Below are 57,671 nucleotides of genomic sequence, written 5' to 3'. Positions count from 1 at the left end.
CGCGCCGGTCGCAAGGTGCGCCGGCACCCATTCGGCGCCATATACAAGACCAATGTTGTTACCGAAAATGAGTTCCGATTCCTTTTGCGTGTCCTTCACGGCAAATTCCGGATCGATCAGACCTTTTTTGAACATGTCTTGCAGCGCCTTGAGCGCTTCTTTCATTTGCGGCTGTACGTAACCCTTTACAAGTTTGCCGGTACCGTCATCAATCCAATGATTGGAATCCGCATTCGAGTCCATATAGGCATGGTAGCCATTCATGAAACCGATGAAGCCGGTTGCTCCGTCTTCTTTCATATCCTTGTTGAATGCAATCCCGTAAGCTCTTCCAGTTCCTCCAGGATCCTTCGTCTTAAACGCCTCCGCGATGGTCATCAGATCCTGCATCGTTTTCGGCTCCGGCAAATTCAGCTTCTTGAGCCAGTCGGTACGCACGTATAGAAACTGGGCGTAGTACGGATTGGACGTGCTCGGAATAGCCATCAGCTTTCCGCCAAAAGTGGCCGATTTCATTTGGGTACCGCCGTCCGCTTGCATGAATTTTTTGGTTTCGGGAGTAGCGAACTTATCGTAAACGCTAGTAATATCCATAATCATATCCGCTTCAATCAGCTGCTGGAGCTGGGTAGCATCGACCAGCATAAAGTCAGGAATGTCGTTTGAAGCAATGGCAATCTTCAGCTTTTCCTTGTATTGGTTGCTATCTGCAGCAATCCATTGATTCGTAATTTTGACCCCGACGTCTTTCTCGTAGGCTTCGTACACGGAATTTTTGTCGAAGCTTTCACCTGCGTCGAATTTCAAATACGGATCGCCTTCTCTGATCGTGGATACTTCAAGCACTTTTTTCGAATCCGGCGTTTGTGCTGCAGTTGCAGATGCTGTCGCGGACGCGGACGGTTGCGGGCTATTCTCCGTTTTGCTGCTGCACGCCGTTGCTGCGATAAGACTTGTAATCAAAGCAGTTGTGAGAACGCCCTTCCCTCTCAATTTCATTTTCATATGACCCCTCCCATTTGGCTCAACATGTTCCTCCGGATGCTGTACGCGTTCCAACTTCCTTTGATAGTTTAAGTATAAAAAAAGAAACGTGATCCTTCCATATACCAGTGTTTACTTTGATATACACCTCTTGACGGCGAATTAAAAATCCCCAATCTACTAATGACTTACATTCTTCGTCTCCTATCGCCGTTAACCTTGGAAAGAAAAAGCCGCTCGTTTCCCAACAGGGAGACCGAGCGGCAAATTTCACTATGCAGAGCCTTACTAATTAAAAATTAAAGGAAAAGTAAATGTAACGAAAGCTGCCCAAAGCCCGTAGATCGGCAAATACTTAGTAACGGCATTTTGGATGGCCAACGGACCGGTCTTGTTTTGTAGAAACCGCATATAGGAGAGCATAATCCAAATTAGATTGGCCCAGATCAATAGGTTTACACCTAAAACCGCAAGTCTGTTGGGCGTAATTCCATAAGAAGAAAGTCGGAACACGATGGCTGATAAAGCCACACTGTCTATGATAAGTGCGAGTAATATTAGGGCAAAATTTATATAATCAGAAATGCCCTTTTTCTCGTCTATCCCGCTTTCTGTAATGGAGAATATGGTGACGGCCAATACACTAAGGAGTATTCCGTTGAAGGATAATAGGAAATCACGATCTAAGAATGGATTTTTCCCGACCCAAGTAACCGTAATCAGATAGACTAACAATGTGAGCAGTACAAGAGGACTAAAAATTTTGGCTATATAGGGTGCTATATTTTTAGCAAGTTTAAGATTCCTTGATACCAGGTATGTAGCCACAATAGCTAGAGCGGCAGCACCAATTAAAACGACATTTTTAAAATAGAATTGAGATATATCCATGCCGACAAATCTAAATAACTGCATAGTTAATGCTGTTAGCAGCATTCCGCTGATTGCCATGCTGGCGAAGAGTATGCAAAATTCCCCATTAAATTTAAGATAGGCTAATCTTGCGCTTCCTATGCCATATTCATTTCCTGTAAATGCAAGCCCCACTAATACCCATAAGAAAATGGGAAGGTGTAGATAAGCCAGGAGAATACTGTCTTTATGCTCTAGTGTCAGCATATTCAGATAAAATCCAGAGATTATGAATGACGCTGCAAGGGTGTAAAGAACATTTTTTTTCGGGAAATTATTGTAAACAAAATAGATGGCCATACAGGGAAGTATACCAAATACAAGGTTAATAGGGGCAATAGCTTGCTGTTCGACAAAATGAAAAATGATCCTAGTGATAATCCCAGCCAAAATTGCTAAAATGCCCATGGATAAAAAATCTTTCTGAAGCAAGGAAGCTTTTTCTGTATGTACCGTCTCCTTGAAATACAATCTTTCATACCAAACGGCAAGAGCTTGTGATTCAGGGTTTTGTTCCCAGGCGTATGCGAATGACTTTTTAAAAGCTTCAGGTTCTTGTCTAAACATTCTCTCCAGCTCATGGGGGTTAGCCATATTTTCAATAATCAGATTGTTACTGTCCATGGTTATACCTCCCCTGGCGATTCTTCGTCAATTTTGTATTCTAAGATATCTCCAGGCTGACAGTCTAAAGCCTTACAAATCGCCTCTAACGTGGATATTCGAATCGCTTTGGCCTTTCCATTTTTCAATATAGAAATATTAGCCATCGTTATTCCAACCCTCTCCGAAAGTTCTGTAACACTCATTTTCCTTTTCGCCAGCATTACATCAATATTGATTATAATGGACATGTTTACTGATTGTGATTGCACAGTATTTTATTTTCTTTAAAGCCTTTACGGATAATTCCGAGAAAGCTTTATTCTTGTCAATATAGCTTAAAAGTCTTAACGCCTGATACAATGCACCGAAATACGCTATCGCCGTTACATATATCCCTATTAATACGGGGTATTTCAAATATGCGAACTCTCGATACTGATCTGCTGCTTCATTAGCTATCCAAGGCAACCAACATAACAACGCAAGAACCGGAATTCCAATGAGAAAAACAACGATCTTTAAAAAAAGTGTTTCTCGTTTCATTATATGCACCTCGCTTAGATATTTTAAATTGATTCTAACGAAAAATTTATTGTTTTGCAATATATAATTACCGATTAATATTATATTATTGTTGTTATGAAACCATTCGTTTATATAAAATAGATCATTCCAAAATCGGATTCGTGAGGAAGCCAAAAAAACAAAAAACGCTACTGACATACTGTTGTCAGTAGCGTTTTTTTATAATCGGAGTAAGTAAACGTAAAGGAGTGGGAAATAAATGCGAAGTATGTCTTGCATCGGCTGGGGACACTATGATCAATAAAGTAGAATGGTTTAGTTTTTGATTAAATCGGGCCTTTACAGGAAAATTTACAACATGGGGTAGAACTAGCAAGCATCGGTTAATCCGCAAACTTTTGTAATCTATTTACTACAGCTACTTTGCCCCTTACGGAAGCTTCGCTGGTTCTGGCCCAAGTTGAGATGATACGGTATTGTATCATTTATTATAGAAAGGATGATATCTTGTGAATTTCGCTTCTGTACGCATCATTACCGACGACGTGGATCGTCTCGTCGAGTTCTATGAGAAAGTCATGGGTGTTTCGGCGGAGCGCCCCGCGCCCGTTTTTGCCGAACTCGTTTTACCATCATGCACCTTGGCAATCGGCCACTCCCAGACGGCGCAACTATTCGGCGCTGGTTCCGTAGTGGCGGCCAACAATCGCACAGTCATCATCGAGTTCCGCGTCGACGATGTCGAAGCCGAATACGCGCGCTTGAAGCTGTTTGTCAATGATTGGGTACAGGAACCTACCACGATGCCGTGGGGGAACCGTTCTGTGCTGTTCCGCGATCCCGACGGCAACCTCGTTAACCTCTTCAAGCCGGTGACCGAGGAAGCGATCAAACGGTTCAACAGTAGGCGTTGACGGACAGTTGCCGATCGTGGAACTTTGAAACTAATTATATTATAAAAATAAAAAGGCGTTCACCCTCTTAGAGTGAACGCCTTTTTACTTCAAACCTTTATTTGGCAATTCAAAGCTTTCTTGTCCACTTCAAAACTTATTTGTCAACCGATACCTGTTATCACGAACATAAGCGCGATACCGGCTAAAACAAACGGATTCAAAAATAAAGAGGATATCCCTAAAACTGCCACACCACCAAGCAGCGGTAACGCACAACACAAAGCGCACGCACCTAATAGTCCAAGACCCGCCAGCCAACTCCCTTTATTCATTTACATCACCTTCCAAATGAAGTTATAATCCAATCATAAAACTTAAAGCTAACTTTAAGTCAAGGAGGTTTTTTTATGGCTGGACTTAGTATTGGGCAGCTCGCGGCTAAAGCAGAAATAAATGCTTCTACGCTGCGTTACTATGAATCCGTTGGATTACTTCCTACTCCAGAACGCAAAAATGGACAGCGACGATATGAAGAAGGGTTGTTAGACCGCATCAATTTTATTAAAGTCGCGCAGCAAACTGGCTTTAGCATTCAGGAAATTACTGTTCTTCTGGAAGGTTTTGAACCAAGTGATTCGCTTTCGGATCGTTGGAAGCATATGGCAAAACAAAAACGCTCCGAACTAGAAGTGCGAAAGAAACAGCTGAATTCGATGATACGAATTTTAGATAATGGGTTAAGCTGCAACTGCCTTACTTGGTCGGAATGCAAGGAGAAAATAGAAAATAACGGTTCTTGTTAAGAGGATTTTTATTCTGATGGCTATAGTTGACTCTATTTTCTTTCGCCAACAGATTATTTGCATATCCCCGCCCCATGCGTTACTATATTTATATCGACAAATTTGCAGGTCTATACAAGGAGGTTCACGCGCCCATGTGCCCTCGTACCAAAGAACAAAATGAGCTCATCCGCATACAGCGCAGAGAACAGATCCTGGACGCCGCCGCGCGCGTCTACTTCCGCACAGGCGGCAGCTTTGATATTCGCGACGTCGCTCGCGAGGCCGAGCTCGGTTATGGCACGGTATACCATTATTTCCCCAATCGGCATTTATTAATAGAAGATGTTCTGGGCAGCGGCTTCGAGCGATGCGAGCAAGCCCTGGCAGAATGGGCAAACATTTGCGGCAGTAGCCCAGATGACAGTCAGCTGTTGGCGTATTGCAAGGAGCTGCTCCGGCTGTGGCAGTCGGACTCCCGCGCATATCTCGTCTACAAAATGGCCGCGGAACATTATGCAGGCTTGCCTGAGAAGGATCGGCCCCCCATCAAGAGACGATTCATGGAACGGCTGTACGTTCCGCTCCAATCGATCGCTAAGCGCGAAGGCGACAGCGTCGACCATATGCTTGCCGTGCTGGTCGGCTGCTGCGGGCTGCACTACTATGCGGGCCATTCCGACCTGGACGTCGATCGAATCGCCCGACTCGCTATGCAAGCTATTACGAAGGAGTCCTGATACGAACATGGTCATTTTAAAAAGCAAGCATGAAATTGAGGCTATCCGCAAGGCATGCCAAGTGGTGGCTGAATGCCATCGTACAATCGCCCCGCTTATCAAACCGGGTATTACCACCAACGAGATTGAGCGCATATTCGAGGACATTATGTTAAAGCACGGCGCAAAGCCATATCAGAAAGGCTATAAGGGCTATCAATATGCGACCTGTGCCTCCGCCAACGATGTGATCGCACATGGCTTCCCTAGCAATAAGCCACTTGAGGAAGGCGATATCGTGACGATCGACACGGTCGCGGAGCTCGACGGCTGGCTCGGCGATTCGGCCTGGAGCTATGCGGTCGGGAAGATCTCGCCGACCGCCGAGAAGCTGATGCGCGTCACGAAGGAATGCCTTGACCTCGGCATCGCGCAGGCGCAGCCCGGCAATCGACTCGGCGACGTGACGAGCGCGATTCAGCGGCATGCGGAATCGCACGGCTTCGGCGTCGTGCGCGACCTTCTCGCACATGGCATCGGCCGGGACCTGCACGAGGAGCCGACTTATATGCATGTCGGCAAGCCCGGCAAAGGCCTCCGCATCAAGGAAGGCATGGTCTTCACGATCGAGCCCATGATCACCGAAGGCACCTACTACATGACAATCGATCCGGACGGCTGGACTGCGCGGACGCTGGACCGCAAGCTCGCCGCCCAATACGAGCATACGATCGCCATCACGGCTGAAGGTCCACAAATCCTGACCGTGCAATAGAATAATTAGAGGTCGACCGCGACGATGGGCGACTTCTTTTTTACGTATTCGGATAGCATCTTTCTTCATCAAAAACATGCGTTGATCCGCTCTCTTATAGAGCTCAAAGGCATTTTCCGGATAATGGCTAGCTCCGATGACTCGGACAATAACCGGGCCAGATGGCGCAATGCAAGGTCTCCCGCATGAATGGCCATGGGTTTCGTTAATCGAGCAATTCTGTTCTTTATTTCGACTGCGGTCCCATTGCGTTATTCTACCCGTTTAATCACCCCCCCCCCCGGCGGATTGACAGACTTGCTTCCATACGACAACTAAGAACTTCTTCCTTAAAGAAATTAAATAGGCGCTCACTCAATGGAGTGAACGCCTATTTAACTTCAAAACTAATTTTGTCACTTCAAAAAAAATAAAAACTGTTAAATGACAAATTGGTTTTGAAATGAAGAAAGCCAGCAAACACAAGGGTTTGCTGGCTTTTCGTGAAAATTACAATGACAAATAAAGTTTTGAAATGGATTTAGGGGTAAATTGTTTGAATTACAAATTAGCTTTGAAATATATATGACAAATTAATAAAAACAGATGGCTCGTTGAACTAACGTTTACCGTTAGCTTAAAACACTAACTTATTTATTTGAGTGTTCTGCTGGTGAAAAAAAAACTAAAGTAGTTAGGTCTTCCGTTATATCATAGAATCTATGTTCTTTATTTGCTTCTACGAATAGGACGTCCCCTTTACTAATTTCAGTAAATGTTTCTCCATTCTGAAACGAAGATTTACCTTCAATTACCAAATAAATCTCATCTTCTGTATGTGGCTCTTGGTTATCCGTTTCGCCTTTATTCAGTTTATAGAGTCCTACACTCATCGATGGTACCTTTAGAAATTCATAATATGAGGTGTTTTCTAAATTTTTAAGCTGATTTAAATGATTATGTAATTCGCCTATTTTAAAATTCAAAGTATAATCCCCTTTCTTTCCAAACGTTTAGTTTCAATAATTATCTAATAACAATGCAATAAATAGATATAAAATGGAAGAGATAAATTAGTTATTAATTGAACTATGCTGCCCTATAGTTCAACAGGCAGCCAATGTTGTCGGCTGCCTGCTCGTCACGATTCTATCGAATACTATAGTTTTCTTGCTTTGATTACAAAAGTTACAGGAAGCATCTTTGCTTTTTTTGCAAAATCGTCGTTATTGTCCTGCGTATCAGATTCCTCAATCATTTGCTCAATGGCAAATCCCGCTTTTGCCAACGCATTCATATAGGTTGATAGTTTACGGTCCGATAATGTTAGCGTACTCTCGCCAATAGATGCCGAATACCAAGATTCATCGAAATAACATTTTTTAAAAGCAAGAATATTATTTTCTGCAACAACACATTTGTGTATAGGGTGAGACCAACTGAAAATAAATACACCGTCTTTTTTTAGGTAAGAAGCAATCCTGCAAAAGGTTCCCTCAAGGTCAGTTGTCCAGCCTATGGCATAAATCGAATAAACAAAGTCAAAATAATCCTCTGGTATGCCACATTTTTCTTCCATTGGGGAACAGATTAATTTCGCTGAAAGACCACTCGCTGTTAAAAGTTGCTTTGTTTTTTCAATTTGGTTTTCTGATATATCTATACCCCATAGTTCAGATGCTTTGCGTTCCCCCAGATATTGCAAAGATTGACCGCTTCCACAGCCTATCTCCAGCATCTTTTTCCCTGAGACATCCCCAAAAAGCTGGCATTTTTCTTCTGAGACAAATGCTCCATATTTAGGGAGTGCGGTTGCTCCTAAAACATCATTTCCTTTTGTATCCCAAAATAAGCTGTTTGTTTCATGAATAACACTCTTATCCATGTCCACCGAGATGGCACCAACCTGACTGCTGCCTACAACGTTTGTTCTAGAAACAGAATTCTTGTCCATGCCGACGACCTCCCAAAATAAGACTCACTAAATGTAACCAAATAATCCAACCCCAACTCAATATTGGATATATATGCAAAACCATCATATCGCACGTATGTTCTTATGTAAATACCACCTATTACGAATTATTAGATTAAGCAAATCTGCCCGTCCCTTGTAATGAGGCTGCCGATCTATATCGCGGCAGCCTCAATGTCTGTAGTGTATTTGGCTCTCCCACTGTAAACTGCACGTTACTTCAACAATTCATATAATTAAGCCTTTATTAATTGAACTTTATTTGCATTTTATGTAGATACTCCTTTCTAACTAAAGTTGAATAAGAAGCTTTAACCAGAGTGTATCCAAGAATATATTCTAATGGTAGAATTTATCTATTATTCTTAAGGATGTGACAATATATGAGTTCATACAATGTACATATCGGTAGATTGATTAAGGGGAAACGTGAGCTTGAAGATGATGGGGTATATCTGGTTTGTACTCCTGAGAAAGAAATTCTTGAGGTGGAGTCATTAGATGGAAACGAAGGTAAATTCGTTTCTTCTAAAGAGATTGAGGACTTACTCTATTTCTTTTGCAAGAAAACCATTCAAGAATTTTCTGCATCTAATGACAATAAGGACGTCTATACTTTCTCAATTTACACTGATGCTACGCATGGAAGTTACATTGTCTATATGAACAATTTAGAAGCGCTAAGCATCTATTCGACAGAAGGGGGAGATTCATAATAAATCACTCTATATTTCATCGAATTATTCATACCATCCTGAAGGAATGCGCTATATTTCGCTAAATAAAATACGAGTTATTATATTATTCATGGGTAAGGAATATTCTGAAAAGGAATGAGTTAGTTTACTCTTCGAAAAATGAAAGGCGGCGACTCTCATGAAGAGATATTTATCTATGCTGGGAAATTACTTACTCTACTTAACGCTCATAATTTTAGTAATCTTCCTCTATAATATCGTCATTGATCCTGTATTAGGATGGGGGCAGTTCGGAAAAGGAAAGAACATCCCAATCCAGGTATTCATGGTACTTGTAATTACAATCGCTCTTTCCGCAATTGTTTACGCCATGAAATATCGATTTTTGAAACAGGCACCGATAAACTTCTGGAGACTTAGTAGTTTCTCGCCGATCAATCCGAGCTTTTCGGTTCACATGATAACAATCGGGCTGTCCTTCACTTTATTAAACGCTGCCTCCATGAAACTACTTCTTTACTACAACATTACAACATTCAATGATTTTACAGAAGAATATTTCGCCTCTGTTCCTTTCGTTTACATTTTACTTTCCTCCGTGCTCACCACTGCACTCGAGCTGATCCTGTTTATTGGTATCATGTTTAACGAAGCCCGGAAACATGTTCCCGTATTCTGGCCAATTCTCGTCATCGCTTTGATTATTGCGGCGTTGCAGCCGGGGGGAATTGCGATGCAGCTTCTGGGTTTAGCGTTAGGATTCATTTATGGATCCATCTATGTACGCCTTTCATCCATATGGTCCGTAATGCTGATTGGAATCGTGTTTAACATCAGTCTGTTTGGTATGAAAAGAATCGGTTGGCTTGATTCCATGGGGAGCATGTCGGGCTTCACCCTTATACTGATTACAGCAGTCACGGGACTCTATCTGATCTTTAGCACCTTTTGGTACTGGAGAAAACCAAAAATTGGCTAATAACGGCCGCATGCGACGTATTGCACGTCAAGGTACCTTCCCACGTGATGCCAACTCCAGACCACAGGCACATATTAAGCAAATCTGTCCTTTAGTTCAACAAAAACAGAGATCTTCTGACTGCGCGACAGCCGGTGATCTCTTATGAAAGTAACGTTCCCCGTTTAGCTGAGTAGTGAAATATTAAATATTTTTAATGGTATGATCTTTGTTTTGTACTTCTAAAAATTCTTCTAAATTTGGAGATTGATTATATTTAATTGCAGCTTGCTTATCCTTTTGAATTATGGCCTTTGTTAAATCAATATGATTTATGCTCGCAATGGCTACTGCGTAATGTATAACATCGACTAACTCTTTTTCTAATGAAGCATCACTTGAATTTTCTTTTCGACCTTCTAACTGGTTTAGTACCTCTGCTACCTCACCAATTTCTTCTACAAGTTTCATAAACAAAGCAGATGAAGTACGTCCTTCTTTGTATTTTAGTGCTAGGTAGCTCTGTAACTCATGGAATGTTAATTGCTTCATATGAAATCCTCACTTTGTATTTTCTTAACTATCTTCCTCGTTAGCGCAATGCTCTTTGTTCGATGTACTGTAACAAGAACTCTTTATCTTCAGGAAAGGAAAAATGCAGGTCATTCAGCTGCTCAGAGGTCTTCCAAGCAATTTCATATATAAGTCCATCAGGGTCATGGATTGTTGATTGGCCACCTAAAATTTCAACCTCAAAATATGTAACATGGAATTCAACTGGACCAAATGCCCCTGCCTTACCCTTTATTTCTCTGTTAATTTTACAGCGGTAACCTGTCTCCTCATAAACTTCCCTAATACAGCAATCTTCTAGTGTTTCATCTTCATCTTTGCCCCCAGACGGCACCGACCATCGTTTCTCTTCTTCTGGTTTACCTTGTAGGACCATAAGTAATTGTCTATCAGAATTGACACATAAAGCTGCCGCACCGACCCATCGATTCATCGGAATTCCCTCCTGCCACAAGACTAACCTTCACACTACATTTTAACACATATTGGAAGTATCCTGCCCGTTAGCTCAACAAACAGTGCTCAAGATTACAGAGCATTCGTCGGGAATGTCCCAAAGTTCTTGTCATTTAATTTTGACAAGAACTTGAGGACATAAAATGAAAAAGCCGCATCAAATGCGACTTTTAATGTAACCATGTTCTTATCATCCGACATTTGTCTAACGACACAAATCTACCTACATTTGTCTGGAATAATCCTATTTCATTGTACTGATAGCCACAAACCATACCTCAACTCTTTATAGAGAACGTGAATTAGACCTTCTTCGTGTATTAGGAGATCTACATAACGAGTTGCTAGCAAACTTTCATTCGCACGTTTTAAACCCTCTCGTCGCGCTCAAAGGATTTATAAGTATGAAATAGCTTCCATTGTTGTCCACTGCCCGTTAGCTCAACAAACAGTGCTCAAGATTACAGAGCATTCGTCGGGAATGTCCCAAAGTTCTTGTCATTTAATTTTGACAAGAACTTGAGGACATAAAATGAAAAAGCCGCATCAAATGCGACTTTTAATGTAACCATGTTCTTATCATCCGACATTTGTCTAACGACACAAATCTACCTACATTTGTCTGGAATAATCCTATTTCATTGTACTGATAGCCACAAACCATACCTCAACTCTTTATAGAGAACGTGAATTAGACCTTCTTCGTGTATTAGGAGATCTACATAACGAGTTGCTAGCAAACTTTCATTCGCACGTTTTAAACCCTCTCGTCGCGCTCAAAGGATTTATAAGTATGAAATAGCTTCCATTGTTGTCCAACTAGCACTGGCAAATGCTTTGTAATTCGTAACGGCTGCTTGAAAATCTTCTTCACTTATTGTTGCCGTGGCATCGTATACAACAGCTGTTTCAAAACCAGTTTCGATTAAATGCCTCATATGGGACTCTACACAAATGTTGGAAAGCACTCCTGCGATAATTATCTTCTCTTTTCTATGTTGTCGTAACTGGTAAACCAAGTCATTTGTTTGTGGGCTAGCAACCTTGTGTGGAGTTGAAACGACGGTTCTCCTATCAAAAATATAAGGTTTTAAAGAATGAACAAAATCAGCTCCAAATGACGGTGGTGTGTACGCATTTGCCACTTGATACATTCTAAGACCTAATAACATTTTTTGTTCATTTCCTGTAAATTGCCAGCTATAATCATGAGGGTATAAATAATGGGGTGATATAAATAGTTGGTATCCTTTATTCATGGCAGTTCTCATTAATAGTTCAAGGTTTTGTATCGTATTGTTTCGTTCAATATTTGCTTTTGTCAGATGATAGCCTCTCCCCCCAGGACACATAAAGTCATTTTGTGGGTCTGTAATCACAATTGCGGTATTATCTGGGTGTGGTTGAAACATCATTTACCTTCCCTCCCTCTCAGAGCTTCTTTCCAGCAATTTATATGTCAATTCCAGTTTGTCTTATGTGTGTTTCTATAAGAGCCAGTCCATTGAAAAGGAGAAATCAAACATGTCTAACAAACTCGCAAACTGTAGGACCTGTCAAAAAGAATTAATCAATTGAAAGTCGAATAGCACATCCTAATCCAACCCAAAGAAACATGGCAGGATGTTAAGGTGATGTTAGATATTTCAATCCACGCACCCTAAGCAGGGATGCGACGCTAACGGGAATCATAGAAAAAAATGTAATAAGCGTTCACCCAATAGATTGAGTGAACGCCTACTTTACTTCAAAACTTAATTTGTTACTTCAAGACTTTAATTGTCACTTCAAAAGTATTATTGTCTACTTCAAAAGCAATTTCTCATCCAACAAACTAGCTAAACCTCTATTTCAAAACTATATTTGTCATTTCAAATCTTTATTTGTCATTTCAAAACTTTATTGTCAATTTCAAAACCAATTTGTCATCCAACAAAAAACTAGGCAATTGTTAATTGACAATTTTCGATTAACGCAATAAAATATTTTTACGTAACATAAAATTTGTATTTGATCCAACTAAGTCACTCCCCACGCTGATAGGGGTAACTCTCAAAACCTCAAAGGAGATAAAGCCAAATGAAAGTAATCATTTTCGGAGTAAGCGGGACCGTCGGAAAAGCATTAACTAAAACTCTTACAGTTAATTATCATGATGTTTATGGAAGTTATCATTCAAGGGAACCGTCGTTTCTACCTTCAGATCGTACTATTCAGCTTTCAACTGGTGAACTTGATTTACTGGACATGTTTTTATCGCAAGTCAATCCCGATGTCGTAGTTATGGCTTTGCGCGGAGATTTTGCGAAGCAGCTTAAGTTCCATATTCAAACTGCTGAATACTTAAGAAATACGGGTGGCCGAATGATTTTTTGTTCCACCTCCAACGTATTCGATGGAAGTACCGACTCGCCGCATTTCGAAGAGGATCCCCCTGCCCCTGCCAGTGATTATGGACAATTTAAAGCGGAATGCGAAAGGGTAATGGCTGAAATACTACTCGACAAACTTACCATCGTTAGGATTCCAGCCATTTTTGGTCATGACTCACCTCGAACTAATGAATTGAAACAACAGCTTCAAGACGGAGAGTTAATAAAGATCTATACCAATGTGTATTCCACCAGGAACACCGATCAATTATTATCGATGCAGATTACCTATTTGATGGAACAAGGGCTCACCGGCATTTACCATCTTGGGACTACCGATATCATGAATCATTCCGAATTTACAAAAAAACTTGTGACACGTTGGGGTTATACGGATGTTGTATTCGAAGAATTAAAGCATGAAACTTTTTCTTCCTTCATTCCCGAAAAATATGATAATTCTCTTTTAACCAATAAACCCTTGCCGAAAAAATTCCAAATAAACCACGAGCAGTTGATCGAATATTTATCATAGCAATAGATTAAATTTCGGTAATTCTATCCATTGGCGGACAGAATGGGCTGCTGCAAGGCAGCCTTATTATCGTAGCCCTATCTAATCCGATATTCTTCAAAATATTTAGGAAGAATCGTAGTCGAGGCACCTGGCATTTGTGGCAGTACATAATGTCCTTCTTTCACCGTAGCCGGCTCTTCAAAAATATGACGAATCCATGGAATGTACTCGAGCATGATTGCATTTTGTGTAGATGCTACAAGGTGTTGGTGAATTTGCCCCATATCCCCAACGTGTGGACAGATCGGCACATCATAAGAAGCCGCTAAACCTGCCACTTGCAGCCACTCTGTAATACCGCCGACACGAGTCACGTCTACTTGGCAATATTCGATTGCTCCTTGGTGAATATAATCTCTGAACGCATATTTGTTATACACATGCTCCCCTAAAGCGATAGGTACGTTTAACTCATCAGCGAGTTTTTTGTGACCCATAATGTCATCAGGATTCAGTGGCTCCTCCAGCCAGAACAAATCGAATTCTTCAAGTTTTTTGCCCCAAGTCATAGCGGTATTGATATTCCACTGTTGATTGACATCAATCATGAAGATCACATCGTCCCCGATTGCCTTCCTTACCGCTTTGCAACGATCATAATCCTCACGCGGATCCGGCTTTCCGACTTTGATTTTGACTCCTGTAAAGCCTGACTCTACTATTTCCGTTACATCCTTCAGTAAACGTTCTTTTGACCAGTTGAGCCAGCCGCCGTTCGTATTATAGGCTTTAATCGGTTTCGATTTAGCCCCGCCCAGATACTGCCATAGCGGTTTATTCGAGGCCTTCGCCATGATATCCCAAATCGCTATGTCAACAGCTGCAAGCGCCATGTGCGTTACGCCGGATCTACCGATCCAGTGCATTTTGCCAAAACGCATGTCATCCCATAGTTCTCTTACCATAAACGGATCTTTCCCCACCAAAAGTGGAGCATAGTATTTATCGATGGTATCGACGATCATATCATCACCATGGGCACATGTACCTGTGTAACCGTATCCAATAAAGCCTTCATCTGTATAGATGCGAACACCAGCTAATCCCCAGTGTGTTGCGACATTGATAGCATCTGTAATCGGCGGTGTAATCGGCACGTGCAAAACAAAGCTTTCCACTTTCGTAATCTTCATCTGATCCATCTCCCTAATTTTTATGAATAAAATATATTAATACCCAAGCGAAGCTCCGCCATCGACCGGAAGAGCAACACCAGTTATGAAACCGGATTGTGAGCTTGCTAAGAACAACGCAGCTTGAGCAACTTCTTCCGAGGTTGCTGGTCGGCCAATTGGATGCATATCATTCAAAATCTGATTCGTCGCAATCGGATCATCCTGCTCTTGAATCCAATGCTGCAGCAGGGGAGTAGATACACCTGCCGGACAAATACAATTCACTCTGACTCCATCTGGCGCATAGTCCAACGCTAGTGCCTTGGTCAGGGCGACGACTCCGCCTTTCGTTGCGGCGTATACGGGATTCATTTTTTGCCCCACCAAGCCGTTGAGGGAAGCCATATTAACGACCGATCCTCGCGTTTTTCTTAAATAAGGGAGCGAATGCTTGACCGTGAGGAACACACTTTTCAAATTAATATGGAAGAGTCGATCCCACTCCTCCTCCTCCACTTCTTCCACGAATTTGGGTAAAATAACAGCAGCATTATTGACAAGTACATCTAGCTGTCCAAATCTATGTAGGGTTTCTTGTACAAGCTCCCGGACATCTGAATCTCTTGAAACATCGACTTTCATCGCCACGACTTGATATCCGGAAGATGTTAATTCTTCTGCTAGCTGCGATGCTCCCTGCTCATTCCAATCGGCTATGATAACCGCTGCGCCTTGGGCAGCGAATAAGCGGACAATTGCTTCGCCGATACCCGATCCGCCTCCCGTTACAATGGCTGTTTTTCCTGCTAGATTCATTGGCGTTACCTCAGTTCTGTATTATCATATATCGTGTATGATTATTCTGGAAGAAACTTCTAGACCAAATGCGCGATTAGTTTTCGCTCTTCTTCACATGATATATCATACATGATTTGTTGTATGAAATAAATAGATAAAATTGCATTTCGTTATACACAAAAATCACAATAAATGTACCAATCCTTGTTCTGCCTCAGTGTTATATCGCGGTATATCGCGAAAAAAAGGGGGCCGAAGGATTCCCCCTTCAGCCCCTTTTGTTTTAATGTGTAACAAATTTAACAGCATCCGCAATAACGAAACCGGTTGTCCCCGAATTGCTGATCACCACATTACCCGATGTCCCTGCATTGAATGTGTAACTCCCTATTAAGTTCCACTTCCCTCCGTTTGCCTGCTGATTAACTGTCGTACTGTACGTCCCGCCAGCATAGTTTACAGTGACCGGCACATTGTTTGCTCTGTTCGTATCGGCATTCCACCACATGTAAACGTCATATGTGTTTGTAGTCAATATGTTAGGTGTAAATGTGACGCTCTTTGATCCCTTCCCTGCATTTCCATCATGCAGATAGTCAGCGCCATACTTTTGGTTGCTGAGAGAACTGACCGTCCATGCTCCTGTCTTTGTTACTCTTGTCGAATTACTATTATCTATGAGAACTGTAGGATGCTCATATCCTCCTATACTTGGCGGATTGTTCCTTACGTTTTTAAAATAATCTACTGCAACATCCGTTACATTATTCTTGCCCTTAGCAATACACGGAGAATTGTTCTGCAGCTTGAAATAGCCTGGTCCGAATGTGCCGCCAACAAGCAACGGATCTCCAATGACATCATTTACATTCGAGGCGACTCCGGAAACAGCACTAGACCAGCAGTTATTGGAGAAGATCAATCCCGAAATCTGATCTACACTCTGTAAAGTACCCGCGCTCGATTTGAATATATTGTTTTCTATCTTTGTGTTTTCATGGCTTGCACCTCCGGTAATTGATATATTCGTACTCGTTGAATCAACAAAGGTATTGCCTGCAATAAGTTCATCTTTCAAATGAGTGTTTGAGTATCCTGTATTCCAATAAGCAAAATTCTTGCTGTTGCCTTTTAGGAAATTGTTGATAATTGTCCTGTGATAACCTGGCAAATAACTTTGAAAAGGCTCATCCGCTATTGCAATTCCGAAGGAAGGGCTACCATCCCTGAAATAAATCGAATTCCCTGTATTATAGATCATATTCCGCTGAATGGTTATGTCATGAGCCTTGTCTACATAGACTTCCAAAGCATAATTATCATAAATAGAGTTATCTTCCAACACCACATCATGTGTGTTGTACCAGAATCCAACCCCTTCACCCCAGTTGTGGTATATGGTGCTGTTTTTTATTGTTCCATATGCGCTGCCTCTTATCATGATCATCAAAGACCAGTTCAATTCACTTGATGATCTGCTGAAGCGCCCAAAGTTGCCATTTTCCCGCACCGTATTGCCGTCCAAAGTAAAATAATCGACATTCTCTAACTGCACAGCCCAATCACGGTTCTCATGAATATTTGAGTTCCGAATGATGATATCATGATATCTTGTTGTACCCGAGTTACCTGCATAAATTCCCCCACCATAGGATTCTGTCACTTCAAGTCCGTCAATGGTAATATAATTGGCAGTGATTTTCATCAGAGGATTCCAGGATAAAGTGAATTGCTGTCCGTTATGATAGGTCACTCCGTCATTAGTAACATCCGGTCCCGAATACGTATTTGTTTGAAGACTGTTACTGTTATTGGGATAAGTATTCTGACCGGATATAACCGGTATCTCCTCTGCGAATGCCTTTATCGTGATCGGGCTGCCGCTTGCACCTGAAGTAGTTATACTGATAGGCGAGGTAAGGTTATACGTTCCGCCTCTCACAATAACTGTAGAACCGGGACCGGCAGTTCCTGCCATATTTACACCCTTTTGTATCGTAGCAAAGGGTAGGCTCTGCGTACCGGGATTATTATCATTTCCTGTGGTGGCAACATAGTAGGTTGTTGCAGCAGCATGGACTTCTTTCTCATGGATCATTTCAATTGCAATCAGTAAAAGGGTTACTGTCAGAATCACTGAAAAAACAAGTGAAACTCTTTTTTTAACATGCAAACCGACCGATAAACTCATCGTAACCACTCCTTCTTTTATTAGAGAGTAGTAGAAAAACGATTGCATCAAAACCCGTAGTACCGCCAAAATGATTAGGATCCGGAACGATGAACGAACCCGTAGTTCCGTGAATTCCAATATGCGGAATACGGGTTCCCCAAACGTTGAAACTGGTCACCATCGTTCGGTAAATTATGGAGCTGCACTCACCACAACATCATCAAAATAAGCCTTAAGCAAATGCGTATACACACCGATCTTCCCCGCTGAGAACGTGCTGTCTGTAGCTGTAACAATGAGCTGCCCATTCACATAAGCCTGCAGCGTATTCCCATTCACGGTGAATCGAAGCGTATGGTACGTGCCTGCGGCAAGCGGTGTGATCGCAGTTGAAATCGCTAGGTCGGTTAGCGTGCCGTTTTGCAACTTACTGAGATAAACTTTCTTGGTATAGTTATCGTAAGACATACTGTAATAGTTGTTGTAGTCAACGAACCTCGCCACAAGCCCTATCCGACCGCTCGTCGTCTCCATTTTCCCCTTGGCTTCTACGCTGTAGTTGGTCCAGGATGTGGATCCGGCCACGGATTTCACTCCACCTTTATCGGCATTGTTGGACAGGTAAGCCTTGGAGCCATAGACGTCGGACACAACGGAGAACGTTCCCCATCCGGAAACCACCGACCACCCGCTCGCGCTGCCAGACTCAAAATTATCCTCCAGCAGTGTGCTTTTCGTCGTGACCACGGCTTCACTGCTCGCTTCGGAGAGGTTATTCGCCGCATCTTTCGCTTTGACGGTGTAGTGATAAGTCGTCGCCACATTCAATCCTGTGTCCTTGAACGTATATACCACGCCAGTCACCGTGCCCACGGATTGCCCATCTCGATAAATGGTGTAACCAGTTACTCCGGTATCATCGGAGGCTTGCGCCCATGACAGCGCAACTTCCGCAGACGAGAGCGCATCAGCCGTCAAGCCGGTTGGCGCAGTAGGCGCTGTGACGTCGGGATTCGGCAGGGGATTCATGACAACGTCATCAAAATATGCTTTTGCCAAGTGTGTGTACACACCGATCTTCCCGGCTGAAAAGGCGTTGTCCGTAGCCATAGCAATTAGCTGCCCATCTACGTAGGCCAGCAGCATATTGCCTGACACCGTAAAGCCAAACGAATGGTACGCTCCAGCGCTAAGCGGCGTTATCGGATTGGAAATCGCTAAGTCGACAGTCGTGCCGTTCACCAGCTTACTGATGTAGACTTTTTGGGTATAGTTCTCATATGTCATGCTGTAATAGTTGTTAGAATCAACGAATCTCGCCACCAGCCCAATTCGGCCGCTCGGCTTATCCATTTTACCCTTCGCTTCCACACGGTAGTTGGTCCACGAGGAGAGTCCAGCTACGGACCTTGTAGCCCCTTTATCCGCATTATCGGACAAGTAAGCCTTCGTGCCCCCGTCACTCACGACATTGAACGTTCCCCAGATAACCGACCACCCATTCGCACTCCCTGACTCAAAATTATCTTCGAGCAGCGTGCTCTTCGTCACAGCCATAGCTTCAACACTTACTGCAGAACGATTATTCGCAGGGTCAACGGCCTGAACCGTGTAATGGTAAGTGGTGGCCAGGCTCAAGCCCGTGTCCTTATAGCTCGTGGTTACGCCATTTAAGGTCGTAATTTCTTGCCCATCCCGATAGACGATGTAGCCAGCCACACTGTCATTATCCGTAGACGGGGTCCAAGACAATGACATTTCATAAGAAGATAGCGCCGTTGCCGTCACATTCGAAGGCACGGAAGGAGGTGTGATGTCGTGATATGCCACCAAGAAATTATCATAGGAGACTGGGCCCTTAACCCGCTTCAAGAATTCGGTTAATTCAATTAGGAATGCCCCATTAGAGCCAGGGGTTGCATTAATTTCACTTTTCACCGCGTTTCCTAGTGCAGCTATCCATTGTTGTGTTGCTGTCCCCCACGGGAAGCCTGCCGGCAGTTCAAGATCCTTCGTTAGGATCCCAGCGGAGCCGCTTGCAATCGAGTTGTCTGTTGCTGTGACCACCAATTGACCATTGATATAGCCATATAGGTTACTGCCTACCACTTCAAACCTCAGCTTGTTCATAACATCCAACGGTAATGTCACACCGGTCGCTGTTTGAAGCACAACGGATGTACCATTGCTGCGTTTCTCAATGACTGCCTTTCCGAATAGCGCATCATAGGTAAAGCTATAATACTGGTCTGGATTCACATACCGGGCGAGGAGTCCTACCGTATCTTTATGACTGACAATCCTCACATCTGACTCTACGAAATAGTCTGTACCCACAGTCTGCGCGACCACAGCTGTCGATGACTTCGTCGACTGATACACATGATTGCCACTACTTTCTGTATGAAGCGCAAAGTTCCCTTTAACGGAGGTCCAATCCGCCGCACCTGACTCAAAATCATTCGTGTACAATGGATCGTAAACCAGTTCAAAGGCGAAGCCTTTATCCGTATCAAGCTGGACAAATACGTCTTTTCCTGTGGCGATCACGGGAATTTCCTGCAGCCGTACACCGTTTGTCGCCAGCTTGTAAGCTTTGTACGCTGCTGGGATGAGTGTCGTCTTCAGATGGAATTCCATTGTCTCGTGTTTGGCAAGTGTCGGCAATTTCCCTCTTACATAGGTCCGTTTGTTGGCATCCGTCAGATCTTGAATCGTATCTTCCCCTGTCGCCGCTGCATCGGTTGTATAGATGACTAGCATTCTTTCGCTTTTGTCTAGCGATTTATCATCAAGCGTTGCTGCGGATACGGTTCCTTTATCCACACTTGCCTTCATGGATACAGGACCAAGCTCGAATAAGTTGTTATTCAACGTGCCTACAGCTCCAATTGCGTAAGGGGTATTGATCAGATAGGTATTTAAATTAAGATCAAAAATAAGCTCCCCTGTGTCCGAAACCAGCTTATTTTGATTGAGATTAGAGAGCATGCTGTTTTTCAGATTGACATCATCAATAGCATTAATAAACGTCTCCGCAACCTGCTTTAAGGTCATGCTGTTCGTAATGGATATCTTATTCTGGGCAGGAAGATTACCGCTTGCGATTTGCTCAGGTGTAAGCTCAGGTGTGATTTTATAGATGGCATAGGGTTCACCAGGCTTATCTGCGTACACGGTAACCATCTTGAACAGATGCGGTATATACATTCGATTAATCTCTAAATCTTCATTCTCCGTTGATGCCGCATGCGTCTTAACCGATGTCTGGTCCCTGACAATGACAAATTTAGGTTCGCTTGCCGTGATGTGACCTTTACGGAAAAGAAGGGTGCTTTGATATTCGGACATCGTTACCAAGGTATCTGTTAGGGTATCAAATGAAGTAAAACCACCCAAAGTTGCACTTTGTTGAGTAGCCTCTCTTACACGGGAAACATATTGAAACCTGTTTAGCATATCCCAGCCATTGAAGGTGCCGGTCGCGGCTACCATCAATCCAAGGTCGTCTCTGCCTTTCGTCGGAAACTCCTGATTATATTCAGTTAATGCAAAAGGCTTCTGGTACAGCTGCCCAAGGGCAAGACCAGGAATATAATTTTTAAATATAGTCCCTCCAGATTGCGGCACATAATTAGCTGCTGATTCTGGAGCAAATACCATACTGTAACGAGGATGTGACGCCGGGGTAAAAGAGAATGTTGCTCCCCTTCCATCTACAAGCCCATTATATAAGTGTGTTTCATGAACATCTGTGTGTGTTCGCCAGTAGTTGGCCAAAGAATCATTAATGTAGTTAATTCCTCCAATGGGTACCTTTACTCCAATTACATCTTTAAGGTAATTTTTCATTTCATTATGGGAAGATAACGTTTTTTCTGTGAAGTATTCGGCAAGATCATCACGAATACTCGCAGGTGCACTCCAAAATATAGTTGGAAATTTTGTGATAGGCGGACGTGCTTTACCAGCCAGAAACGTATTAAAGTCTGCTTTTAACCATTCATTTACATTTACGTTTGAAAAATTAGCATTATAAAGAATCGTTTCATTCATGGGAGACAGCCCCATCAATATAGGATCATCCTTCAAGGCAAGTCCGGTGTAAGGATTAACATGAGTAAGCCACTGCTGAGCAAATGATCGCCAAATCGCTTTACCGTCCGGAAAAAGCGTTGCCATATATTTGGCAGCGAAAGAGCCGTATACTTTTAAGCTTGGTACACTAGAGTAATCCGCATAAGCCAGAATGTCGACATCGATATAAATGCCTCGTGCCTTCAGCAAAGAAACGAAGTACTCAAAATTATCCAGTTTGACCGGATCTAATGTAACCGTCGTGGAAGTAGGCTTCACCATAATTCCTTTTGCCCATTCAACATTATCATCATTGTCATGGAATCGTACCACATTATAACCCATAGCAGCAATCCGGTCGGCGATAATAACCATTTCTTCCCGGGTTGGATCCGTACCATAGCTGCCGTTAAGATTGGTACCAAAGAACTTTACTTTCTTATTGGGCTCATCCGTAAAATAATAATCGCCATCCGCATCAATCTTTACGAAGCCTTTCGTTCCAGCTGGTGTTTGATTCAAGTAGGACAAGTCCAGCGCACTTCCAGGTGCTACCGCCAATGTCGTATCAATAGCTTTCCATGTGCTGTCAGCAACGATGGGAGCTGCATTTGCGGTAGGGCCCGCCATACCTGCAGCCCCCACTATTTGCAGGAGTAAAGCCATAACCAGCGTTACTGAAGCCTTAGTAATCATTCCTTTTCTCACTTTTCAATCCTCCTGTACACTTTTATCAAAACCCATTCATGTTTTCTCGGCAGAGTCGCTGATCTGTGCGACATAAACCACCTCCTTTCAACCCCTAAGTGATTTAAATTTATTATAGGTTTTGTAAGCGCTTATAAAAATATCGCCATTTTTGTTTTGATACCCTGAAGGCGCGTACCGTTCAGCGCAAGCTTATAGGCTTTGTATCCGCCTGCCGGTTTTTTCGTTGCTAACGTGAATTGCGCCGTTTGCTCTTTCGCCAGTGTCGGCAGCGTACCCTTGTGGTAATCCACCAAACCGGAAGGCAAGGTCACATATTGCTCCCCGGTAGCAGCCACATCGGTTGTGTAGGTGAGCAGCATGCGACTGCTATCTGGCAGCATTCCAATAATTGCTTGGGAAGCTCGTGATGGCCGACTTTCCATGCGCAATCAGATAATCGTTAAAATCCTCAAGCATGTATCCGCGAAGATCGTTCGTCATCCCGCTAAGACCCATATTCAGGAGTAAAGATTCATTCCAGGGGCTAACACCGATCAGTACGGGATCATTCTTCAAGGGGAGTTCCGTATAAGGGTTAACATGGGATAACCATGTGTTAGCAATCGCCTTCCACATATTGAGCGCTTGCGGTAGAAGTGGCAGCAAATACGCGGATTTCGCCCCATCCGCATAATTGCCAAGCCCAGGGATCTCTTTGAAATCGTAGAGTTGGAAAATATCGATCGTGATATAAATCCCCTTGGACTTCAGCTTCGCAATCAAATAGTCCAAGCTATCCAATCTGGCAGCATTCAATTGAGGTGTCGTGGATTTATTTTGGACAAAAATGCCCTGTGCCCAATCGGCCATTGAGTCCAGCGTATGAAGCCGCACCACGTTATAGCCTAACCGCGCTAGGCGATCTGCGGTTTTATCCGCACCTTCATGTGAGTCGTAGAACATATTCCAGGTTAAATTGGCTCCGTACAGCTTCACCTTCTTTTGCGGCGCTTGCTCGAACATGTAGTCGCCATCACCGCCTTGTTGGATGAAGCCATATTTAACCTGCCGGCGCGTCATTCATGCCGGATAAATCCAAGGCACTGCCGGTTACGATCATCGGCTCTGTGTCGATGGGTTTCCACACATCAACTGCCTGAGCAGTCGGTGCATGGCCTAGGATACCGCCGCTGCCAATAACAGAAAGCACCATGGTAAAAATAAGCAAGGAGTGCAAGCGTTTACGGATCGATTTGTACATCATCATTTAGGTCCTTTGATTCCGATTACAGTCGATCCCTCCATTAATCCGATGGCACAGACTGGTGCTTTACAAGCCTGTGCTTTCTATGTGAGTTGCTTGGTTCGCTGTGGAACAGGAACGATTTGTGCTTGCAGCGCCCTCGTTCGAAGTACCACCTCTGCCGCCATCCCCCCCTTCACTGTTGCTATACAACGAATAGTCCCTGGCGTTCGGGTCGCCTGAATATACACAGCGCCTCTGCCGGCTTCCAAGCTGAAGGGATTCTCGCCAATCAATTTCCCTGGACCCTCGATATGGAATGAAACCGCATGATGAGCAAGCTGCAGCGTCTGCCCTTTGCTGTCTCGCAAAGCAACTACGACTCGGGTGCAATCTGCACCGTCTGCGATAAGCTCGAGATCGTCCGCCTGCAGGATCAAGTGATCTGGAATCCCCATTGGAAACAGCTCATGCTCGGCTACTGCGATACCGCCGATTTTGCCAACAACTTTGAGACTCGTTAGCAGACTCGATCCCCACTCCCACCAACTGCAGCCTGTGAACATAATCGGCGGATGGGGCAAGCTAGGGTAATTCACATAGTCGGGGCGCTCTGAGGCAATTTGAACCCCATTAATAAATAAGTCCGCTTCTTCACAATTCGTGAAAACAGGAACGACATCCCGAAAGTCCTCATTAAAGGACGGGATCAAATAACGAGCAATAAATACGACAGACTGCTTGTTAGGCTCCTGTTGACTGCGGTAAAAATGTCCCGCAAACTTCGGCAATCGGAAAATATCACAGACGCCATGATAGCAAATGCGATCACCGGAGCCGAAATCCTGATGCGTGTTATAGTCGAACGCGCACCAGCCAGCTGCTCCCGCAACATGGGGCACGCCATACTGCCCGTTCTGAATCTGAGCATGGCCAAGGGCATGCTTGATTTGCCGCTCCACACTGTCATACGACTTCGTCGGATACATATGCCCCATATATTCCGTAATGAGATACGGCGAATGGTTTGGCTGCAGGATTTTCCCTTCCCGATTACGTGTGAAATCGTTGTACGTAAAAACATCCTCCAGAAATTCGCTGTCATGTATAGCGCGCACGCCACCGGTAGCCCGTGATGGATCCAACTTGCGAGCAAGCGCATTCGTCTGCAAATAGAACTCAGTATCGTCCTGAGACTCATTAATACGAACGCCCCACAAGAAGATCGAAGGGTGATTGCGGTCACGCACGATCATTTCTTCTAGCAGAACTAGCGCCTTGTTTTTCCATTCTGCATTACCAACGTACTGCCAGCCTGGCAGCTCCTCGAAGACAAGCAAGCCAATCTCATCGCAGCGATCAAGAAAAGATGGATCTGCGGGATAGTGAGAAGAGCGAACAAAGTTCAGTCCCAGCTCCTCTTTTAAAATATCCGCATCTTTGCGCTGCCCCCTTTCACACATCGCGCCTCCCAAATACGGGAACATCTGATGGCGATTCAAGCCTCGCAGCTTAAGCGGACGTCCATTCAGATAGAATTTCCCATCCTTACGGAACTCAGCACTTCGTATACCCACCCTGGTATTCAAATCATCATTCTCACTGCTATCCACCCCCGTGTCACACATGGACGTCCTCACTACATACAAATAGGGATCGTCGATGTTCCACAAATGCGGGTTTTTCACGTGCAGCGTCAGCTGACTCACTTCTGTTTCCCCGGCTTCCGCGATGATTGGCATGATGACTTGCTCAATGACTTTACCCAGGGGAGAGAGCAATGAGGTGTGCAGCATAAGTGTCCTCGCTTCACCCCGATTGTTAATCCGAAATGTGCCATCCATCGAAGCTTCCTGTGCAGTCACATCTTTCCACTCATAAGAGGCCCACTCGATATACACAGCGTTCGTCACGATAAGTCGGACATTCCGATAGATGCCACCGAACAGCATATAATCGACCAATCGCCCTTCCGGCGGGATATCTGGTCTACGTGTCGAATCAACTCTGACAGCAATCACGTTGGATTCCCCACATATAACCCATTCGCTTATCTCGAATGAAAAGGAAGTATAACCCCCTTGATGCTCACCTACTAAGGCTCCATTGACATAAACCTCCGTTACAGACATCACACCATCGAACTCCACAATTAGACTTTTCCCCGTCCAGTCCGCAGGGACCTCAAAGTGACGCCGATACCAAGAAACAAACTGATAGTCCGATTCGCTAAAATAGTGATGAGGAACTAGTTTATTGGTATGCGGGAGATTAACCTCCTCGAAATGATCATCTTTATAGTTCTTGTGTTTGCTTTGCGGCTCATCCTGAGCACAGAACAACCACTCCGTGTTAAAATTTACAATCTGTCTCATCGGCTTAATTCCTTTCTTTTTAAGCTGTTCTACCCCTATTAATTCGCGCAAATAGGCATATGCAAGCGTGTGAAGAAAGAGATCCACTCACGAACGTTGCATATGCCGTTGTACAATCCTATTAAATGCTAATCTTTATTTCTTTTGATTGGTTGGCCAAGCAAACTGAATGCCGAGCGCTTTTTTGGCTTTTAAAAACTGATTGTTCTGGTAATCATGCAGTTCCTGATAACCGAGATTTTTTTCCTGTTCGATCTCTTCGTTATAGAACTTTTCAACATCGGCTTCCGACTTGGCTAGGAACATTTTGGCTCTTGCCTTCACACGGCTTTCTTCAATCTTCGCATTAATTCCCGCTTCTTTCGTCCCGCCTAACGGAGTCGTCGATTCGAAGGGAAGCATATCGTACGTATATTGAGCAAAATAATCCGTCGCTTGTTTCTTCAAGGTGTTATCCAACGTCTTTGTTGTTGGCGTAGTCCTCTGAATCGGTACCCAGTTGATCAGCCAGTTCAGTGTGCCATTGCCATATTTCAGCTTGGCTTTGTTCGCATCTTCCCCATTCAGCTTATTGAACTCGTCCGTCAGCTTCACTTTGCCATTCTCATCGAAGTTCCAAGCTGCGCCTTTCGGACCATAGTTCACATTCAGACTCATCTCGTCCGTGGATAAATAATGGAATAATTTAATAATGCGATCCTGATATTTGGATTTGGAGCTAACCATGGACAGCGTCCAACCTGTTACATTGACAGGGTCAACGTATGGCTTGCTCCCCTTGCTGCCGACGACAGGCCCGACATGCACATACGTCGCTTTCGGATCCTTCTGATACAGGGCGCTCCAGTCAATAGTCTTGTTGGTGTAAGCGAATACCGCACCATTCGCAACCTTTTCCTGAACCTGATTCTTGTTCAGTGTCTGGCTGTCTTCCGGCATCAAGCCCTCACGATACAGAAGATTAAGGAACTTGTACGCTTCCAGCGATTCCGGCGTACGCTCGCGGTCAATGAGATTGCCTTGGGCATCCTCACGAGGCGCCCCGAAGAAGCTGGAAATAACCCAGCTGTCAAAATAAGCAGGCGTCAGTGCAAAACCATTATATTTAACGCCCGAATCCTTCACCTTGCGAAGCGCTGCGACCAAGCCATCTTTCGTTTTAAAATCGTCGGCCTTGATGCCAAGTTGCTCCATAATGTCTTGACGTGCATATAATCCTTGGTTGCTGGCGATATAGTCGCCGGGCTGGAACGTTTCCTTGGCCCAGAAATAGCTCGCGTACCCATAGAAGTGACCGTCCGGGTTGCGGAACCAATCCTGCATGGTTTTTGCTACCTTGAAGGATGGATCGTACTTCGCGATCAAGGTATCCATCGGTGCAACCAAGCCGGACTTCTCAAGTACTCCGCGCTGAGGGGACCCTTTATCGACAGTGATCACATCCGGAATGTCCCCCGCTGCGATAATAGCGCTTAGCTTATCCGAACTTCCTGAGGTGAAATCGATTGAAACGCCGGTCGCGTCTGTAATCATTTTATCCAGCAGATTGTTGACCGCATCCCAGTTCTTCTTGTAGTAATCCTGATCGACAAACCAGGTAATCTTGATCGGCGACTTGTCCTCTGTTGCTGCTTTCGGTGAAGCGGATGCTGTTTCCGACGATGTTGGAGCCGAAGACGACTTACCTTGGTTGTCACCTGCGGAAGAGCAGCCTGCTAATAACGAACCAATCACCATTAAGACAATTCCCGATTTGAGAAAACGCTTTCTGTTATGCACTTGTTTTCCTCCCCTTCATGTACGCCTATATAGTGTTAATGTACAGCAAAAGCAACCCGCTTGCATGCTTTTGCTGTACAGACTAACCTTTCACAGAACCAATTAAAACGCCTTTGACGAAAAACCTTTGGAGAAACGGATACACAATTAAGATTGGAGCGGTCGTTGCCATCATCATCGCAAGCTTCAAGGTTTCGGAACTGATCTGCTTTGCTTCTTCCGGCATATTCCCCGCTAGTTGTTCACCAAACTTCTGCGCGACCGATGCATCCGTCACGATTCGCTTTAGAAACAGCTGCACAGGCTCAAGATAGTCCTTGGTTGTAAAGAATAGCGCATCCGTATAGGCATTCCAGTGATACACACAGTTGAAAAGCGCAATCGCAGCCAAAACCGGCTTGGTCAGTGGAAGAACGAGCTGCAGGAAAATGCGGTATTCGCCAGCGCCATCGATTTTCGCGGATTCTACAATCGACTCCGGGATCGTCCGGAAAAATGACATGATAATAATCATATCCCACACGCTGAACATCGTCGGCACAATGTAAACAAGGAAATTGTTCAACAAGCCGAGCTGCTTGTAAAGCAAATAGGTGGGGATCAAACCGCCGTAGAAAAACATCGTAAACAGCATGATAATCAGATACACATTACGCCCCGCCAACGCTTTGCGCGACATGCCATAAGCAACCAGCGCAGTAAACGCGACGTGAAGAGTCGTGCCTATCAGCGAGCGAGACACCGTGATGAAATAGGCATGGTAAATCGTGTTATCGGCGAAAATCGACCTATAATTGGCGAGTGTAAACTCGCGTGGCCATAAGTAGACGCCTCCCCTCATATAATCGACTCCCTGATTCAATGAACCGACCAGCGCAAACCAGAAGGGGGCAAGCGTCAGGACGACGACGGCCAGCATGAGGAAGACGTTGAAAGCATCAAACCATTGATCTCCTCTTGAGCGGATTTTCATTAGTGGCTCCTCCTGAGTGAAGTTAGAACAGACTGTTGCCGGATATTTTACGCGTGACTTGATTGGCACCGATCAGCAGAATCAAGGCGACCAGTGATTTGGCAAGCCCCACGGCTGTCGAGTAGGAATACCGCATTTGCTGCAGTCCCACCTTGTAGACGTAAGTGTCAATCGTTTCACTGACATTCAGGTTCAGCGGATTCTGCATGACCAGCATCTGTTCAATACCAGTATTCAGAATCGAGCTGACAGCGAAAATAAGCATAATGACGATCGTCCCCATGATGCTGGGCACCGTAATGTACCACATACGCTGAAATCTGCCGGCTCCGTCGATTTTGGCCGCTTCGTACAGCTCCTGATCGACCCCGGCAATGGCCGCAATGTAGATGATAGCTCCCCAACCGATTCCCTTCAGCATCTCCGCCCCGACCATGATGAACCAGAACAACTCTGGCTTGCCCATGAAATTGAGTGGTTCATTGATGAAGTGCAGCTGCAGTAAGAGCATGTTGAGGACCCCATTCGAGGGCGACAGCACGGTCATAATTAAACCGCCAAAGATGACCCAAGAGACAAAGTGAGGCAAATAAGAAATCGTTTGCACAAAGCGTTTGAACTTCGCGGTCGTCAGTTCGTTCAGAAACAGCGCGAACACGATCGGCGCCGGGAATCCAAAAATGAGAACGAGGATATTCATCGCCAGCGTATTGCGCAGCACGTTCATAAAATTAGCATCGGTAAAAAATTCCCGAAAATGTGCCAAACCAACCCAAGGTGAACCCGACACACCTAAGAATAGATCATAATCCTTGAACGCAATTAAAATTCCATACATGGGAATGTAGGAAAATATCAGCAGGAACAGCACCCCTGGCCATACCATGCTTTGCAGGGCGAACTGGCTTTTCCATCTTGTATGTCTGCCAGTAGCCGCTTTGCCTGCTGCACGAAAAGGACGATCTGTCGTTACGGCTCTTTCCACTTCTTTCCCCCTATCTCGTTATTCATTGAATGCCCACCCGCATGAATAACGTTCAATTATTTTATCCGTATTCGATCTACTGAGATTTGCCTCTTTCAAACGACTTCGGAAGTATAAATCTACTATACGTTTTGTAAGCGCTTATAAAAATATCTTCATTTTTGTTTTAATACCTTCATTTTGGATAGACAAGTAGCGAGGAAGGTTTCTTGCACAGGTTGTCGAATAGGGTTAAAAACAACTCCTCTCAAGAAAGTAGGTCTGCCATTGCGCCGCTATCTGAACACCATGAGCCTCAAAAGTAAGGTGACACTTGCCTTTGTACTGCTGATTCTGCTGCCATTCATCGTTCTGGGCTTGTATACCTACGACCAAACGCAACGCTACATGAGAGATCAGTTGATTGCGAATTCGCAAATGACCTTGAAGCAAGTGAAATCTACAATTGAGAACAAAATTGAACTCATTGAAAGCGTTAGCAACAGCATCACGTACAATTACCGCTTGCAGCAATTTTTGGATGCCCCCTACTCGCAAGCCAATAATTCCTTAGATGACTATTTCAGCTATGCCGTACCGCTCATTAATTACGCTATGCTGTTCCAAAAAATCAATACAGAGAAAATATCGGTGTATATGAGCAACGAAACGATTCCGGAAGGATTCGGGGCCTTTTACCATGAAACGAAAGCTTTACAGGAACCTTGGTACGATGCCTTCAAGCACTCCGAGAAAAAGTCTGCTTGGGTAATGCGGAGTAGCCAGGAACTTGGGGAAACGTTTGGGTATATGCAGAAAATGATCTCACTCGGGGACAATGATCTCGGGTTCACCCTTGTTGATGTGCGGCCAAGCGATCTGCTTGATCCTATCGCACGAATAGCAGAAAGCAACCAGTATATTGTGCTCATGAACGATCAAGGACGCATTCTGTTCCCTAAAGGCCAGGTTGCATCTGATCGCGCTCCATCCGTTGAACCTCCCCTACCTGGAAGCTATCTCATTCAAGGAAACCAGCTAGTGATCTCTGAATCGCTAAAGGGACTGGGCTTATCCATGCTGATGACGATTACACTGCCAAGATCGTTCAGCTCCCTCCAGGTGGTAACGAATCTTGCTTTCCTCACGGCGATGGTGTTGCTGTTGTTCGCCTTTTACTCCGTGCTGAAATTCACTTTAAGGAAAATGAAAACAAGCATCCAGCAGATGGCACACGCCATCGAATCTGGCTTTGAACCCATACCGAATGATCGACAGGATGAATTCGGGGTGATCACAGAGAAATTTAACCTACTGTTAAATAAGATTACCCTGCTGATGAAAGAAAGGATCCGCCAAGAAACCATGCATAAGGATGCCCAGTTCATCGCGCTCCAGTCTCAGATCAACCCGCATTTCATCTATAACACGCTCGATATGTTCAGCGCCAAGATGGAGCTTGCCGGTCAATTTGACGTCTCGGATGCTATGGCCGATTTTGGGAAAATGATGCGGTACAACATGGACAATCAGTTCCGTTTTACAACACTGGAAGCGGAAATCCGCTACCTGGAGCAGTATATGAACTTGCAGAAGATCAAGTATGGCGACAGTATCGAATTAAGCATTCGGGTGCCCGACATGCTCCTTCCTTTTCAAATCATTCGCTTCATTCTGCAACCCATCGTCGAGAACAGCATCAAGCACGGTTTCCCGCAGCAAGAAACCCTGCGCATCGAGCTTGACATCTCGCTACAGCCGGACAGCACCATTCGGCTGTCGATCCACGACAACGGCCCTGGCATTGCACCGGAGCGGCTGCATGAGCTAAATGCACGGTTCCGTACATCTGCCTATACCCCAAGCAGCAGCCCCCTTAGGGAAAGCATTGGTCTTGGCAATATTAACGAAAGATTGAAGCTGTATTACGGAGAGGACTACCCCCTTCTGCTCGAAAGTACTCCAGGCCAATATGCCGAAACGATTTTAACGATTCCTTACGATGCAAGAGAGGAGGACAGCCATGTATAGTGTATTAATCATTGATGACGAGGAATTGATCGGTGATGGGGTCAAAGCTAAACTGGAGCGTGCCGGTTTATCGGCTGTGGGAAAAATTCATGTTGCCTACGGCGGTCTGCAAGGGCTTCAGGCTGCCAAGGAGCTCAAGCCGCATATTATTATCACCGATATGCGTATGCCGGAAGTGGACGGCATTGAGCTGATTCGTCAGCTCACCCAGCAGCTGCCGCTAACGAAATTTATTATGCTGAGCGGGCATGACGACTATAGCTATGTCCGAGAGGCTTTTAAATACGGTGTGCTTGATTATCTGCTTAAGCCCGCCAGCTCCGCAGAGCTGGCGGGCCAAGTTCAGGCGGCAATCGCTGCAATCGAAGCGGACAATCGTCAAGCCCTCGTGTTGGAACGAAACCAGCAGGATGAGCAAACTTTGCTCACAGCAAGACTGAATGTCCTACTGAACGCTGCCGCTGAGAGAGCGGATCGCCTCCCGCAGCCCGCTTCTCTCATGACTACTGCACATGACCTTCCAGACCCGCTGGAGTCATGGCATATGCTCGATAGTTTCTTTGTCCATCCTTCCTTTGCCGTTGGTTTATTCAGCATGGGTGCAGCGGCCTTCAGCACCAGAGATCTGGCACACGCCGATGCCTGCTTAAATCAGTCAATTCGCCTAACCGAATGCACAACCCAGTTGCAAATACTTGCTTTTCACGATACGCAGGGGAAGGTTTATGCTGTTTTCAACTTGGCTGAAACGCTCCCTTTGGACGCATTTGACGCCCTGCTTCGTGAGACGGTTGCACAGCTGAGCCTGGATAGCTCGGATAAGCCCGTCGTTTCCGTCAGTAAGATCGGAGGATTAAAGGATTTGCCGCAGCTATACAGGCAAGCACAGCTTGCCATGTCTTACCGGATTTTACGGGAGCCTGACACGGTGCTGTATCTGAATGAGCCTCCAAAACGACAGGAAGAGTGGCTTCCCGCCCGCAAAGATATTGATGAGCTCCGGCAATCTGTTGAAACACTTCAATTGGAGCGTATCCATCTTTGGATCGACCGTTGGCTGCCCGATAGTCTGGTTGAGCGAATATCTCTAGAGCAGTTGGAGGCCGTCTTCGATCTCTTAATGACGGAAATTCATCGGCATTTCAATGGCCGCCTCATCTTTGAAGAAAACAAGCAGGCTCAGGCATTCGCCAGCTTCCATACCCTGCATGACCTTCGTCAGTATTTAAAAGGTTATGTCTATACGGCCAAGCAGCTTGTATCCGAAAGCACGAGTTTGGAGGGAGCCGTCATTGGAGATGCGATGTCATACGTTCGGCAGCATTTCTATCGAGAAATTCAACTTGCAGAAGTGGCAAATCGGGTATCCATGAACTACTCTTATTTCAGCAAGCTGTTTAAAGAACGGATTGGGTTGACATTTACTGCTTATCTAACCAAGATACGCATGGAGGAAGCGCAAAAACTCTTGAAGGACCCCGCATTGCGCATCCATGAAATTTCGGAAAAGGTCGGTTACAGCAACCCTTATCATTTTTCGCGGGCTTTTAAAAACCACTGTGGCATTTCTCCCAAGGAGTTTCGCAATACCATGCAATGAAAGCAAGCCCCGGTATCGATATCGACCGGGGCTTGCTTCGTTATTATTCCCTTTATGATTCACTCATATAGATCTTCAGCGCCTGAGACAAACTCGATATCATAGGTCGGATCGTACGGGATCTCTCGATTGCTGTCTAAACCCTGCGTCAGATCATGCAGCAATTGCCCGAGTCGCTCGATCCGGCGGTCTGCCTCGGTACCTGTCTTAACGAAAAAGACATGATCATTGCGTTCGCCCCATTTGTGCGGGCAATGGAAGTCAATGCCGACTTCGGGCTGCAGACCACTCACATATCGCATAATCGCTGGTGTAGCTGCATAAATGGGTTGATCGATGTAATCCCGGTTATGGTCGTGTGGTGCCCTTCCTTTACCTTGATCACCATTTTCGACCCCGTCTATGTCAACGAAAGGTACGAAATGTATGCAAAATTGATCGAGAATCCTGGATACTGAATGTTCCTCTATGAATAGCTCCAACAAACCCTCCAACTAGGAATAACAACGAATCTCATAGATCGCAGCCGACGGGTCGCCGTTGGTTGCTTCTATGACGATGCGCAACTTATCGGTATGAACTGGCTGCTCTAGCGAGTGGCGGCAATGACGCTGGTAATTCCCCTTTATCTCAAGAAGCTGCTTCCAGGCGCCGCCAACAAAGGCTTCGATCCGATAATCCTTCGGACATTGCGGGTCGCGATAAAACGGCGCATACCCACGGTATTCCCATAGAAGGCTGCCAGGGAACGTAATCTCAATCTGTTTGATCGATTGATGCTCTTCCCAGTTTAGCTCCAGCCATTGCGAAAGCGGCTCGCGCGGATCTGACCGCCACAGGTTCGTAAACCGATAGGGTCTAGTCACCCCGTTAATGACATGCTCAGGACGGTAGGCATACTGCGGAGGCTCCAATCGGAAGCTGCGGGTCGGCCCATTCCAATCCCGGCGCATCTTCCCTTCACCCATTTCATACGCACACGTTTGCCCTGGCACGATGCCGTCAGAACAATGCCAAACGATGTGGGGATTCGCAAGCAAGTCCAAACGAACATAGCTGCCAGACTTCAGGCCAGTGGTCTCGTCCAGATGGACATCCCAATCTATCCATTGATACTTGCCCGGCATAATGAGCAGCTCCGTTGCGGCAATGGCTGGACTCGCTTCAGTATGATAATCCCAAATATGACCGACAGGGATGATTTTCGCTTCCACGATTTGAGGGGTGTCGCTCCAATTGCTCAAACAAACCGAAACTCGGTTCAAAACTCCTTCCGAAATCGCCATCCATTGCCCTTTCCGTTGACGGAGAAAATCATCCTGAGGACCCCGTTCACCAGACGCTTTCAGATCCGCCCTCACTTCGGTGCCATAGAACGCCGCTTGGCTGCTCGCCGTCACTTGCGCGCTGCGTGCAAGATCCAGCTCGTCCTCGTTCGTCGTATTCAACAGAAAGCAGCCCTCGCGAAGCAGTGTTTGCTTTACATCCTTAATGGCCAGACTCGGCACATCGGCAAGTACCAGCCCTTTCCGCAGTGCAATGGCAGCAGCCGTTCCAACCGCCTGCCCAACAAGCGCGGTCGTCCCCATGACGCGCACGGTTCCAAGTGCTGCATGTGTCACCGAAATGTTCCGGCCAGCCATCATCAAGTTATCGACATCCTTGGCGATCGTTGACCTGAGTGGAATACCATAAGGGCCACAGTAGCTTTTGACCATATACTCGGACGTTTCATCGTATCCTTCTGAGCTAGCATGCTCGCTCGTGGGCGCAAGCAGTCCACCCGGTGTGTGCAGATCCAGGAACCAGCCTCCGTAAGCAATTTCGTCTTCAAATATGGTGTTGTTCAAAGGATCATGCTCGGTCATTACATACTGCCCCATAATTCTGCGGCTTTCTCGTTTGCCTGGCACCTGACCTATCCAATCAATCGCGTGATTGGCGGCCAGCTCTTTCGTGAGTGAATCCTTATTCTTGATCCAATCCCAAATACCTAAGACATACCGCGTTAGCTCATGGCGAATATCTTCACTTTCATAAATCGTATGCCATGGCACACCAATCTCGATCCACCAATAACCGCCGCGCATATCGTTTGGATTCCGGCCCTGTTTATAAAAAAAGTCAGGATTATCTAGCTTCGCAGCCCAATCAGGAGCGGTGAACGGAGCTGGGTAGCCAAGATCTTTTGTTTTAAAGAGTAACGAACTCCCCATCACATCTCCGCTGGCTTTTAGTGGCGCATGCGGCTCGCCAAACTCCTCGCGTCCCTCTGAGCCCATCCGCCATTCACACCCTGCACGGTCAGCAACGATGCCGTCGCCTGTGCAATCAACGAATACATCACCCACTAATTCGAGCTCCATCTCAGCGTTAGCTACGTAACCCACGACCGACGCGATCTTTCGCTCATTGGCCATCCGAACATCCAGAATGGTCGTATTCAAATAGAAGGTCAAATTCTCAGTTCTCTGCGCCATATCATACATCGTCATATCCCAAACGCTGTTCGTCCAGCCGTTCTCGAAAATCGGCTCATGATTTCGTGCGCGTTCCTCGATCAATAACTCAGAGATGATCCCGGTTTCCTTGGCGTAAACATGAAAAGCAGCTGCACCATGCGGCGTCACTCTGACCTCGGAGGAGCTATTCCCTCCGAAGACGGGGCGATCCTGTACTAAACATGTTTTCGCCCCTTGTCTAGCCGAAGCAACAGCCGCACAGAAACCCGCCAGACCGCCCCCGCAAACGACAACGTCGTACTTCTCCGTCTTTTGCCCATTCTTTCTCGCTGAATGATTCCCCTCTGTACTCGTATCCTTGAAGTCATTAGCCATTTCTCTTAGTCTCCCTTTATGCAGCCGCACCTACCTATCTATAGATGACAGCGTTTTCTTTTCCTCCTCTACACTTTATCGTGCGTGCAACCATAATAAAATGTCTCCATTTTTGATTTGATGCCTTCATTTTGGTACTGGGAAAGAACCATTGACCCCTTCTCGATGATTTAACGCTTCCTGTACCAAGGAAGTCTGCCGAGTGGCACATCAATTTGCAGGTTCGTTGGTCCCTCCACGATACTACCGTCATCCCCTATCCAAGTACCGAATGGGAACATCACAATTCGGGTCCTCATGCCCTTCACTACAACGGGTGCAACTAGTAGAGTGCTTTCCAGCATGAATTGATCGACGACGGTCTCCATACATGCTTCGGGAAATTCATAAGCCATGTGACGCAGAATCGGCTCTCCGGTGATGGCTGATTGCTACTTCGGTAAAGTATTTCGTGAGTGTATATCTTTAATACCGAAGGATTATCGAATGAAGAGGCTGGAATTCCCTTATCATGCCATTTATTATGGGTAAAGAACATTCTCGAAAACAGCGGAAGCCCAGGAGTTAACTTTAATCCTCAGCTACCGCTGTTTCTATTTATATCCTTAGACGATTCGAATTTCCTAAGCAGCGAGAAAAATCACCCTCTTCTAGCCAGACAGCCAGAAAGAGGGTGATTTTTATTCCGCGGGATTCGGCATCACTTTGAAGTTATCGATAAAGCTTTCATTGTTGAAACTTCTAACCCCTATGTTGCCATGTGTGAAAGCCGTCTCGCTCCGATCTGTGTAATCAATAAGGGGTTTTTCCATGTCCCCTACATAAACTCTTATCCTCGTGCCACTCGCAACTACCTTCATATGCTGCCAATTCCCAACCGTGCCGGTTAGCGCCGCTGCGGTCAAGTGCTGGAAGCTATAATTAAATTTGCCCAGATGCACACCGTCTGCGGCCAGGTATGCGATGTAACCCTGAAGGAAATCGTTTCTGTTCTGTCCCAATTCCGATCCATCAGCAGGATTGTTTACTCGGAAAATAATTCCAGCGTTACCTTCTCCTTGAGTATTTGAGCTTAATTTGATATCCGTCTCCACGCTATAGTCCGACCATCTGCTGTCGCCAATGACCGATTTCGGATACCCTTTCAGTTGGGATTTATATGAGCCTTGTTTGGGAACGATCGGGTCATTGTGGAAACGGAAGCTGTAAAAGTCAAATTCACCAGTTACAATTTCCACCTTGATGGTGTGATTGCCTGCGGGAAGGGCAACCCCTTCTTTCGTTACTGTCATCCACTCTTGGAAATTGCCGGTATTCGGAACATGGATGATTCCTGTAAGGTCGGTCGTATCATCCAGCCAAAATCTAACTTGGCCGCTATCCATGGCCGTAGCCACTCTCAAATCCAGCTTGTATGAACCGGCTTCGGTGACATTCACCTTATATTTCAACCATTCGCCGGTCTGGTTCCAACCCGTCGTGTACCCTTCCGGCAGCATCCGGATATCGATGTCATCGGTACGGTATAGACCACGAATGTTATCCGGCGTGTTATCATGGTATGCGACCCCTTCTCCTCCATTCATGTAATCCACGGCATGAACGGTTCCTGGAAGTGTCTTGAATTCATTTATCGTATTGAACGAGAGGCTTGCCAGATCATACTCGCCCTGAACGATTTCAAGCTTGATTGTATGGTCGCCTTCCGGCAGCGTTAAGTCTCCTAGCTTGACATTTCTCCAGTTATTAAATCCTCCGGTATTGGGGATATCCACGACACCGGTCAAATCGGTCGTATCATCCAGCCATAAACGGATTTTCCCGCCGTTAAGCGCCGTTGCGATCCGGACACTAACGTCATAAACAGCGGACTTGGCAACACCAACGTTATACTTCAACCACTCGCCCGTCTGGTTCCAACCGACGTTCCAGCCGCCTTTCGGATTGACGCGAATGTCAACCGTGTCGCTGCGATATTGACCGCCGATATTCGTAGGCGTATTGTCGTGGTAGCCAACACCCTCACCACCCGTGTTATAATGAACGGCTTCAACAATACCGGGAACAGATTTGGGAACGTCGAAGGATACGAATTTCAGCCTCGCGAAATCATACTCGCCTTTAACCGTTTCGAAGGTTATCGTATGCTGCCCTTCCGGCAGAATGAAGCTTGGTGAAAGCGTTGTCTGCCAAGTGTTCCAGCCCCCGGTACTCGGTATATTGATCGCACCGGTCAGGTCCGTATGATCGTCCAGCCATATACGAGCTTGATTATCTTTGAACGTGGTTGCTGCGGTTACTTCGACCCTGTACATTCCGGAGCTTTTCACATCAATGTTGTATTTGAGCCATTCGCCGGCTTGGTTCCATCCGACATTTAGCCCATTGAAATTGCTGTTCGTTCGGATATCGACGGAATCGCCTCGATAGGCACCTCCGATGTTATCGGAAGTGTTGTCATGGTAGCCTACCCCTTCACCGCCCGTATTGTAGAAAGGCGCTTCTATGATGCCCGGGACCGGCTTGGGAAGATCAAACGGAGGTGCATCCCCGGTATCTACCCGCCAGCCCTGTTCGAATTTCTTCCAGTCACGATCGTCGCCGTCATTGAAATCATCGGAAATGGGTGTCGTTGCAACAGAATGGCTGAACTTCATAGATGCAAAATCGAACGTTCCCCCGACGGCTATCACTTTGAGCTTTTGCATTCCTTGCGGAAGCTGAATATCCCGGATCACAAGATTGTCCCACTGATCCACGCCGCCAGTCGAAGGGAGTCGTACCGACTCCGTCAATTCAGTCGAGTCATCGAGTTCAAGCTTCACTCGCGCATCGGCTCCGGCGGCATATCTGATCACAACATTATAAGTTCCCGCTTCAGATACATTTACATCATATTGCAAATTGCCCTTATTGAAAGATGCAACATAATGACCTCCATATGTAGCTTCGGAGACACTGATATGATCGGAATCGGACTTGCCATTGCCTTTCGGATTGAAATGGACGGCCTGGATCTCACCGGGAATCGGCTTGTAAGCGGTATTAGCGCTGTTACCACCCACTTTGTTGCTAAACGCGACATATCCGAAGTCTGCATGCGTATCCGTTGTCGTGTAACCGATCTTGCCCTTGCCAAGACGTTCGACAGATCGGGTTTGCTTCAGCATGCCGTCAACATAGATGCAATAGACGGAGCCTTCCTTCTCCACACGAATCTGATGCCATTTCGTATAATCATAGCCATCTGGAAGTGGGGTCGTTATTCGGTCTATATCCTTCCCATCTACGCGGAACATAGTCTCCAAACGATTTTGTTTGCCGTTAAGTACGGCAACACCGTAATTTTTATCATTTTTGTAGGAGAATACTGCACCCATCAGCGGATTCGCGCTGTCCCCCTGCTCTACTTGCTTCAAGTTGAACTCTGCTGTGTAGTTATCATCCGTTGTTTTCTGGGATAAAAGCATATGAGATTGTTCCGGTTCCCCCATAGCATCTTGATACAATGTGCTGCCGTCCCGGATTCCCCAATTGCCTCCGCCTACAACCTTCCAATCATCGCCCAATCCATTCCTTTGGAACCTGTCACTGAACTCAGGCATTGCCGGGTCGGGTTGTTCGGATGTTGTAGGACCCAGAACGAGCATTTTGTCACCATTCCAAACGATCCGGTCCAGGTTCAGATTTCGCCCAGGGTTCGCATGACTATGGTATACGATATAATCGGAATCCAAATCGGGACCTCGAACGATGGAGTTATGCCCAAGACCTACATGATCTCCTTCCGCGTCGAGAAGAATAGGGTTCTGGGATGCGGCCGGCTCAAAGCCTGTAACCGGGTTTAAGCTGCTCGCATAATCCACCCTGTAGGCATTGCTCCATACGTGATTTCCGGTATACGTCATATAGTATTTACCATTGCGTTTGATGACCGTCGGACCTTCGGTCCAACCCTTCATTACGGCTCCGGTATTCGATTTCTCACCAAACGTATACGGATCGGACATCGGACGTACGTCGATATTGCCGTTACCCGTGCTGTAGAAGTACCATCGTCCGTCATCGTCAATGAATACGTCTCCATCAATACCATCTACCTTGTTGCCTGTTTGGGCCGTGAAAGGACCTGTTGGACTAGAGCTCTTCAGAACGCGATGACCGCGCTGTGTGGTGCCGGGATCATCCCGAAGCAGAGCCGTATACATGTAAAAATCACCGTTCCAGTAAACAACTTCTGGGGCATAGGCTCCTTTCGTAACCGGTTCCGTAGCGCACAGTCCGCGATATTCCCAATGCACCAGATCTTCCGATGACCACACCTTCACACCTGGCTTATCATCCACCGTACTGGTGTATAGATAATAGACTCCGTTAAATTTCAAAATGAACGGGTCGCCTTCCCCATAAAAATTCCCATTATCCCAACGCCATGAGTCGGGTACGGTTTGCGGATTGCTGTAAGCGAATCCTGAGGCCGGAAAAGACAAGATGAAAATAAGAGCAAGAAGTCCCGTCAACCATTTATTCATTTATTATCAGCTCCTATCAATTAGAATTCACGAACACAGCGAGTGATTTCCAATACGTAGACGGAAGACGCCTTCAGTTGGCAGGTCACTTGACTTTTCAAAAAGGGCAACTCATGGGCTTCGCAGACCACGTTATCCGGATTTTGCGCACTATTTATGCATGCATAATCGTCCGCAGTTAATTCCAACAGATGGGCTGTGCCCGACTCTGCAAATCCGTCCAGCTGCACTTCCGTCATGGTATCTTCGAGACTTCGATTCACCATAAAAACCGTCAACTTATCTCCACGAACATTCATACAAGCCACGACGTCCAAATTCGGCAGGTTATCAAGCTGTGGCGTAGCAGACACAAGGCTATTGACCTTAAAGCTGCCGCATTCAGTATGACTCTGAACAACATAGCCCAAGTCTCGGTTTGCATAAATTTTCATAACATAATAAGTTGGAGTGCCATAAACGGATAAGGAATTCTCGCTTCTTCCTGAGGATTTCCCGCGAAACTGATCCGCATAGAAATCCCCTACTCGGATGCATCCGCCAAGCCAACCATTGACTAAGTCGGAAAAGCTGCCGATCTCGATCAAATCGCTATTTCGGATAAATTCATTCAAATTCGCTGCATTCGCAGCTGCTGCTTCAAGGGTGTGTTCATTGGGCAGACCTTTACGGATGGTATTCGGATAATACATGGTGTTGTATTCCGTTACCGCCAATTTCAGGTGGGCATACCGGTCTGATAATCCGAACAATTCCCTCAATTGCCGTACAGTTTCCCTCGTCCATTCCGGATAAGAGACCATTGCCTTGTAACGTTCTTCGCTTGGTGTATGATTATTCATCCCAAAACGGTTGCATCCGTGATACAAATGCAAGGTTAAATAATCGATGTGCTCAGCTGCCCGTTCCAGTAATGTCTTGTTCCAATCCATTTTGTCATCCCCGCATGCCAACAACGTAATTCCGGGATCGACAGCCTTCATGGATTGGGCAAATCGCATGTAGCGTTCTGCGAATTGCTCAGCGCTGCAATGGCCGACCTGCCATGCCCCCCATACCTCATTGCCGATCTCCCAATATTTCACACCATACGGCTCGGCATGCCCATTCTCGGCTCGCAATTTTCCCATCGGCGTAGTCACATCGCCATTGCAATATTCCACCCACTCGGCCGCTTCTTCCGGTGTGCCTGAACCATCGTTTACACAGATGAGAGACTCGACTTTCAACTCCCGGCAAAACGCAATAAACTCATCCGTACCGAAATACTTATTCGTCCAGCCCCCCCATGCTTCATTAATGACACAAGGGCGCTCATATACAGGACCGATCGCCTGCTGCCAATGATAGGCACTGATATAATTCCCAGCAAGCCGCATCATGCCGGCGTTTAATTCTCTGGTCATATCCATAACTTCCTTGCGAACATTGCCGCTACTATCAGAAGGGAGCAGCGAAATATGATCGATCCAAAGCATCCCCGTGGATACATGATCCAGCCAGCGTTCATGATCCGAAGGTACATATAACCTGAACTCAGCCAGCTCACAATCCCTTTGTACCTTCAGAAGTACTTCATAATGCTTCCAATTATGACTATCGATATCGATTCGCGCTCGTCCCAGCACCTCACCACTCGTTACATCCACAATCTCCGCTGCAACAAACTTGATTTCAATGGAAGCTCTTGCATACAGCGCCAACTTAAAGCCTTGCAGATCTTGTTTCACTGCAATCGGTTGGCTTATACCTGCATATGCCTCGTCGTCGCTATAGATTCGAATCCGCTGACTGTGACCGGAATGATGCGCAGCAGCAGGCTCAAGGGTATACATGGTGCTTTTCCCATTCGTGTAAGGGCGCCAACTTCCAGAAAGCCCTCTATACGTCACGTCATTACTTTCAAAATCCATATCCGCAAGAGGATAAGCCAACATGGCATCCATATGATCACGGATATCTTCCACGAAATGTCCGAATAGATAAGGATTAATTCTGTCTTTACCGACTTGATTCGTATTTACCTGGATCTTAGCTCTTGCTTGCATGAACACAACGCTTCCTTCCATCCGTTATCCTTTTAATGAACCAATCATAACGCCCTTCACAAAATGCTTTTGTACAAAAGGATACATCAGCAGTACCGGCAAGCTGGAAATAATAATCACCACATATTTGATACTCTCTGCCAGCAGCACTTTGTCTACCAGATCCGCACTACTATCAAATGAATCCGCTTGACTAATCAACAGCATTTCACGCATCACTAGCTGAAGAGGGAACAAATCCTTGCTGCGGATATAGATCAAGGCATTGAAGAACGAATTCCAATGACCTACTGCGTAAAACAGGACCATAACCGCCAAGATCGGCTTGGAAAGCGGCAATATGACATGTGTCAATAGCTTCCAGTTCGAACAGCCATCGATATGAGCCGCCTCCTGGATCTCCCAAGGGATGCTAGTTTGAAAATAGGTTCTCATCACAATCAAATTATAGGTAGCGATTGCGCCCGGGAAGACAAGCGCCCACATCGTATCCACCATTCCTAATTGTTTCACGATGAGATACGATGGAATAATACCGCCGCTGAAAAACATCGTAAGCGTTATAAAAAACATAATACCTCCCCGCCCAGGCAAGTCCGGTCTTGATAGCGGGTAGGCTGCTAATGTCGTCATTAGAAGATTGATCGACGTTCCTACAATTGTGTACAAAATGGTATTGCCATAGCTATGCCATATTTGATCGTTCTGAAATACATTCTTGTATGCCTCTAAAGTAATATGTTTAGGCAGCAAAATCACTTCGCCATTCAGCAGCAGAGCAGGATCGCTGAAGGATGCACTTACAATAAAAATTAACGGGTACAGCACGACTACCACTATAAGGGCCGCCAATATGTTGACTACGATATCGAATATTTTTTCATCCGATTTCTTTCGGTTGAGCGTTTGCTCCCTCATCACATTGCCCCTCCTCACCATAAGCTTGTCTCGGCCTTTTTACGGGCAAAACGATTGACGAGCATAAGAAGCGTCAGGTTAACCATCGAATTAAACAAGCCTATTGCGGCCGTATAGCTGTACTCTCCTTGAAGAATACCTTTGGTATAGACAAAGGTAGATATGACATCGCTCGCTTCCAAGTTCAGATTGTTTTGCATTAACAATATTTTTTCAAAGCCGACATTCATAAGTTGGCCGATATCGAGAATAAGCAAGATGACGATAACAGGAAGGATGCCTGGAACGGATACATGCCAAATACGCCGCAATCGACTTGCTCCATCCATTTTGGCCGATTCATACAGTTGCGGGTTCACTCCGGCAAGTGCCGCAATATAAATGATCGATTGCCATCCCATATTTTGCCAAATATTGGAACTGATAAAGATTGGCTTAAACCAGCCCGCTGATTCCATAAATCGCACTGGCGACACGCCGAATGCTTGAATGATCGTATTCACAGGACCTCCTCTCGAAGATAAAAACAGCATCAACATGCCCACCATGACGACAACTGAAATAAAATGAGGGATATACGTAATGTTTTGCACAATTTTGCTGAAACCTTTGTTGCGGATTTCATTAACAAGTAAGGCCAGAACTAACGGAACAGGAAAAGCAAAAAATAAGGAAAACAAATTAATCGAAATGGTGTTCCAGAGCAGCCTCCAGAAATAGTAGGATTCTACAAAGCGTTCGAAATGATCCAAGCCTACCCATTTGCTGCCAAGAATACCCTTGATTGGACTGAAGTTTTTAAACGCGATTTGCAAACCATACATAGGCCCGTAATGGAATACAAGGTACCATACGATAGGAACAAGTAGCATCAAGTAGAGATCGTACCGACTAACGATCGATTTAAGGAGGCTGGAGCGCCTCGATTTGAATCGAGACGCAACGACCACCGTATTTGCCGTACTCTTCATCTGTAGCCCTCCAGCCGTCATGCAGTGCTTATTTTTGCTTTTTGAGGTTATCGTAAGTAGCTTGGTACAGTTGCTGCAGCTCATCAATTTTCAATTTCTTCAAAGTAGCCTGGAATTCGCCCCACTTATCGAAGCTAAGCGCGCCAACAATAAACTTAGTGCTCTGCTCCTCGTAGTATTTATCAATATCGTTCCGCAGTACATTGATTTTTTGAGCCGTTTGTTCATCGAACATAGGTGGTGCGTACTTAACCTTCGGCATGAACGGATCCAGTTTCTTTTGAGCTTCTTGAACCTGCAGTGGATTGATGTACGACGCTACCTTCTCGCTGATCAGATGCGGCGCTCCGCCTCCGGCATATGGGGTGATTTTGGATTGATTGCCAGTCGCCAAGAAGGCATCCGTATAATAAGGAATCCCATCCCGCAATTCATAATTCTCGCCTTTACGACCAAATCGCAGTAAGGTGGATCCGTCGTCGCTGAAGAAATAATCGATCCAACGCATCGTCGCTTCCGGATTCTTGTTAACCGGGGTGATGGCGAAAGCTCCAAAGTCTCTCGGTACTGGAGCTGCATTACTCTGCATTCTGTCACCATGCGGTCCCTTGAACGGGGCTATGCCTATATATTGATTTGCAACTTTAGTATCGAGCATCGGATTGTTCGTTTGATCAAAGAAGAAGCCGGTATTTCCTGACCCTTGCTTGGCCAGATATTGAGCTTCCTTCTGTGTAAACAGCTCCTGATCGAGCAGTTTTTCCGAATACAACTTGTTCAAAAACATTAATAACTCTTTATTCCGATCGTTACCCATCCATATATTAACCTTGTCATTCTCTAAGTTAATGTTATAACCAAACTGAAGATCCAATCCAAAGGATCCGGCCATTTGCGGAATGATAGATAATTTGTCGTTCCGTGCAGTCATCGGAATCTCGTCTTGTTTGCCGTTGCCGTTAGGATCTTTATCCCGGAAAGCCTTCAACACCTCGTACAGTTCATCCGTAGTCTCAGGTTCCTTCAGGTTCAGTTTCTTCAGCCATGCTTGATTCATCCATCTTTTATCGGTTCTGGCGGCGTTGACGGTCACGATACCCGGAATGGCATAAATATGGCCTTCGGGTGTTGTAATGGCGGAACGAATCTCTGAATACGTTTCCATTAACTTCTTAAGGTTTGGAGCGTAAGAATCAATCAGCTTCTCGAGCGGGATTAATTGACCGCCTGAACCGTATTTAATTGCCTCTAACTGTGTAAGGCCAGAGCGGTATAAAGCATCAGGGAGCTCATTCGATGCAAACAACAGATTCTTTTTCTCAGCAAAACCATCCGTTGGCGCTTCGATAAATTCTACCTGAATATTGCTCATTTTTTCATAATCCTGGAACACCGGCATATCCTTAAAGGGCCCATTGCTTGGCGCAATTCTGGTGAACATCTTTAATTTAAGCGGCTCTTTGACAATAGGAAATCCAGCTGAAGACACACTTTTTGCGTCATCTGCTTTGGGTGTTCCCTCTTTCTCTTTACTAGCTGTATCTGAGCTGCAGGCAGCTAGTGTCATACTGGAAACAACTAAAGTAGAAAGCAGTACCGTCCCCCAATTTCTTTTCATTCTTTCTTTCCTCCGATCGCGTTGTTTTCACCCTGTTAAGAAAGCGTTTTCTAAGGGGTAATCTCATTATAAATAAAGACATTTCCCCGCTGATTCAACTTATATGACATTCCATTCTACTTTTTTGACTGTTTCAGGTTATCGATATACGCTTGAGGCGTCATCCCTGTTATACTTTTAAACACTTTAAAAAAGTACGTGTAACTCAAAAAGCCGACCTCATGGCTAATCTGTTTCAACGCATAAGTGTCGGATTCCATGAGCATGCAGCTTTTTTTAATGCGAACTCGATTTAAATACTCCGTGAACGTCATTTGCGTTTCCTCTTTGAACAACCTGCTTAAGTAAGAAGGATTTAGATTCAGGGCACTGGCTGTGCTGTCCAATGAAATGTTGGCGGCATAGTTGTCCGTAATAAATTGAACGGCTTTGGCAATATGACGCGAATAGGGGCCTCCTGACTGCTGTTTCTTAATGATCTCAACAATACGCTCGTAGTACGCTAACAGCCACTGCTCAAGCTCGGAAACGCTTCTCATTCGCCCAAGTTCATTTCGCGAGGGGATGAGCTGGTTATCTTCGATGGTTATATGCGAAAATTGCCGCTTCAAAGATATTTCAACAAGATGAAGCATTTCGCTTACAATAACTTGTACCGTTATCGCGTAGATAGGTTGGTTCCTTACAGCGGAAAAAATGGTTGAAATTGTATGGTTGATTCTTTCCCCGTCTATCTGCTCTAGGTAAAGGAGCAATTGCTTCTGCTCCTCAATAAACAGCGAATCCCTCAGAATGGATGTGTTCGAGCCTTGATAATAAATGTCGCTCATATCCTGATCAACCTTGCGATAACTGGCGCCAAGCTGTTTTAAACTTCCGCATAACGCCCCCACGGTATAGACACATTTTAAGTTAAGGAATTTCTCAAGGGAATGGGAAAGGGCGCTCATGGCTTGATTGATTTGGGTTGTAAACGCATGCTCGCTTCGATCCTCCGAAGAAAACAGGACAATAAATCGCCCCTCCCCCACATAACCTACCGTCCGTTTCTGAACGTCGCCAATCGCCATCTGCATCACGTCTGTTGCTTGCTGCACGAACCGATTTTTTTGTACGTCGGTAAACAACTCAGTCAACAGCAGAAAAGGCACAATTTGTACACCAGCGGTTACAAAATTGACGCAATGCGTATAGAGATCATTGTCCCGTGCAAATGTCTGCAGCGCTTCACCTGCTTCTTGCACATCTCTGGCCAAATTCGCCACATGCTCGCGAAGAATAACCGGGCTAAGGCTTTCAATTATTTTGGTTTGAGCACTGCGAGCTTCATGCTCCCGTTCTTCACTCTTCAGATCCAGGACCGCTTTATCCAGAAGCGCCAAAAGTGCTCCCGCGTTCAAGCGATGTTTGAGCAAATAATCCATAGCCCCATTCATGAGACAAGTTCGAACATAATCGTAATCGTCAAAGCTGCTGAGCATGATCATTTTAACCTTCGGAAATCTGTCTTTGATGATACGGCTCAATTCGACCCCATTCATATTCGGCATGCTCACATCCAAAATTGCAATATGCGGAGTATGCTGCTCCATCATGGAGAGGGCTATAGCACCGTTCTGTGCTTCACCGTATATGGTGAACCCATGCTTTTCCCAGTCCAACATACTCTTGACATCGTTGCGTGCCAACGCCTCATCGTCAACCAGTAAGACCTCAAACATTCTTCATTCCTCCTGTCCAATTCGATCCAACCATGGAAATCTGATCTGCACGGTGGTATACGCATCAGGCTCACTATCGAGAAACACGCCGTAAGGCTCCCCGAACAGTCGAACGATGCGCTCATGCACGTTACGGACTCCCATGCCGCTGAAGCGTGTATTTTTATTTACTTCAAACAGCGCATCGATCTGTTCCTTCGACATGCCCTTGCCATTATCTCGAACTTCGATTCTCAGTTCCTTGCTTTCCTCATAAATGCGAATCAGCACCAAGCCCTCCTGCTGCGAGGAGGATAGCCCGTGTATGATGGCATTTTCCACAAGAGGCTGCAGCATCAGCTTCAACACGCTGAGCTGTAAAAGCTCTTCATTTTCGACTTCTATCTTCAAATGGATAGGTTCCACATATTTGTACTTTTCAATCGTTACGTAACTGCGGACATACTGCAGCTCTTCTTGCAGTGAGAGAAATTCATTCGTATTTCCGAGTACACCGCGCATGAGCTCGATCAAGGATTTGGATACCTCAACAATATTCGGCACCCCGTTTAGCTTGGCCAAATATTTAACCGTATTCAGTGTGTTATATAGAAAATGAGGGCGGATTTGAGCCTGTAAAACAGCCAGCTCCGCTTCACGTTTTTCCTTCTCGGTCGTCACGATGCCCTCAAGTAAACGCTTTAATTCCTCTACCATGCTTTTGAAAACATGATAAAGCTGACCAATTTCATCCTTGGAATGAATTTCGACAGGCGGCAGCGTCATATTGCCTTCCATGACATGCATCATCATCGATCTCAGCCTTCGAATATTTCTTGTCATTCTAGAGGAAACCTGTAAAGTACCGATGACGATAATGATGAACACTATAATAGCTACTGTGGCTAATACATTGCGGATCCGCGCCGTTTCCGTCAGGAGCGATTTCATAGGAACAAGTGCAAGCGTGGACCACCCTGTATAATCCGATTTCTGCATGACGACTAGATACGAAGTTTGGTTAATGATCCTTTCAACCGAACCGTCCGTACCGCCGAGCTCCTGATTAAGCCGAATAATCGTTTCCTTATCAAGAACGCTTGTGTCCGGTTGATAAATGAATTCCTTCTTCCTGTCTACGACATATAACATGCTGTCCGATGTAGGTTTGACATCATAAATTTTCTTAATGATCTCGTCATTCAGGTCGAACATCACCATACCGATTAAATTCCGGTTATAGCGGAGTTCACGCCCGGTAACAATGGAGTTGCTGGAGCCGGTTTGATGAAAATAGGCATGGCCCGATCCATTTTGAAGCAAATTGTCCATCATCGGAGTAAATAACACATTCTTGTCGAGCCAAGGGGAGCCGACGAAAAACACCTTCTCGTTCAAGCCAATGACGGCAACGCGTGAAATGTACGGCTTGTAGGCAATCAATGCGGATAAAAACTCCTCGATCCGTTTTTGCTCCTGAAACCACTCGTAACTTGGTTCCTCGGTCTTGCTAAGCAACGTATCAAGCACGGTTTTATTCGTGGCGACCACCGTATTTAATCGGCTAACTTCCTCCAGTCGGAGATTTAAAGACTCATCCGCCTGCCGGATGCTTTCCGTAACGGAAGTAATCGCATTGTTCTTAACCGTTTCTCTCATGTACAAATAAACAATACTCGTCACGGCCACGATGCCAAGCAGCGTAACCAGACTGAAAGCAACGAAGATTTTCCCCTGGATGCTTACCGTGGGTGAAATCAACTTTTTCAAGGAGGAAAACTTCATGGACTGGGGCTCCTTTCCATTTGCGCTTGGATTAGAAAAAAACATGAACCCAGCCCGGAGCCCGAGCTTGATTCATGCTTATATATTACTCACAACAAGGCGCTATGCATAGCCCTTGTTCATCTTCTTCGGCCCGAAGCAGAACGATTCCCGGACGGGTTCGAAACGGAGCCGTTCGATCGTTTCCAAAAAAGGTGGACAAGAGTCTGCCGTCACGATCGATGAACATCGTTCCGTGGCCTCCATGGGGCACCGCCAACCGTCTTGGGGTATATGGGCCGTAAACGTTCTCAGAGGTGGCATACATCAAATCATAAGTGCCGTCCACCCGCTTGTCGCCACTCCATTCCGCCGCACCAAGAATATACTTCCCTTTGTACTTCACGATAAAAGCCCCCTCATATCCTACGCGCTGTCCGTCTGAGCACAGCAGCTTGCGGGGATCTTCCGCGAAGCCTGTCATATCCTTTTTCATCCGGGCTATTTTCCCGTCCTGCCATACAAAATACACCTCGCCGTCCTCATCTAGGAACAGACTGGAATCGATATCCGTATTCGTCATGCGTCCCATATCGATATAGGGGCCTTCCGCGTGTCCGGATACGCTTTTAATCATCCCGGTGCCTCCGCCTTGAAGAGAATAAGTGATCCAGAACGTTCCGTACAAATAGATCATCTCCGGCGCCCAAAGACACGGATTCTTATACATGTTGTTCTCCCATGTACCGTTCTCGGATAAATCCCATACTTTCGCCACATGGTGCCATTCCTTCAAATCTTTAGAGCGCCACAGGTGAAGCTGGTTATTCCGGTCCCAGAAATTGCGATGCGGCTCATCAGAAGTCCCCGTCATATAATACGTCCCATCCGGGCCTGTGCTAATATGAGGATCCCGAATCGGAAAGTCCGCTACGGGCTTGAGACTTCCCACGGCGCCTTTCTCAAGTATCACTTCCTTCGTCGGTCTAATAAATCCAGGGCCTTCTAACGTCATCGCCACAACGGAGGGGTAATGCTCGACCGGCGAATAGCTGCCACAGCCCGTAAAAGATGCGTAGAGCCGATCCTCCGGTCCGTCAAATAAAGTCATTTGCCCCCCATGGGGCAGTGCCAAATACCGCCGGCTGTACGGACCATAGATCGATTGGCTCACCGCTACAAAAGTATCTACAGCATCGCTTCCCATCCTCTCAAGCGCATCTGCACAGAACATATAGTAGTACCCATCCCGCTTGTATAAAAAAGCCCCGTAATCTCCTACCTGCAGATTCCGTATGTACGATGGATGATCCTCCCGCCCCGCAACCCTCCAAGGCTGCACTTCAACCATCCGGGGAATTTCCGCAAGTCCGGTCATGTCCTCATTCATCCGAGCAATCTTGCCATTGCTATAAACCCAATATACAGCTCCGTCCTCATCCTCAAATAAGGAGGCATCCTGCCCGTCAGCCGTCATCTTTCCCATATCCTCGTATGGCCCCATCACAGAGGCGGACAAGCTTTTGAGCAAGCCAGTGCCGCCTTGCGTTAACCCATATGTAACCCAGAACGTTCCTTTCACATAGCGGATTTCCGGCGCACTTATGCCAGTTGGGCTCGTGCTCTCCTTTTGCCACGTTCCGTCTTGCTCCAAGCTCCACACTGCGGCTGGCCCCGTCCATGACTTTAAATCTGCGGATGTCCATACCTGCACGCTTGAGCCATCTGTCGTTCCGGTCAAATAGTACCTATGATCCGGCCCGGTGCATATACTGGCATCTCTTAAGGAGACATCTATAATTGGTTCTATGAATACTGCCGATTCAGAATAGCCTGTACAGGCGGACCATTCCGTTTCAGGATGCGGAGGCTGCATGATAAAATCACTCTTCATTTTTTGTTCCTTTCATATACGAATTGAGAAAGCGCGTTCACGAGTCGGTTGTGTTTTTATGATAAGTATATCGTGCTTTATACAAACTCTTAATAGAGAAAGCGGTTCGTCAGGTGAGGAAAAGGGACATTTCTATTACCGCTTGCTGCCTGGAGAATAGCCATAATAATTGCTATAAGCTCGTGAGAACGAATATAGGCTTGGATAGCCGACCGTATAAGCGACCTCTGTTATATTCCTATCTCCTAATGAGATCAACGCTGCCGCCTTTTCCATTTTTAGCCGGTACAAATAGCGGTTAGGGGATACGCCTATCATTTTCTTGAATATATCCGAGAAGTAAGATCTGTGTACCCCCGCCACCTCAGCGACCTCCTTGATGCTGATTCCTTCCATATAATGCAATTGCATAAAATCTAGTGAACGCTTCAGCCATGGTATGTCATCTACAATACCTTTGGCATCGTTAATCGCCTTTTCCTCTTTCATAAGCACAGCAAAGACAGCATATAGCTTTTCCTGCAGATCTAATGAGAAGCCGATATCCTGAACGCTATCCGGTTGATCCGAGATAAAATGAAGTAATGCATATAGTTTAGTCCAAACTTCCTTGCTGCATCTTGCACGCAGAATGGGAGTGGTCTGAGTTAGTCCTAGCGATTGCAGCAGAGGAGCAGCCTGGGGACCTTGAAAGGCAATCCAAATAAGTTTTAAGGTCTTTTCCGGTTCGTAGATGCGGTATGAATACGATTCATCCGGGAAGAAGCAGCAAATGTCGCCAGGTTTGAGAATCGCATCCCGGTCTTCATATTGAAGCAGTAATTGACCTTCAACCACGAAATGAAGGCTGTAACATTCGATTCTTTTAGGCCCGACCTGATAGTTAGGTTTGGCAACGTTATGCCCAAGGCGGAGACACCACAAACCACTCATTTTAATAAACTCACTCGGGTTCAAATAAAGTTGTTGTGCATATTCGTGGGCAAATTCCTGCATGGTGTTTTTTCACCTCAAAACTTGGTTATAACTCAAAGCTCTTCCACTCCATCTTATTCCTTTTATTCGATCAACTCAAGATAGTTAAACCTAACAAAATGTTAAACGAAACCAAAGTTCTGATATTTCCAATCTACGCTTACGACCTTATTCTTAAAATATAAATATATTTCTTGGAGGAAATGCCGGATGAAGAAACCTAATATTTTGTTAATCACTAGCGATCAGCAGCATTGGAATACGCTAGGTGCTTTTAATTCAGAAATGAAGACACCGAATCTGGATCGTCTGGTGAAGGAAGGAACTACATTTACACGTTCGTATTGTCCGAATCCCACTTGTACTCCGACTAGGGCTTCCATCATTACCGGCATGTATCCAAGCCAACACGGAGCATGGACATTAGGCACGAAGCTGTTAGAGAATGTTCATACGGTAGGAGAAGATTTCCGTGAAGCCGGTTACAGATCTGCTCTCGTAGGCAAAGCTCATTTTCAGCCGTTAGCATCAACTGAGCAATATCCATCTCTCGAGGCTTATCCGATCTTACAGGATCTTGATTTTTGGAAGGAAAATAACGGGCCCTTTTACGGTTTTGATCATGTAGAGTTAGCACGTAATCATACGAATGAGTCACATGTCGGCCAACATTACGCACTTTGGATGGAAGAAAAGGGCTGTTTGAACTGGCGTGACTATTTCCTGCCGCCAACAGGTACGATGGATCGTTCCCTTCTCCATAAATGGCCTATCCCTGAAAAATATCACTACAATACCTGGATAGCAGAAAGGACCAACGCTCTTTTGGAGCAATATAAAGAAGACGATCAAGGTTTCTTCCTCTGGTCCAGCTTCTTTGATCCTCACCCGGATTATTTGGTACCTGAACCGTGGGATACGATGTATGACCCGAAACAGCTGACCATTCCTGTCGTTACGCCCGGCGAGCATGATCACAATCCGCCTCATTTTCATTTAACGCAAATGGAGCACCCGGATTTTGAACCCTGGAATGAAGGGGATTTTGCCGTACACGGATATCATTCCCACTCGGAGCTATATTCCGATCATGACCGCAAACAGCTGGTAGCAACCTACTATGGCATGATCAGTCTAATGGACAAATACATTGGAAATATTCTCAACAAGCTTGATGAGCTGGGGCTTGCAGACAATACGATCGTTGTATTTACAACAGACCATGGGCACTTCTTTGGTCAACATGGCCTTCAGGCCAAAGGAGGCTTTCATTACGAAGACCTTATCAAAATTCCATTTATCGTCCGGTATCCTGGTCAAGTTCCAGCTGGGGTAACCTCGCCTGCCATTCAGTCATTGGTAGATTTGGCCCCTACCTTTTTATCTCTATGTGGCATTTCGATTCCCCACCATATGACAGGTTTGGATCAATCACAAGTATGGTGCGGTCAGAAGAGCCAAGTCAGGGATCATGCCATCTGCGAGTTTCGCCATACCCCGACGACGATTCATCAAAAAACGTATGTTGATGAACGGTATAAAATTACCGTGTACTATAACCAAACTTATGGTGAAATCTTTGATTTGCAGGAGGATCCGGGCGAAATCCGTAACTTATGGAATAATCCAGAGTGCCAATCCTTAAAATCAGAGCTTTTGTTGAAATATGTATGGGCAGAGCTAGGCAAAGAGTCTATGGCGATGCCTCGAGTCTGGCATGCATGACGATGTTGAATAAACACGGCAAGACTGGACCCGTTTATCACCTGCCTTCAGTAGGAGAGCCTCCTCCTCTGAGTGTGCAGTTCTTGGGGATTAATCACTGTGAACCGGATTACAGCAATATTCGGAAGCTTGCAAAAATTACAGTTTTCGGTTTTGTACTTTCAGGGCAAGGCTGTGTTAAGGTCGGTACCCACTCCCATATGGCTCGTCAGGGAGACGTATTTATCCTTCCAGCAGGCTGCTTCCATGAAGTTGCCTCCGATATTGATCACCAGGAGCAATGGAGCTATATATGGCTAAACATTAGCGGAAACTGGATTCTAAAGATGCTTGAAGCTTATCAACTGCTTCCTCATATCGTGACGCAGGATAGCGGGTTGGAATATTTGTTTATAGAGGCTATTGAAGCGGCTAAGCAAAAGTCAGTTGAGGTCTTGCAAACCGAGCTTCAGGTCATTCTTATGCGAATCATCGTCAGCCTCTCTGAAACATTGCGTAAAGGAGGAGATGCTTTAACATCAACGGTTCAAGCTATAAAGCAGTATTTGGATAACAGTATCCTGCATCCATTCGACTCGACTCAGCTCTCTTCACTTATTGGCCTCTCGAATAAACAAATGAATCGCTTATTTAAAAGAGATCTCGGAACGACCATTTATCACTATGTCATCACAAAAAAGCTAGAATCCGCTAAACGGATGCTGCTTGACACACAACTGACCATAAGCGATATTGCTTATAAGCTTGGATATGTCGATCCGCATTATTTTTCGAACCTGTTCCAAACTAAAACCGGTGTGAGACCAAGCGACTTTCGAAAGATATTTAGTAAAACCCAATAGACAGAAGAAACCAGCAAACTTTTGTTAAAGTTGCTGGTTTTTTCGTCTTTAATTGATTACAACTAGATCCACTTTCAAATGGCTTCTGGCTTGTGAATCAAAATTGGACTCCGCCTTGGCCGCGATCAAGCTTAAAATCCCAGCGCCATTCTTTTTCATCCACAGTACTGACATTATCCAAGACTTCTTGAATGGTCCGCATACCACATATGGCAACGCAAACATCGGGATTAGAGAGAACAAAATCTAAGGCAATCTGATGAGGATTGATCGTCTCAAGTGACTCTGGCGCAACGCGCTTCATAAAACGATAAAGGGATTGGCTCGTCAGCGGCCTCATGACGACGACTCCAACGTCATGCTTAGCGGCTTCCGGAATAATTGGATCTGCAGCACCCTGATAAAAGAGATTATACCGAACTTGAATGACATCAAAAAATCCAGAACGAATGGACCAAAGCAATACGTGATCAGGAACTTCATTCGTGATTCCTATGTAACGTATTTCCCCTTGTTCTTGACATACTTTTAGTGCATCCAACGGTCCGTCATTCACAATTCGGTGATAATCCTCTTCCGTTAAATACCCTCCATGGAACTGCATGACGTCGATGTAATCGGTCTGAAGATGCTTCAAGCTGGCATCGACGGATCGAATCACATCATCATAACCAAAATGCGAGGGAACTTTTGTAGCTATATACGCATCGTGACGGCGTTCTTTCAACACAGCTCCAATAATACTTTCGCCTAGCCCATTTCTATATCCCTGTGCCGTATCGATATAATTAATTCCCTTGTCCAACGCAGCATGAAGCGAATCGATAACCACGTCACGACTTTTCGTTGCTTCATAAGGCTCCAAATAGTTATCCAGTCCCATCGGTGCGCCACCGAATCCAACACAAGAAACGTTTAAGTTCGTACGTCCAAGTCTTCTATATTCCATACTCAACACCTCTTTTGGTTAACTTTTAAGCGAGGTTAATTTCTTTGATAAGCTCGAGTGGAATCTTCGGTTTCCGGTCTTCAGTGAGCAGTCCGTTCATTTCCTGCTGGACATCCGTCACCTGCGTATAACAATACCCACATATGTAGTCGATATCCTTAATCGCTTGGGTAATGCCCCGGAACCGCTCAACAAAGGCCTCTTCCGTCACGACCTGATTGCCATACCCCCAGCCTTTATCGGTTTGGAAAGCGATCCCTCCAAATTCGCTAATGATGATTGGCTGTCCACGATACGTGTATCCTTGGGCTAGGGCATATTTCCCATTATTGAACGCCCATTCGTTGTTTACGATAGGGGATTTATCCGCATAACGCTGAAGGAATTCCGTACCGCTTTCCACATAATCATGTAACGTCAAAATATCTGAAACGGTATGTTCCCATCCGTCATTTGTGATGACAGGACGATTCGGGTCCATCGATTTGGTCAAATGATAGATACCTTCAGTGAACTTCTGCTGCTTACGGTCAGTCAAAATTTGCATGATGCCCCAAGACTCATTAAAAGGCACCCACGTGATGATGCTCGGATGATTATACTGCTGTCTTACAATCTCGATCCATTCCTTGGTGAAGGTCTCAACTGCCTCATCATTAAATTCATAGGTGGCTGCCATCTCAGACCATACCAAAAGCCCTTTGACATCACACCAATATAGGAACCGCGCATCTTCAATTTTCATGTGCTTCCTCACCCCGTTGTATCCCATGGCGAGAATAGCATCGATATCCTCTATCAATGCTTGGTCCGAAGGCGGCGTCAAATGACTGTCGGGCCAGTACCCTTGGTCCAAAATTAACCGCTGATAAATCGGAATATTATTAAGGAGAACTTTTCCTTTTTCTATGGAGATTTTCCTCATGCCGAAGTAAGCATACACATGGTCGATGACGACGTCATCTTTAATTAAAACAAATTCCACATCGTATAAGTTCGGACTTTGCGGAGACCATTTGATTACCTTCCACGGACCATTCGCTTCATGCAGCAAATCTACCTCCAATTGCAGCCAAGGCCGATCCACGATCAAAGCGGTTTGTTTGAGGATCTTCCCCTTATAACTGATTCGCGTCTCTAAGCGAAGCTGCCCCTGCTCTAATTCACAATGCGTATGGTATTCAAAGCGTACCGATTGACTGTCGAGATCAGGTGTCATTTTCACGGACTTGATATAAGATTCCGCCACATACTCCAACCATACGCTTTGCCAAATTCCAGTCGTCTGCACAT

General features: G+C 45.5%; 46 protein-coding genes and 1 pseudogene (2 of these 47 only partly in view). 11 read left to right on the top strand and 36 right to left on the bottom strand.

What is annotated here, in order from left to right; all coding sequences use genetic code 11:
* From NYR53_RS11585 to NYR53_RS11570, 4 genes and pseudogenes are all read right to left on the bottom strand, one after another.
* On the bottom strand, positions 1–1,005 hold the 5' portion of the coding sequence (locus NYR53_RS11585) for an extracellular solute-binding protein (protein ID WP_261305302.1). The gene continues 684 nt to the left of window position 1, outside the view; the window shows 1,005 of its 1,689 coding nt (coding positions 1–1,005); the start codon lies at positions 1,003–1,005; its stop codon lies beyond the left edge, outside the window.
* 267 nt (positions 1,006–1,272) lie between these two features.
* The gene (locus tag NYR53_RS11580) at positions 1,273–2,520 is read right to left on the bottom strand and encodes a DUF4153 domain-containing protein (protein ID WP_261305301.1); all 1,248 of its coding nucleotides are present in this window, start codon (positions 2,518–2,520) and stop codon (positions 1,273–1,275) included.
* A 2-nt stretch (positions 2,521–2,522) separates the two neighbouring features.
* A complete protein-coding gene (locus NYR53_RS11575) occupies positions 2,523–2,750 on the bottom strand; it encodes a helix-turn-helix domain-containing protein (RefSeq protein ID WP_261305300.1) in 228 nt (75 codons plus the stop codon).
* 4 nt (positions 2,751–2,754) lie between these two features.
* Positions 2,755–3,045, bottom strand: a pseudogene (locus tag NYR53_RS11570) (DUF2975 domain-containing protein); the annotation flags it as partial.
* Positions 3,046–3,536: 491 nt separating this feature from the next.
* Between NYR53_RS11570 and NYR53_RS11565 the strand changes: the two are divergent.
* Positions 3,537–3,941: a VOC family protein gene (locus NYR53_RS11565; RefSeq protein WP_261305299.1), complete on the top strand. Its 405-nt coding sequence runs from the start codon at positions 3,537–3,539 to the stop codon at positions 3,939–3,941.
* A gap of 143 nt (positions 3,942–4,084) precedes the next feature.
* Here NYR53_RS11565 and NYR53_RS11560 read toward each other — a convergent pair whose 3' ends face one another.
* A complete protein-coding gene (locus NYR53_RS11560; protein WP_261305298.1) occupies positions 4,085–4,255 on the bottom strand; it encodes a hypothetical protein in 171 nt (56 codons plus the stop codon).
* Positions 4,256–4,330: 75 nt separating this feature from the next.
* Here NYR53_RS11560 and NYR53_RS11555 point away from each other — a divergent pair, with 75 nt between their 5' ends.
* The 3 genes from NYR53_RS11555 to map all read left to right on the top strand — a co-directional run bounded on the left by NYR53_RS11555 (position 4,331) and on the right by map (position 6,199).
* Positions 4,331–4,726, top strand: a complete 396-nt coding sequence (locus tag NYR53_RS11555; RefSeq protein WP_261305297.1) for a MerR family transcriptional regulator — start codon at positions 4,331–4,333, stop codon at positions 4,724–4,726.
* A gap of 74 nt (positions 4,727–4,800) precedes the next feature.
* A complete protein-coding gene (locus NYR53_RS11550) occupies positions 4,801–5,445 on the top strand; it encodes a TetR/AcrR family transcriptional regulator (protein WP_261305296.1) in 645 nt (214 codons plus the stop codon).
* A 7-nt stretch (positions 5,446–5,452) separates the two neighbouring features.
* The gene (map, locus tag NYR53_RS11545) at positions 5,453–6,199 is read left to right on the top strand and encodes a type I methionyl aminopeptidase (RefSeq protein ID WP_261305295.1); all 747 of its coding nucleotides are present in this window, start codon (positions 5,453–5,455) and stop codon (positions 6,197–6,199) included.
* A gap of 629 nt (positions 6,200–6,828) precedes the next feature.
* Here the strand turns inward: map and NYR53_RS11540 are convergent.
* Entirely contained in the window at positions 6,829–7,164 is a 336-nt protein-coding gene (locus NYR53_RS11540; RefSeq protein ID WP_261305294.1) for a cupin domain-containing protein, read from the bottom strand.
* Between the two features lie 173 nt (positions 7,165–7,337).
* On the bottom strand, positions 7,338–8,132 hold the full coding sequence (locus NYR53_RS11535) for a class I SAM-dependent methyltransferase (protein ID WP_261305293.1): 795 nt from the start codon (positions 8,130–8,132) through the stop codon (positions 7,338–7,340).
* Positions 8,133–8,536: 404 nt separating this feature from the next.
* On the opposite strand from NYR53_RS11535, the gene NYR53_RS11530 reads away from it, so the two are divergent.
* Both NYR53_RS11530 and NYR53_RS11525 read left to right on the top strand, forming a co-directional pair.
* Entirely contained in the window at positions 8,537–8,869 is a 333-nt protein-coding gene (locus tag NYR53_RS11530; protein ID WP_261305292.1) for a hypothetical protein, read from the top strand.
* Between the two features lie 160 nt (positions 8,870–9,029).
* Positions 9,030–9,830 (top strand): CPBP family glutamic-type intramembrane protease, encoded by an 801-nt coding sequence (locus NYR53_RS11525; protein ID WP_261305291.1) that lies wholly within the window; start codon positions 9,030–9,032, stop codon positions 9,828–9,830.
* Between the two features lie 183 nt (positions 9,831–10,013).
* On the opposite strand, the gene NYR53_RS11520 is transcribed toward NYR53_RS11525, so the two are convergent.
* The 3 genes from NYR53_RS11520 to NYR53_RS11510 form a co-directional block, all read right to left on the bottom strand.
* Positions 10,014–10,361: a MazG nucleotide pyrophosphohydrolase domain-containing protein gene (locus NYR53_RS11520; protein ID WP_261305290.1), complete on the bottom strand. Its 348-nt coding sequence runs from the start codon at positions 10,359–10,361 to the stop codon at positions 10,014–10,016.
* Between the two features lie 40 nt (positions 10,362–10,401).
* Complete coding sequence (locus NYR53_RS11515) at positions 10,402–10,815, bottom strand: NUDIX hydrolase (protein ID WP_261305289.1); 414 nt, start codon at positions 10,813–10,815, stop codon at positions 10,402–10,404.
* An 808-nt stretch (positions 10,816–11,623) separates the two neighbouring features.
* Positions 11,624–12,253 (bottom strand): cysteine hydrolase family protein, encoded by a 630-nt coding sequence (locus NYR53_RS11510; RefSeq protein WP_261304186.1) that lies wholly within the window; start codon positions 12,251–12,253, stop codon positions 11,624–11,626.
* A 664-nt stretch (positions 12,254–12,917) separates the two neighbouring features.
* Here NYR53_RS11510 and NYR53_RS11505 point away from each other — a divergent pair.
* Positions 12,918–13,745 (top strand): sugar nucleotide-binding protein, encoded by an 828-nt coding sequence (locus NYR53_RS11505; RefSeq protein WP_261305288.1) that lies wholly within the window; start codon positions 12,918–12,920, stop codon positions 13,743–13,745.
* Between the two features lie 77 nt (positions 13,746–13,822).
* On the opposite strand, the gene NYR53_RS11500 is transcribed toward NYR53_RS11505, so the two are convergent.
* The 12 genes from NYR53_RS11500 to NYR53_RS11445 form a co-directional block, all read right to left on the bottom strand.
* The gene (locus NYR53_RS11500; RefSeq protein ID WP_261305287.1) at positions 13,823–14,920 is read right to left on the bottom strand and encodes a mandelate racemase/muconate lactonizing enzyme family protein; all 1,098 of its coding nucleotides are present in this window, start codon (positions 14,918–14,920) and stop codon (positions 13,823–13,825) included.
* Between the two features lie 36 nt (positions 14,921–14,956).
* Entirely contained in the window at positions 14,957–15,718 is a 762-nt protein-coding gene (locus tag NYR53_RS11495; RefSeq protein WP_261305286.1) for an SDR family NAD(P)-dependent oxidoreductase, read from the bottom strand.
* A gap of 265 nt (positions 15,719–15,983) precedes the next feature.
* The gene (locus tag NYR53_RS11490; RefSeq protein ID WP_261305285.1) at positions 15,984–17,891 is read right to left on the bottom strand and encodes a golvesin C-terminal-like domain-containing protein; all 1,908 of its coding nucleotides are present in this window, start codon (positions 17,889–17,891) and stop codon (positions 15,984–15,986) included.
* Complete coding sequence (locus tag NYR53_RS11485) at positions 17,863–18,054, bottom strand: hypothetical protein (protein ID WP_261305284.1); 192 nt, start codon at positions 18,052–18,054, stop codon at positions 17,863–17,865. Before NYR53_RS11485 ends, NYR53_RS11490 begins: the two co-directional genes overlap by 29 nt.
* A gap of 11 nt (positions 18,055–18,065) precedes the next feature.
* Complete coding sequence (locus NYR53_RS11480) at positions 18,066–22,658, bottom strand: fibronectin type III domain-containing protein (RefSeq protein WP_261305283.1); 4,593 nt, start codon at positions 22,656–22,658, stop codon at positions 18,066–18,068.
* 131 nt (positions 22,659–22,789) lie between these two features.
* Positions 22,790–23,041: a hypothetical protein gene (locus NYR53_RS11475; protein WP_261305282.1), complete on the bottom strand. Its 252-nt coding sequence runs from the start codon at positions 23,039–23,041 to the stop codon at positions 22,790–22,792.
* Complete coding sequence (locus tag NYR53_RS11470) at positions 23,028–23,720, bottom strand: cellulase family glycosylhydrolase (RefSeq protein WP_261305281.1); 693 nt, start codon at positions 23,718–23,720, stop codon at positions 23,028–23,030. Before NYR53_RS11470 ends, NYR53_RS11475 begins: the two co-directional genes overlap by 14 nt.
* Complete coding sequence (locus tag NYR53_RS11465) at positions 23,701–23,907, bottom strand: hypothetical protein (protein WP_261305280.1); 207 nt, start codon at positions 23,905–23,907, stop codon at positions 23,701–23,703. Before NYR53_RS11465 ends, NYR53_RS11470 begins: the two co-directional genes overlap by 20 nt.
* 80 nt (positions 23,908–23,987) lie before the next feature.
* Positions 23,988–26,258 carry a glycoside hydrolase family 2 TIM barrel-domain containing protein gene (locus NYR53_RS11460; protein WP_261305279.1) on the bottom strand — a complete coding sequence of 757 codons (2,271 nt, stop codon included), beginning with the start codon at positions 26,256–26,258 and terminating at the stop codon, positions 23,988–23,990.
* 135 nt (positions 26,259–26,393) lie between these two features.
* A complete protein-coding gene (locus NYR53_RS11455; protein ID WP_261305278.1) occupies positions 26,394–28,037 on the bottom strand; it encodes a type 2 periplasmic-binding domain-containing protein in 1,644 nt (547 codons plus the stop codon).
* 82 nt (positions 28,038–28,119) lie between these two features.
* Positions 28,120–29,010 carry a carbohydrate ABC transporter permease gene (locus NYR53_RS11450; protein WP_261305277.1) on the bottom strand — a complete coding sequence of 297 codons (891 nt, stop codon included), beginning with the start codon at positions 29,008–29,010 and terminating at the stop codon, positions 28,120–28,122.
* A gap of 22 nt (positions 29,011–29,032) precedes the next feature.
* Positions 29,033–29,995, bottom strand: coding sequence for an ABC transporter permease (locus tag NYR53_RS11445; protein ID WP_261305276.1), 963 nt, complete (start codon positions 29,993–29,995; stop codon positions 29,033–29,035).
* A gap of 288 nt (positions 29,996–30,283) precedes the next feature.
* Between NYR53_RS11445 and NYR53_RS11440 the strand changes: the two genes are divergently transcribed.
* On the top strand, positions 30,284–32,005 hold the full coding sequence (locus tag NYR53_RS11440; protein ID WP_261305275.1) for a cache domain-containing sensor histidine kinase: 1,722 nt from the start codon (positions 30,284–30,286) through the stop codon (positions 32,003–32,005).
* Positions 31,998–33,605, top strand: coding sequence for a helix-turn-helix domain-containing protein (locus NYR53_RS11435; RefSeq protein ID WP_261305274.1), 1,608 nt, complete (start codon positions 31,998–32,000; stop codon positions 33,603–33,605). Before NYR53_RS11440 ends, NYR53_RS11435 begins: the two co-directional genes overlap by 8 nt.
* A gap of 59 nt (positions 33,606–33,664) precedes the next feature.
* Here the strand turns inward: NYR53_RS11435 and NYR53_RS11430 are convergent, their stop codons facing one another.
* The 12 genes from NYR53_RS11430 to NYR53_RS11375 form a co-directional block, all read right to left on the bottom strand.
* On the bottom strand, positions 33,665–34,087 hold the full coding sequence (locus NYR53_RS11430; protein ID WP_261305273.1) for a hypothetical protein: 423 nt from the start codon (positions 34,085–34,087) through the stop codon (positions 33,665–33,667).
* Between the two features lie 12 nt (positions 34,088–34,099).
* Complete coding sequence (locus NYR53_RS11425; protein ID WP_261305272.1) at positions 34,100–36,442, bottom strand: FAD-dependent oxidoreductase; 2,343 nt, start codon at positions 36,440–36,442, stop codon at positions 34,100–34,102.
* Between the two features lie 170 nt (positions 36,443–36,612).
* Positions 36,613–36,846, bottom strand: coding sequence for a hypothetical protein (locus NYR53_RS11420; protein WP_367618669.1), 234 nt, complete (start codon positions 36,844–36,846; stop codon positions 36,613–36,615).
* A 276-nt stretch (positions 36,847–37,122) separates the two neighbouring features.
* Complete coding sequence (locus NYR53_RS11415; protein ID WP_261305271.1) at positions 37,123–40,974, bottom strand: carbohydrate-binding protein; 3,852 nt, start codon at positions 40,972–40,974, stop codon at positions 37,123–37,125.
* A 20-nt stretch (positions 40,975–40,994) separates the two neighbouring features.
* Entirely contained in the window at positions 40,995–43,022 is a 2,028-nt protein-coding gene (locus NYR53_RS11410; protein WP_261305270.1) for an alpha-L-arabinofuranosidase family protein, read from the bottom strand.
* 24 nt (positions 43,023–43,046) lie between these two features.
* The gene (locus NYR53_RS11405; RefSeq protein ID WP_261305269.1) at positions 43,047–43,940 is read right to left on the bottom strand and encodes a carbohydrate ABC transporter permease; all 894 of its coding nucleotides are present in this window, start codon (positions 43,938–43,940) and stop codon (positions 43,047–43,049) included.
* A gap of 14 nt (positions 43,941–43,954) precedes the next feature.
* Positions 43,955–44,911: an ABC transporter permease gene (locus NYR53_RS11400; RefSeq protein WP_261305268.1), complete on the bottom strand. Its 957-nt coding sequence runs from the start codon at positions 44,909–44,911 to the stop codon at positions 43,955–43,957.
* 28 nt (positions 44,912–44,939) lie between these two features.
* Positions 44,940–46,529: an extracellular solute-binding protein gene (locus NYR53_RS11395; RefSeq protein ID WP_261305267.1), complete on the bottom strand. Its 1,590-nt coding sequence runs from the start codon at positions 46,527–46,529 to the stop codon at positions 44,940–44,942.
* A gap of 116 nt (positions 46,530–46,645) precedes the next feature.
* Positions 46,646–48,250 (bottom strand): response regulator transcription factor, encoded by a 1,605-nt coding sequence (locus NYR53_RS11390; protein WP_261305266.1) that lies wholly within the window; start codon positions 48,248–48,250, stop codon positions 46,646–46,648.
* Between the two features lie 3 nt (positions 48,251–48,253).
* Positions 48,254–50,014 carry a cache domain-containing sensor histidine kinase gene (locus tag NYR53_RS11385; RefSeq protein ID WP_261305265.1) on the bottom strand — a complete coding sequence of 587 codons (1,761 nt, stop codon included), beginning with the start codon at positions 50,012–50,014 and terminating at the stop codon, positions 48,254–48,256.
* A gap of 85 nt (positions 50,015–50,099) precedes the next feature.
* A complete protein-coding gene (locus NYR53_RS11380) occupies positions 50,100–51,887 on the bottom strand; it encodes a family 43 glycosylhydrolase (RefSeq protein WP_261305264.1) in 1,788 nt (595 codons plus the stop codon).
* Between the two features lie 135 nt (positions 51,888–52,022).
* Positions 52,023–52,883 (bottom strand): AraC family transcriptional regulator, encoded by an 861-nt coding sequence (locus NYR53_RS11375; protein ID WP_261305263.1) that lies wholly within the window; start codon positions 52,881–52,883, stop codon positions 52,023–52,025.
* Positions 52,884–53,072: 189 nt separating this feature from the next.
* Here NYR53_RS11375 and NYR53_RS11370 point away from each other — a divergent pair, with 189 nt between their 5' ends.
* Complete coding sequence (locus NYR53_RS11370) at positions 53,073–54,587, top strand: sulfatase family protein (protein WP_261305262.1); 1,515 nt, start codon at positions 53,073–53,075, stop codon at positions 54,585–54,587.
* Positions 54,584–55,429, top strand: coding sequence for an AraC family transcriptional regulator (locus tag NYR53_RS11365; protein ID WP_261305261.1), 846 nt, complete (start codon positions 54,584–54,586; stop codon positions 55,427–55,429). Before NYR53_RS11370 ends, NYR53_RS11365 begins: the two co-directional genes overlap by 4 nt.
* A 97-nt stretch (positions 55,430–55,526) precedes the next feature.
* Here the strand turns inward: NYR53_RS11365 and NYR53_RS11360 are convergent, their stop codons facing one another.
* Positions 55,527–56,378: an aldo/keto reductase gene (locus NYR53_RS11360; RefSeq protein ID WP_261305260.1), complete on the bottom strand. Its 852-nt coding sequence runs from the start codon at positions 56,376–56,378 to the stop codon at positions 55,527–55,529.
* Between the two features lie 25 nt (positions 56,379–56,403).
* Positions 56,404–57,671, bottom strand: the 3' portion of a protein-coding gene (locus NYR53_RS11355; RefSeq protein ID WP_261305259.1) for a glycoside hydrolase family 2 protein. It continues 493 nt past the right edge of the window; only the last 1,268 of its 1,761 coding nucleotides appear in the window; its start codon lies beyond the right edge, outside the window; it ends in the stop codon at positions 56,404–56,406.

Source organism: Paenibacillus andongensis, from assembly GCF_025369935.1.
In the GTDB taxonomy this organism is placed as follows: Bacteria; Bacillota; Bacilli; order Paenibacillales; family NBRC-103111; genus Paenibacillus_E; species Paenibacillus_E andongensis.
The sequence above is the reverse complement of the archived record's forward strand: the minus strand, read 5'-3'. Positions and strand labels throughout refer to the sequence as shown.

Excerpts from the sequence above, each read along its gene's own strand:
- NYR53_RS11580 (WP_261305301.1), bottom strand. The coding sequence starts at position 2,520 with ATGGACAGTAACAATCTGATTATTGAAAATATGGCTAACCCCCATGAG.
- NYR53_RS11575 (WP_261305300.1), bottom strand. The coding sequence starts at position 2,750 with ATGTCCATTATAATCAATATTGATGTAATGCTGGCGAAAAGGAAAATG.
- NYR53_RS11560 (WP_261305298.1), bottom strand. The coding sequence starts at position 4,255 with ATGAATAAAGGGAGTTGGCTGGCGGGTCTTGGACTATTAGGTGCGTGC.
- NYR53_RS11555 (WP_261305297.1), top strand. The coding sequence starts at position 4,331 with ATGGCTGGACTTAGTATTGGGCAGCTCGCGGCTAAAGCAGAAATAAAT.
- NYR53_RS11550 (WP_261305296.1), top strand. The coding sequence starts at position 4,801 with ATGCGTTACTATATTTATATCGACAAATTTGCAGGTCTATACAAGGAG.
- map (WP_261305295.1), top strand. The coding sequence starts at position 5,453 with ATGGTCATTTTAAAAAGCAAGCATGAAATTGAGGCTATCCGCAAGGCA.
- NYR53_RS11535 (WP_261305293.1), bottom strand. The coding sequence starts at position 8,132 with ATGGACAAGAATTCTGTTTCTAGAACAAACGTTGTAGGCAGCAGTCAG.
- NYR53_RS11530 (WP_261305292.1), top strand. The coding sequence starts at position 8,537 with ATGAGTTCATACAATGTACATATCGGTAGATTGATTAAGGGGAAACGT.
- NYR53_RS11525 (WP_261305291.1), top strand. The coding sequence starts at position 9,030 with ATGAAGAGATATTTATCTATGCTGGGAAATTACTTACTCTACTTAACG.
- NYR53_RS11520 (WP_261305290.1), bottom strand. The coding sequence starts at position 10,361 with ATGAAGCAATTAACATTCCATGAGTTACAGAGCTACCTAGCACTAAAA.
- NYR53_RS11515 (WP_261305289.1), bottom strand. The coding sequence starts at position 10,815 with ATGAATCGATGGGTCGGTGCGGCAGCTTTATGTGTCAATTCTGATAGA.
- NYR53_RS11510 (WP_261304186.1), bottom strand. The coding sequence starts at position 12,253 with ATGATGTTTCAACCACACCCAGATAATACCGCAATTGTGATTACAGAC.
- NYR53_RS11505 (WP_261305288.1), top strand. The coding sequence starts at position 12,918 with ATGAAAGTAATCATTTTCGGAGTAAGCGGGACCGTCGGAAAAGCATTA.
- NYR53_RS11500 (WP_261305287.1), bottom strand. The coding sequence starts at position 14,920 with ATGAAGATTACGAAAGTGGAAAGCTTTGTTTTGCACGTGCCGATTACA.
- NYR53_RS11495 (WP_261305286.1), bottom strand. The coding sequence starts at position 15,718 with ATGAATCTAGCAGGAAAAACAGCCATTGTAACGGGAGGCGGATCGGGT.
- NYR53_RS11490 (WP_261305285.1), bottom strand. The coding sequence starts at position 17,891 with ATGAGTTTATCGGTCGGTTTGCATGTTAAAAAAAGAGTTTCACTTGTT.
- NYR53_RS11485 (WP_261305284.1), bottom strand. The coding sequence starts at position 18,054 with ATGGTGACCAGTTTCAACGTTTGGGGAACCCGTATTCCGCATATTGGA.
- NYR53_RS11475 (WP_261305282.1), bottom strand. The coding sequence starts at position 23,041 with ATGCTGCCAGATAGCAGTCGCATGCTGCTCACCTACACAACCGATGTG.
- NYR53_RS11470 (WP_261305281.1), bottom strand. The coding sequence starts at position 23,720 with ATGACGCGCCGGCAGGTTAAATATGGCTTCATCCAACAAGGCGGTGAT.
- NYR53_RS11465 (WP_261305280.1), bottom strand. The coding sequence starts at position 23,907 with ATGATGATGTACAAATCGATCCGTAAACGCTTGCACTCCTTGCTTATT.
- NYR53_RS11460 (WP_261305279.1), bottom strand. The coding sequence starts at position 26,258 with ATGAGACAGATTGTAAATTTTAACACGGAGTGGTTGTTCTGTGCTCAG.
- NYR53_RS11450 (WP_261305277.1), bottom strand. The coding sequence starts at position 29,010 with ATGAAAATCCGCTCAAGAGGAGATCAATGGTTTGATGCTTTCAACGTC.
- NYR53_RS11440 (WP_261305275.1), top strand. The coding sequence starts at position 30,284 with ATGAGCCTCAAAAGTAAGGTGACACTTGCCTTTGTACTGCTGATTCTG.
- NYR53_RS11435 (WP_261305274.1), top strand. The coding sequence starts at position 31,998 with ATGTATAGTGTATTAATCATTGATGACGAGGAATTGATCGGTGATGGG.
- NYR53_RS11425 (WP_261305272.1), bottom strand. The coding sequence starts at position 36,442 with ATGGCTAATGACTTCAAGGATACGAGTACAGAGGGGAATCATTCAGCG.
- NYR53_RS11415 (WP_261305271.1), bottom strand. The coding sequence starts at position 40,974 with ATGAATAAATGGTTGACGGGACTTCTTGCTCTTATTTTCATCTTGTCT.
- NYR53_RS11410 (WP_261305270.1), bottom strand. The coding sequence starts at position 43,022 with ATGCAAGCAAGAGCTAAGATCCAGGTAAATACGAATCAAGTCGGTAAA.
- NYR53_RS11405 (WP_261305269.1), bottom strand. The coding sequence starts at position 43,940 with ATGAGGGAGCAAACGCTCAACCGAAAGAAATCGGATGAAAAAATATTC.
- NYR53_RS11400 (WP_261305268.1), bottom strand. The coding sequence starts at position 44,911 with ATGAAGAGTACGGCAAATACGGTGGTCGTTGCGTCTCGATTCAAATCG.
- NYR53_RS11395 (WP_261305267.1), bottom strand. The coding sequence starts at position 46,529 with ATGAAAAGAAATTGGGGGACGGTACTGCTTTCTACTTTAGTTGTTTCC.
- NYR53_RS11390 (WP_261305266.1), bottom strand. The coding sequence starts at position 48,250 with ATGTTTGAGGTCTTACTGGTTGACGATGAGGCGTTGGCACGCAACGAT.
- NYR53_RS11385 (WP_261305265.1), bottom strand. The coding sequence starts at position 50,014 with ATGAAGTTTTCCTCCTTGAAAAAGTTGATTTCACCCACGGTAAGCATC.
- NYR53_RS11380 (WP_261305264.1), bottom strand. The coding sequence starts at position 51,887 with ATGAAGAGTGATTTTATCATGCAGCCTCCGCATCCTGAAACGGAATGG.
- NYR53_RS11375 (WP_261305263.1), bottom strand. The coding sequence starts at position 52,883 with ATGCAGGAATTTGCCCACGAATATGCACAACAACTTTATTTGAACCCG.
- NYR53_RS11370 (WP_261305262.1), top strand. The coding sequence starts at position 53,073 with ATGAAGAAACCTAATATTTTGTTAATCACTAGCGATCAGCAGCATTGG.
- NYR53_RS11365 (WP_261305261.1), top strand. The coding sequence starts at position 54,584 with ATGACGATGTTGAATAAACACGGCAAGACTGGACCCGTTTATCACCTG.
- NYR53_RS11360 (WP_261305260.1), bottom strand. The coding sequence starts at position 56,378 with ATGGAATATAGAAGACTTGGACGTACGAACTTAAACGTTTCTTGTGTT.